Consider the following 55314-nt stretch of genomic DNA (forward strand, 5'->3'; position numbering starts at 1 on the left):
CCGCCGCGGCGGCCACCGCCCGGTCGGCCACCCGGTCCAGCTCCGGCGCGAGGCGGGCCAGCACGGCCGTCGCCTCGAAGGGGTCGAGGCTGAGCAGCCGCACCACGGCGGTGGCCGGTCCGCTCACGCTCTCGTACAGCGCGCAGTACGCCGCGTCGGCCGGGCCGAGGCCGGCCGCCCGCGCCGTCAGCCCGAGCACCACCGGCTGGTGCGCGCCCTTGGGGAACCGCCGTGCCACGGCGTCCAGTTCGTCGCCGGGCCAGGCGGCGCGCGCGGCCCGCAGCAGTTGCCGGCCCAGTCTGCGCGCCGTGGCCCGCAGTGCGGGGGACGGCGTGCGGGCGTCCGCCGCCGCGTCGAGCACGGCCGGGTCCGTCCCGGCGGCCGCCGCCGCGGCCAGCGCGGCGGCGACCAGCCCGGCCGTGTGCAACCGGCCGCGGCAGAACGTCTCCAGGCTCGCCGCGCCCGTGATCCGGCCCGCCTTCACGGCCGCCTCGGCCCCACCGGAGTGGGCGTGCCCTCCGGCGGGGAAGCGGCCGTCGGCCAGGACGAGAAGTGCTGCCCTTGTCACGTCGATGTCCTCACCACGCGTCGGTCAGAACAGGAAGTAGCGTTGGGCCATGGGCAGTTCGGCGGCCGGGGCCGCCTCGACGAGCTCTCCGTCGATGTGCACGGCGAAGCTGTCGGGGTCCACCCGCACGCGCGGGCGCGCGTCGTTCTCCCGCATGTCGGCCTTGGTCACCGCGCGCGTGGAGTCGATGGCGACGAACTTCTTGCCGAGCTGAAGCCGCTCCGGCAGCCCGTCCTCGATCGCCAGCGGCGCCACGAAGTTGACCGAGTTCGACGCCGGCGCCCGGCCGATCGCGCCGTACATCGGGCGCGGCAGGATCGGCTGCGGGGTGGGGATGGAGGCGTTGGCGTCGCCCATCTGCGCGTAGGCGATCTGCCCGCCCTTGAGGACGAGGTGCGGCTTGACGCCGAAGAACGCGGGCTCCCACAGCACCAGGTCGGCGAGCTTGCCGGTCTCGACGGAGCCGATCTCGCGGGCCAGCCCCTGCGCGAGCGCGGGGTTGATCGTGTACTTGGCGACGTAGCGCCTGACGCGGTGGTTGTCGGCGCGGCCGTCGCCCGGCAGCGCGCCCCTGCGCCGCTTCATGACGTGCGCCGTCTGCCAGGTCCGCAGGATCACCTCGCCGACCCGGCCCATGGCCTGGGAGTCGGAGGAGATGATCGAGATCGCGCCGAGGTCGTGCAGGATGTCCTCCGCGCCGATGGTGGAGGGCCGGATCCGGGACTCGGCGAACGCCAGGTCCTCCGGGACGGCCGGGTTGAGGTGGTGACACACCATCAGCATGTCGAGGTGTTCCTCGGCGGTGTTCACCGTGTAGGGGCGCGTCGGGTTCGTCGAACTGGGCAGCACGTGCGACTCGGAGACGACGGTCATGATGTCGGGCGCGTGCCCGCCCCCCGCCCCCTCGGTGTGGTAGGCGTGGATGCCGCGTCCGGCGATCGCGGCGAGCGTGTCGCCCACGAACCCGGCCTCGTTGAGGGTGTCGGTGTGGATGGCGACCTGGATGCCGGTCCGGTCGGCCACGGTCAGCGAGGCGTCGATGACGGCCGGGGTCGAGCCCCAGTCCTCGTGCAGCTTCAGCCCCAGCGCCCCGCCCCGGATCTGCGACAGCATGGCGTCCTGCGAGACGGTGTTGCCCTTGCCGAGGAAACCGACGTTCAGCGGGTACTGCTCCATCGCCTCCAGCATCCGGGCGAGGTGCCACGGTCCGGGCGTCACGGTGGTCGCCTTCGAGCCCTCGGCGGGCCCGGTGCCCCCGCCGACCAGGGTGGTGACGCCCGAGGACAGCGCCTCGTCGGCGATCTGCGGGCAGATGAAGTGGAGGTGGGCGTCGACCGCGCCGGCCGTCAGGATCCGCCCGTTGCCGGCGATGATCTCGGTCTCGGGGCCGATCACCAGGTCCGGGTGGACGCCGTCCATCGTGTCGGGGTTGCCGGCCTTGCCGATGCCGGTGATCCGCCCGTCGCGGATGCCGACGTCCGCCTTGACCACACCCCAGTGGTCGACGACGACGGCTCCGGTGACGACGGTGTCGGGCGTGCCGTCGGCGCGTGTGGCCCGTGACTGTCCCATGGACTCCCGGATGACCTTGCCGCCGCCGAACACCGCCTCGTCGCCGGAGCGTCCGGGGCCGCCGCAGCGGTCCTCCTCGATCTCGATCAGCAGGTCGGTGTCGGCGAGCCGGATGCGGTCGCCGGTCGTGGGGCCGAACAGGTCGGCGTAGGCGGGGCGGGAGATCTCAGGCATCGAGGGCGCCTCCGGTCTCCCCGCGCAGCCCGGGCACGACACGGGCTCCGGCGAGGGCGACGAGTTCGACGTCGACCGGGATCCCCGGCTCGAAGCGCACGGCGGTGCCGGCGGCGACGTTCAGCCGCTTGCCGCGGGCGGCCGCGCGGTCGAACTCCAGACCGGGGTTGGCCTCGGCGAAGTGGTAGTGGGAGCCGACCTGGACGGGCCGGTCGGCGGCGTTGAGCACGGTGAGCCGGGTGACCTCACGGCCCTCGTTGCAGATGATCGCGTCCTCGGCGAAGAGGATCTCTCCGGGAATCACGGCGGTCTCCCCCGTCAGACGATCGGGTCGTGGACGGTGACGAGCTTGGTGCCGTCCGGGAAGGTGGCCTCGACCTGCACGTCGTGGATCATCTCGGGGATCCCCTCCATGACGTCGTCGCGGGTCAGCAGCTTGCGACCGGAGGCCATGAGCTCGGCGACGGTGCGGCCGTCGCGGGCGCCCTCCAGGATGTGCGAGGTGATCAGGGCCACCGCCTCGGGGTGGTTGAGGCGCAGGCCTCGGGCTCGGCGCTTCCCGGCGACGTCGGCCGCCACATGGATCAGCAGCCTCTCCTGCTCGTGCGGGGTCAGTTGCACGTCCCACCTCACATCCTCGCTCCGGACCGTGCGGGGCCCGGTCGCCGCGGCCACGGGAGAAAGCCCCTGGTGGCATCCCTGGTGGCATGGAGCGGCAGGCTAGTGGGACCGCGTTTCGAGCACGTTAACCACGCGGGGATCCGTGCGCCGGCCGCCGCACCGGCGGGGCGACGACACGCGACGCGCCCTGACGTCCGGGGGCGCAGCCCGCACGCCGTCGGTCACTGCGGACGCACGGAGGCGGCCGGGGCCGTATACGGCGGGCCGGGGGCCGGGATCGGCGGGCGGGGGCCGCGGCACGAGGGGACGGCGCATCACCGGGGCGACGGCCCGGCGCAGCGGCGGGGCGACGGTCCGGAGCAGCGGCGGGGCGCGGCGCAGCGGCGGCGGGCCGGCCACGGCAGGGGTGCTACGACGGACCGGGTCCCCGGTACTCCGCCGTGACGCCGAAGCGGTGCTGTTCGCGGGGAGCGGACGCGACCTCGCGCACGGCGGTGACCGAACTGATCACCGGTTGCTCCGCCGGCTGGTCGAGTGCGTCGAGTCGCTCCAGGTCGGCGGCGGAGACGAGGGCGACGAGGGGTTTGCCGTGCCGGGTCACGACCACGCGCTCACCGCCGTACACCACGCGGTTGATCAGGTCGGCGAGCTCAGCCCTGGCTTGCGTCACCGGAATCTCGTAGGCCATGCCCCCATTCTAACGTCACGTACGTCCTGTACATTTTTTACAGATGCGCCAGACGCAGAAAGAGGGGGCACCCATGCGCCGACCGTCCGCCCGTCACGTCCTGCCCGAGTTCACCGAACACACGGGCTCCGGGCGCCGCACGCTGGATCCGTACGCGAAGCTGCTGGAGGAGCGGATCGTCTTCCTCGGGACGCCGATCGACGACGTCTCGGCCGGCGACGTGACGGCCCAGCTCATGTACCTCGAGTACCAGGACCCCGACCGGGACATCGCGCTGTACATCAACTCGCCCGGGGGCCCGTTCAGCGCGATGACGGCCCTCTACGACACCATCCGCTACGTCACCTGTGACGTGTCCACGACCTGCCTGGGCCGGGCGGAGTCGTCCGCCGCGGTGCTGCTGGCCGCGGGCGCGCCGGGCAAGCGGTACGCCCTGCCGGGCGCGCGGATGACGGTCCGCCAGCCGGCCCTGCCGGGTCCCGTGCAGGGGCAGACGAGCGACCTCGCCCTCCAGGCCGACGAGCTGGCCCGCACCCGGGCCGCCCTGGAGGCCATGCTCGTCCGGCACACCGGGCGCGCGCCCGGGCAGATCGCGGCCGACCTCGAGCGGGATCTGTTCCTGACCGCGCCGGAGGCCGTGGCGTACGGCCTGGTGGACGGGATCATCCCCAGCCGCAAGGCGTCCGCCGGCACGCCGGGCCGGGGGTGAGCCGCCGATGGTGCCCGAACTGCCGCCGCTGCCCGCCCTGACGCGCGCCGAAGCCGAGCTGATCGACGGATACCTGGACGTCGTCGACCTGCTCGGGCGCATCAACCCCGCCCACCACGGCGACACCTACCGCGGCCTGCGCGCCGCCCAGGCACTGGTGGCCAAGGCGACGGCGCTGCGCGACGCGCTGACGCTGATGCACCAGCGCGGCGAGAGCGAGCTCCACGCGCCGACGCTCGCGCGGGCGCTGCGGGTCCTGGACGGGGAGCGGCGCACGGCGCGCGTCACGCTGCCGCCACTCGCCGAGAGTTGACCGCGGGTCGACTCCGGTCCGGCCGTTGCGCGATCCGCGCGTGACGACCGGAGCGCAGGCGAAACGACCCAGAAGGCGTACCCCCGTTCGGCAGAGCGTCCAGTGTTCGTCCAGGCATCGAAAAGTTGCGCGGAAGGACGCCCGTCGCCCTGATTCGGTGACGTCATGCCTGGTGGGAGCCACCGAGCAGGCACGGCATCTGATCATCCATCAGAGTGTTCACCCGAACGGGTGAGTGGTGAGTAACCCCACAAATCCTCGGTTCCATTGGGATTTTCGGACATCCGTGAGCCAAGATCCCTGACTGACGACAAGCCCCCGCCACAAGCGGCGGGGCGGTCCGGGCGGACGCCGAGTCCTGCCGCCGCTCGGATGACCGGTCGACAGAAGTGCATCGGCAGGAGTGGAGGACCCAAGCACGACGGGTCGCCGGCCCGGCCGGCTCCGCGAGGAGCCGTCGGACCGAGCAGCCCTTGGGGTGAAGCCGCATCCGCGGCCGGGCAACTTCGCCAGCCCGAATCCGACAGGTCATCCTTCACAGGCGGCTGACGAAGGGTTGCGCATGACTGCGCTCAATCGTGTCCCGTCGCTCATGGCCCGGGCCGGCACCGCCTCGGCGTTCGCCATCGCCGCCGTGGGCGGCTCGGTCGTGGTCCCGGGGCTCGCCTCGGACGCCGCCGCCGCCACACCGGCGGCGAAGGCGCTCCAGATCGCGGCCTCCAAGAAGGGCGCGCCGTACCGGTACGGGGCCACCGGGCCGAAGAGGTTCGACTGCTCGGGGCTCACGCTGTACTCGTACAAGAAGGCCGGCAAGAGCCTGCCGCGCACGGCGGCCCAGCAGTACAACAAGACCAAGCACATCTCGGCGTCCGGCCGCAAGGCGGGCGACCTGGTCTTCTTCCACTCGGGGTCGAACGTGTACCACGTCGGGATCTACGCGGGTAAGGGCAAGATCTGGCACTCGCCGAAGACCGGCGACGTGGTGAAGTTGCAGAAGATCTGGACGAAGAGCGTCTGGTACGGCCGCGTGCGCTGACCGCGGGCCCCGCTGAGCCTCCCGGGGCGGCGCACGACGTCCTGACGCGCCGTCATCGCCCCGGGATCTCGCCCTCCGCCGCCGGAGCCGCGAGAGCGCCCGCCGCGGGCTCCGCCGCCGGAACGGCCCAGGGCAGCTCGACGGTGACCGTCTTGCCGCCCTCCCGGGTGGGCCGCACCCTGAGTCTGCCGCCGCACTCCGCGGTCAGCCAGCGAATGATCACCATGCCTCGGCCGTTGTCCTGCTGGACGGCGGCCGGCAGTCGTTGGGGGAAGCGCGGGTGGCTGTCGGTGACACCGACGCACAGGTGTTCGTCACGGTCGAGGGCGAGGCCCACCGTGAAGGTGGGTGACTGCCCGAAGGTGTGCTGTACGGCGTTCGTGGCGAGTTCGGAGACGATCAGGCGGACGGTGTCGGCCGCTTCCGCGTCCGCCGGCAGACCCCACTCCGCGAGGGTGTCGAGCACGAATCCGCGGGCCGTGGAGACCGAGGCGGGATCGCTCGGCAGAGTGACGGATGCTTCCAGGTGATCTGCCATGGCGACGTCGTCCCTTTCCCACGGGACCGGGGTCCGACACGGTGCGTGTGGTTCGAGTACGGTCCCGGACTGGTGCTTCTTCGCCAGACTGCCATTACCGCGTCGGTCTCGGGTGGCGATCCACCAAGATGTGCATATATCTGTCGCCCGATGCGGTGAACTCTGCCACGGCAGAGCGTATTTGGTCGGCCCGTGAGGAGTAAGGAGGAGCCCGTGCAGCACGGTCCCGCGGTCCGCCGCCGGAAACTCGGCGCGGAACTGCGCACTCTACGCGCCCAGGCGGGTCTCACCAGTGGCGAGGCGGCCCGGCTGGTGGGCTGGCACCAGTCCAAGGTGAGCCGCATAGAGACGGGCACCAGTGGATCAAAACCGGCCGATGTGCGGTTACTGCTCGACGCCTACGGGGTGACCGACGAACGGCTGCGGGAACTGATGCTGGACCTGGCGGGCGCGGGCGGCGGCGGTGGCCGCGACCACTGGTGGCACGCCTACCGAGGGGTGCTGCCCCCCGCCTACCGGGACTTCATCAGCCTGGAGGCGCAGGCGAGTGCGATGCGCACGCTGGAGACGAGCGTGGTGCCGGGTCTGCTCCAGACGGCCGAGTACGCGCGTGCGGTGACCAGCGCGGCCGTGGGGGGCGTCGAGGAGGAACAGCTCGACACCCTGGTGGAGGTGCGGCTGGCGCGGCAGGACGTGCTGCGCGCGCAGCCGCCGCTCGAACTCAACGCCGTGCTGGACGAGGCGGTGCTGCGGCGGGAGGTGGGCGGCCCCGAGGTGATGGCCCGCCAGCTCGGCCGGCTCGCGGAGGCGGCCCGGCTCCCCCAGGTGCGGCTACAGATTCTGCCGTTCTCGGCCGGTGCCCATATCGGGGTAACCGGCCCTTTCGTTATCTTCTCATTTTCGCGCACTTCTGATCTGGACGTGGTTGTTCTCGACCACTTGACGAGTAGCCTCTATCTCGAACGGAAAGAAGACCTCCAGGCCTACACCGAGGCCTTCAACGCCCTTCGGGCGCACGCCCTTTCGCCCGAGGACTCATCGGATTTCCTCGCCGCGACAGCAGACGGCGCATAAGGAGGCACCATGTCCGCAGTACCGCGGAACGTACCTTCCCCTACCGATTCCGACCATTTCCCGCGGCTGCGGTGGCTGCGCAGCAGCTACAGCACGGGAGCCAACAACTGCGTCGAGACGGCCCGTCCGGACCGCGGCCCGTGGGCCGGTCTGCTCGCCGTGCGCGACTCCAAGAACCCGGCCGGACCCGCCCTGCTCTTCTCCCCCGAGAGCTGGACGGACTTCACGTCCGCGTTGCGCTGACCGCGACGACGGAGCCCGACAGCCGCCGACGGCGACCCACGTCGCGCCGGTTCACGGTCGTGTCGCGCCGATCACCCGGACGGCACGCTCCAGCTCCGCTCCGGACAGGTCCGCCCGGGCGGTCAGCCTGAGCCGCGAGACGCCGTCCGGCACGGAGGGAGGACGGAAGCACCCCACGGCCAGACCCGCCGACCGGCAGTCCGCCGCCCACCGCAGGGCCTGCTCCGGGGACGGCGCGCGCACGGAGACGACCGCGGCGTCGGGACGCACCGCTTCCAGGCCCGCGGCCGTCAGGCGTGCGTGCAGCTCGCCCGCCACCGCACGCGCGCGCCGCGCGCGCTCGGGCTCGCGCCGCAGCAGGCGCAGGGCGGCCAGCGCCGCGCCCGCCGCCGCCGGGGCCAGGCCCGTGTCGAAGATGAAGGTGCGGGCCGCGTTCACCAGGTGCTCGATCACGCGCGCCGGTCCCAGCACGGCCCCGCCCTGGCTGCCGAGGGACTTGGACAGCGTGACCGTGACGACGACGTCGTCGGCCCCCGCCAGGCCCGCCGCGTACGGCGCGCCCTGTCCCCCGTCCCCCAGTACGCCGAGGCCGTGGGCGTCGTCCACCACCAGGCCCGCGCCGTGATCGCGGCAGGCGGCCGCGAGGGCGGCCAGCGGGGCGGCGTCGCCGTCGACCGAGAAGACCGTGTCGGAGACGGCCACGGCCGGCCCGTCGTGGGTGCCGAGCGCCTTGCGGACGGCGTCCGGGTCGGCGTGCGCGACGACCTGGGCGGCGCCGCGGGCCAGCCGGCACCCGTCGATGAGCGAGGCGTGGTTGCCCGCGTCGGAGACGATCAGCGAGCCGTGCGGCGCGAGCGCGGTCACCGCGGCGAGGTTGGCCGCGTACCCGGAGGAGAACACGAGCGCCGCCTCGAAGCCGCAGTGCTCCGCGAGCTCGCGTTCGAGTTCGCCGTGCAGCTCGGTGGTGCCGGTCACGAGCCGGGAGCCGGTCGCGCCGCCGCCCCAGGTCCGGGCCGCCGCCGCGGCGCCCTCCACGACCTCGGGATGGCGGGCCAGGCCCAGGTAGTCGTTGCTCGCGAGGTCCAGGAGCGGCGAGTCGGCCGGACGGGGCCGCAGCGTCCGCACGAGCCCGGCCCGGCGGCGCAGCTCCGCCTGTTCGTCGATCCAGCCGAACGCCATGGGTCCTCCGGGGCTTTTGTAGGTAGCGGACAGACACTAGCGGCAGCAATCGCCGACTTCGGTGTGGCAATACCCACACGTCGAACCGGGTGTGTTGTGTGATCCCTACCTTGGCCCGGAGCGGGTCGGTAGGACAGGATCGGCTCTCATGGACCTGCTGAACACGCTGGTGGACAAGGGGCTTCGGCGCGAACTGCCGACCCGCGAGGAAGCGCTGGCCGTGCTGGCCACCTCCGACGACGACGTGCTGGACGTGGTGGCCGCGGCCGGGAAGGTGCGCCGGCACTGGTTCGGGCGGCGCGTGAAGCTCAACTACCTGGTCAACCTGAAGTCGGGGCTGTGTCCCGAGGACTGCTCCTACTGCTCCCAGCGGCTCGGCTCCACGGCCGGGATCCTGAAGTACACGTGGCTCAAGCCCGACGAGGCCTCCCGGGCAGCGGCGGCCGGCCTCGCGGGCGGCGCCAAGCGCGTCTGCCTGGTGGCGTCCGGACGCGGCCCGACGGACCGGGACGTCGACCGGGTGGCCGGCACCATCAAGGCCATCAAGGAGCAGAACGAGGGCGTCGAGGTGTGCGCCTGTCTGGGCCTGCTCTCCGACGGCCAGGCCGAGCGGCTGCGCGAGGCGGGCGCCGACGCCTACAACCACAACCTCAACACGTCCGAGTCGACGTACGGGGACATCACGACCACCCACACCTACGCCGACCGGGTGGACACGGTCACCAAGGCGCACGCGGCGGGTCTGTCGGCCTGCTCCGGTCTGATCGCCGGCATGGGCGAGTCGGACGAGGACCTGGTGGACGTCGTCTACTCGCTGCGCGAGCTGGACCCCGACTCGGTCCCCGTCAACTTCCTGATCCCGGTGGAGGGCACCCCGCTGGCCAAGGAGTGGAACCTCACGCCGCAGCGCTGTCTGCGGATCCTGGCCATGGTCCGCTTCGTGTGCCCGGACGTCGAGGTGCGCATCGCGGGCGGCCGCGAGGTGCATCTGCGCACCATGCAGCCGCTCGCCCTGAACCTGGCCAACTCGATCTTCCTCGGCGACTACCTCACCACCGAGGGCCAGGCCGGCAAGGCCGACCTGGAGATGATCGCGGACGCCGGGTTCGAGGTGGAGGGCGCGGAGCAGGTCACGCTGCCCGAGCACCGGGTGACGGCGGGCGGGGGCTGCGGATCCCACGAGGGCGGCGGCTGCGGCTCGCAGGAGTCCGCCGGGTGCGGTGCGCACGAGGGGTCCGGCTGCGGCTCGCACGAGGGCGGCGGCGTCTGCGGCACGGCTCCGGCCGCCGCCGCGCCCGCCCCGGCGCCCGCGGTCGTCGCGACGGCGGCCGGCGAGGCCCGGACCGATCTGGTCGCCGTGCGCCGCCGCGGCGCCGGCACCGATCTCGCGCCCAATGCCTGAGCCCTCGCCGCTCGGCGTGCCCGAGCTCCTGGAGCTCGACCGGCGGCATGTGTGGCATCCCTACGGCCCCATGCCCGGGCAGGTCGATCCGCTGGTCGTGGAGTCGGCGAGCGGGGTCCGGCTGCGGCTCGCGGACGGCTCCGGCGAGCTGGTGGACGGCATGTCGTCCTGGTGGTCGGCGATCCACGGCTACAACCACCCCGTGCTGAACGAGGCCGTGCGCGAGCAGCTGGGCCGGATGAGTCACGTGATGTTCGGCGGGCTCACCCACGAGCCCGCCGTGCGGCTGGCGAAGCTCCTCGTCGACATGTCGCCCGACGGGCTGGAGCACGTCTTCCTCGCCGACTCGGGCTCGGTGTCGGTCGAGGTCGCCGTGAAGATGTGCCTCCAGTACTGGCGTTCGCTGGGCCGCCCGGCCAAGCAGCGGCTGCTGACCTGGCGCGGCGGCTACCACGGCGACACCTGGCAGCCGATGTCCGTGTGCGACCCCGACGGCGGGATGCACGACCTGTGGACGGGCGTGCTCCCCCGTCAGGTCTTCGTCGACGCGCCGCCGGCCGAGTACGACGAGGCGTACGCCGACACGCTGCGCGCGGCGATCGAGCGGCACGCCGACGAACTGGCCGCGGTCGTCGTGGAGCCGGTGGTGCAGGGCGCGGGCGGGATGCGCTTCCACTCCCCGGGGTACCTGCGGGTCCTGCGCGAGGCGTGCGACGCGCACGGCGTGCTGCTGGTGTTCGACGAGATCGCGACCGGCTTCGGCCGTACGGGCGCGCTGTTCGCGGCCGGGCACGCCGCCGTGACGCCCGACGTGATGTGCGTCGGCAAGGCCATGACCGGCGGCTATCTGACGATGGCGGCGGCCCTGTGCACCTCCCGGGTGGCCGAGGGGATCTCGCGGGGCGAGGTGCCGGTGCTGGCGCACGGGCCGACGTTCATGGGCAATCCGCTGGCGGCGGCCGTCGCCTGCGCCTCGATCGAGCTGCTGCTCGGCCAGGACTGGCTCGCGGAGGTCAAGCGGATCGAGACCGGGCTGCGCGACGGGCTGGCGCCGGCGCGGGAGCTGCCCGGGGTGCGGGACGTGCGCGTCCTCGGGGCCGTCGGCGTGGTCCAGCTCGACCACGCCGTGGACATGAAGGCCGCCACGGACGCCGCCGTGCGCGAGGGCGTCTGGCTGCGGCCGTTCCGCGACCTCGTCTACACGATGCCCCCCTACGTCACCGGCGACGTGGACGTGGCACGGATCGCGCGCGCGGTGTGCGCCGCGGCGCGGGAGGGATGAACATGCCGATCCTGGTGATCACGGGGACGGGCACGGAGGTCGGCAAGACCGTCACGACCGCCGCGGTCGCCGCCTGCGCCCTGGCGGCGGGCCGTTCGGTGGCCGTGCTCAAGGCCGCCCAGACCGGTGTGGCGCCGGGCGAGCCCGGGGACGCCGCCGAGGTCGCGCGGCTCGCGGGAGCGCTCACCACGGCCGAACTGGCCCGCTACCCGGAGCCGTTGGCTCCGGGGACGGCGGCGCGGCGGGCGGGGCTGGCTCCCGTGCGCCCGCAGGACGTGGTGGAGGCGGCGCAGAAACTGGCGGCGGAGCACGACCTGGTGCTCGTCGAGGGGGCGGGCGGGCTGCTCGTCCGGTTCGACGAGGCGGGCGGCACGCTGGCCGACGCGGCGCAGTCGCTGCGGGCGCCGGTGCTGGTCGTGGCCACGGCCGGGCTCGGCACGCTGAACACGACGGAGCTCACGGCCCGTGAACTGCGCTCGCGCGGGCTGGAGCTGCTGGGCGTCGTCATCGGCAGCTGGCCCGACTCCCCGGACCTGGCGTCACGCTGCAACGTGACGGACCTGCCGGAGGTGGCCGGCGCCCCGCTGCTGGGGGCGCTGCCCGCGGGCTCCGGCGCGCTGCCCCCCGCCGCCTTCCGGGTCGCGGCCCGCGGCTGGCTGGCGCCGCGCCTGGACGGGACGTGGGAGGCGGAGGCCTTCCGCGGGCGGACCGGCTCGCAGGTCTAGGACACGGCGTTTCGCCCCCGGTGCGGCGGTGGCGGGCCCTGCGGCGGCGTCCGCGGGCGGGGCCCGGCGACGGGCCCTCTCACGGCCCGTCGCCGTCCGCCAGGAGGCGGACCAGGTCGATGCGGGAGCGGATGCCGAGCCGGGTGAAGACGCCCCGCAGGTGATGGTCGATGGTGCGCGGGCTGAGAGCCAGGCGGGCGGCGATCTCGCGGTTGGTCGCGCCGTCGGCGGCCATCCGGGCGATGAGCAGTTGCTGAGCCGTCAGACGGCTCGTCGCGCGGGTCGTCGGGCGCACGTCCGCCCGTGTCGGGCCGGCCGGTGCGCCGAGGGCGCGCAGTTCGGCGCGGGCGCCCTCCGCGCAGTGCGGGGCGCCGAAGGACTCGAACGCCTGTAGGGCGCTGTGCAGCCGGTCGCGGGCCTCCTTGCGGCGGCGCAGCCTGCGCAACGCGCTGCCGAACAGCAGTTCCGTGCGGGCGCGTTCGAAGACGCGGTCGCCGTCCGCGTGCAGGGCGAGGGCGGTGGCGTAGTGCGCGAGGGCGTCGGGACCGGGAGTGAGCAGGGCCCGGCACCTGGCGCTGAGGGCCAGGTCGTCGGGGCTGCCCACGACGCGGGCCCAGCGGTCGTAGTCGGCGTGCGCGGCGCTCGCGACACGGGTGTCGCCGGTGCGGGCGGCCGCCTCGACGTAGTGCGGGGTGGCGAGGTGACGGACGGCCCGATGGCCGTGGCCGGGTCCGGCGGCGGCGAGGGCGCGCAGCCGGGCCGCCGCGTCGTCGTAGCGTCCGTTGCCCAGGTCGAGGAAGGCGAGCGCCCACTGCGCGAGCGCGGCGGGCAGGCCCAGACCGTGGGCGAGGGCGTGGGAGCGGGCGGCGGCGGCCCGCTCCCGGCACAGCGTCCCGTCTCCGGTGAGGGCGGCGAACATCGCGAGGGCCGCCTGGAGATGGCAGGCCCCGTTGTCCTGTCCGGTGGCGTACGCCTGGTGCAGGGCGTCCAGCGCGGCGGCCTCGGCGGCGTGCGGGCGCCCGGTCCAGAAGTCGGCGTAGGCGCGGAACTCCAGGGCCTGGGAGGCGAGGACGGTGACGCCCCGGGCGCGGGCGGCCGCCGCCGTCCGCACGACGGCGGTGGCGGCCCGGGTGTGGTCGCCGAGCAGGAGGGCGGCGATGCCCGCGTGAAGCAGGTCCGTGGGATCGCCGCCCGGCCCGCAGCGTCCGGCCGTCGCCTCCAGCAGGTCACGGGCGTCCTCGTACCGTCCGTCGACGGCCGCGGCCAGGCCGCCCAGCACCCCGGGCGGATCGATCCCGCACTGCCGTGCCGCCTGCACCGCTTCCCGGCAGCGACGCAGGTCTCCGGTGTAGACGGCGGCTTCGGCGGCCCGCGCGAGCAGGTGAGCGGCGGACCCGGCCGGAGCGGGGCCCGCCCGGTCGGCCCGCGCGGTCCGGGGGACGGCGGCCCGCGCGGCCCCCGCCAGCAGGGCGTCGAACGCCTCCCCCGCGCTGCCCGTGCGCAGGGCGAGAACGCCGGTGACGGCGTCGGCGTCCGCGTGGGCGGCCAGGGTGCGGGACCGGTCGGTCTCGCCGGCGCGCCAGGCGTCGGCGGCCGCGCCGGCGAGCAGCAAGAGACGTGCGCGCGGGTCGGGGCAGAGCGCGGCGGCGCGTTCGGCGAGGGCGCGCGCGAACGCCGGGTCGCCCGCGGCCCGGGCAGCGGCGGCGGCCGCCGCCAGTTCCGCGGCGAGCCGGCCGCTCGGGCCGAGCGCGCCGGCGCCCCGGTGCCAGGCGCGCCGGGGCGTCTCGGCCGGTCCGTGCAGCACGCGGGCGAGCAGCCGGTGGACGTCGCGCCGGTCGGCCGGGGAGGCGGTCTCGTAGGCGGCGATCCGGGTCCAGGCGTCCCGGAAGCCGACCCCGCCCGCCGTGGCGTACGCGACGCCCGCCGCCTCGGCTTCCTCCAGCGGCCGCAGGTCGAGGCGTACGGCGGCGACGGCCCGCTGGAAGGCGTGGGTGGCGACCGGGTACTGGTCGGCCGCGGCCAGCAGCAGCACCAGGCGGGTGGCGTCGGGCAGTTCGCGCACCTCACGGCGGTGGGCCGACAGCCGCCGGGGGGCCAGGTCGACGGGTTCGACGGGCAGCGGGTCGAGGCCGGCCGCCTGCCGCTCGGTGAGCCGGCCCGCTGCCTCGACGGCGGCCCGCGGGTCGCCGTGCACCAGGCGCAGCACGCGGACCCGGACGCCTTCGGGCAGCGCGGCGACCGGGCGCGCGCCGGGGCTCGCGGGCGCCGGTGCCGAAGTGCCGCCGAGAGGTGGGGGGTTCACCGGGGTCACCACCCGACTGACGTTACTGGCGGGTTACTTGAACCGTAAAGACCGGCGACTTCACCGATGCGGCGCGCGTAGACCCCCGCGGACACTCCTGGCAACCCCACCCGTTTCAGGAGGCACCATGCAGCGCCACAAGCGTCGCATCGCCGCGGTCCTCACGGCCGCGGCCTCTTCGCTCCTTCTGTCACTGTCGTTCACCGCCCCCACGGCCCGCGCGGCGACCCACGACCCGATCGTCTTCGTCCACGGTCTCAGCAGCGACTCCAGCAGCTGGGACGACTGGGTCGCCGACTTCGAGGCCGACGGCTACACCGCGGCCGAGCTGGACGCCTGGACGTACAGCTGGACGCAGTCCAACGTCACGACCGCCGCCCAGTTGAACACCGAGATCAAGAAGGTGCTGGCGCGGACGGGCGCGAGCAAGGTCGACGTGGTCGTGCACTCGATGGGGGCGCTGAGCTCCCGCTACTACCTCAAGAACCTCGGCGGGACGGCCTTCGTGGACGACTTCGTCTCCGTCGCGGGCACCAACCACGGCACCTCGGTCGCCTCGCTGTGCAGCTGGCTGTACACCTCCTGCGCCCAGATGGTGACGGGCAGCTCGTTCCTCACCGCGCTCAACTCCGGTGACGAGACGCCCGGCGCCGTGAACTACGCGGCCTACTGGTCGAACTGCGACGCGGCGATCGACCCGGACTCCTCGGCGCTGCTGAGCGGCGCCACCAACGTCGGCGTCGGGTGCATCTCGCACGACGCCATGAACAACGACCACGGCGTCTACGAGAAGGTGCGCGACTTCGTCCGGTGACGCGCCGGGCGGGCGACGGCGACGGCGACGCCGGCGTCCTCGCCCGGGGGTGCGACGGGCCGCACGGGGGAAGAATCCCCGGGTAGGCCCGTCGCCACCAGGCTCCGGAGGTCACCATGCCGTCACCGCCCCACGACCCCGGCATCAGCTCCGGCTCCGGTTCCGGCTCGGATTCCGGCGCCGTGCGCGGCGACGACGTCCGCCATCCGCTGTTCGCCCGTTGCTACGCCCGGCTGGGCGCGGCCGCGGAGACCCGTGCGGGCCTCGCCGGGGTACGCGAGCGGCTGCTCGCCGGACTCTCCGGCCGGGTCGTCGAGATCGGCGCGGGCAGCGGGCTGAACTTCGCGCACTATCCGGCGGGCGTGGCCGAGGTCGTCGCGATCGAGCCGGAGCGCCGGTTGCGCCGGTCGGCGCGGGACGCCGCGCTGCGCGCCGAGGTGCCCGTGGACGTCGTGCCGGGGGTGGCGGAGGCACTGCCGGTCAAGAGCGAGGCGTTCGACGCGGCGGTGTTCTCGCTGGTGCTGTGCAGCGTGCGGGACGTGCCCCGGGCGCTGGCCGAACTGCGGCGGGTGCTGCGGCCCGGCGGCGAGGTGCGGTTCTTCGAGCACGGTCCCGGCGGCGGTCCGGCGATGCTCCTCACCCAGCGGGCGCTGGACCGCACGGTGTGGCCGCGCCTGGCCGGCGGCTGCCGGCTCACCCGGGACACCGTCGGCGCGCTGCGGGACGCCGGTTTCGCACTGGGCCCCTACCGCCGTACGACCCTGCCGGAACGCGGCCCGCGGCTGCCGTTCTCCTACTGCGTGACGGGCGTCGCCTGGCGCCCGCCGGAGCCCGACTGAGGCACGGCGGCCGCGGGTGCGGGCGGCGCGGCGGCGGGCCGCGCGAGGGAACAGGGCGGCGCGGGAGCGGGCTACAGGCTCCAGCGGCGCAGTTCGCCGGCGATCTCGGACACCGACGCCTCCCCGCTCTTGACCGACCGGGCGAGATCGCGGACCTGTTCGGGCGAGGTGGCGATCTTCAGCCCGCTGGCCACCAGGTAGGCGTAGGCGACGGCGCACGCGAACAGGGCGTTGGAGCGCTCCAACGCCGGTACGTGGATGAGGAGTTGCAGCAGGGCGGCGGCTCGGGTGTGCGGATCGTCGTAGACGGGGACGTCGAATATCTCCGCCTGATGGCGTGCCACGGCCGCGACCAGCGCGCCCCAGTCGGTGACCTGGGGGTCCCCCGGGGTCTTCTGTTCGGCGAGCATGAGGAGCCAGGCGAGGTCGATACGGAGGTCGCTCAAGGGATCAGCGGCGACCTTCGCGCGTGCCGGCCTCGCGTGCCGCGCCCGCGCGGCCCTCGCGCTCCGCGCCGAACTCCTCGGCGAAGAGCGCCTCGTACTGCTTCATGAAGTCGCCGGCGGCCTCGACGAACGTGTGACCGACCTCCCCGGCGTCCTGTCTGACCAGCTCTTCTATGTAGCGGTTGACGCTCATGCCGCGAGCAGTGGCACGCTCGCGGGCGACCTGGGCCGTGCCCTCGTCCACGCGTACGTTCAGCTGGGTCTTCGCCATACCTCGAAGCTAGCGCCGAGGTGCTAGCAGCGGCAAGGGCGGCCGGTGGTCGAAAAGGGATACCGGCTGTGCGCCGGGTCACACTACGCTCGGTCGGACACCGTCATCGGTTCGTAGTCGGCTTGTCCACGAGCGAGGAGGCAGCCTTGTCCACACCTGCTGCGGAGCACGTCCCCGGCCTGGCCCCGGCCGGCGGGAGCGCGGCCCGCGCCCGAGGTCTGACCAAGGCATACGGCTCCGGCGAGACCACCGTGCTCGCCCTGGACGGCGTGGACGTGGACATCGCGCGCGGACGCTTCACCGCCGTCATGGGGCCGTCCGGGTCCGGGAAGTCCACGCTGATGCACTGCCTGGCCGGACTGGACACCGTCTCGGCCGGCCAGGTGTGGCTGGGCGACACCGAGATCACCGGCCTGAAGGACCGGGAGCTGACCCGGCTGCGGCGCGACCGGATCGGGTTCATGTTCCAGTCGTTCAACCTGATCCCGACGCTGAACGCGGCGGAGAACATCACCCTGCCGATGGACATCGCGGGCCAGAAGCCCGACCAGGCGTGGCTGGACCAGGTCATCGACACCCTGGGGCTGCGCGACCGGCTCAAGCACCGGCCCGCCCAGCTGTCCGGCGGCCAGCAGCAGCGCGTGGCCTGCGCCCGCGCCCTGGCCTCCCGCCCGGAGCTGATCTTCGCCGACGAGCCGACCGGCAACCTGGACTCGCGGGCGGGGCTGGAGGTCCTCGCGTTCCTGCGCGAGGCGGTCGACTCCCTGGGCCAGACCGTCGTCATGGTCACCCACGACCCCGGCGCCGCCGCCCACTCCGACCTCGTGCTCTTCCTCGCCGACGGGCGGATCGTGGACGAGATGCGGCAGCCGACGGCCGAGGCGGTCCTGGAGCGGATGAAACGCTTCGACGTGATCCGCGCGCAGTTCGACGGCGAGAGCGGGGACGGCAGCGGCCCCGCCGCCGTCGGCGCCGGCTCCGGGGAGAAGTGATCCGGTGCTGAAGGCCACGCTCAGAAGCTTCCTCGCGCACAAGGGACGGCTGCTGCTGTCCGCGCTCGCCGTCGTGCTCTCGGTGGCGTTCGTCGCCGGCAGCCTGATCTTCTCCGACACGGTGACCCGCACCTTCGACCGGCTCTTCGCGTCGACGGCCCCCGACGTCACGGTGCAGCCGAAGGAGGACCTGACCTCGTCCGCGCCGACCGGCGCGGTGCAGACCGTGCCCGCCTCGCTCGCGCAGCGGCTGGCCGGCGTGCCCGGAGTGGCCGCCGCCCACGCCGACGTCAGCGTCCAGAACATCACCGTCGTCGACGCCGGGAACAAGTCCGTGGGCCCGACCACGGGCGCGCCGACCATCGCGACCGACTGGTTCGTCACCCACCGCAGCCCGGTGAAGCTGACCTCGGGGCACGCCCCGCGGGGCGCGGGCGAGGCCATGCTGGACGCCGACACCGCCGACCGCAAGCACGTGGCGATCGGCGACACGCTCACCGTGATGGCCCAGCCGGGCTCGTTCAAGGTCGAGATCGTCGGCATCGCCACCTTCACCACCACCAACCCCGGCGCGGCGCTGGTCTACCTGGCCCCCGAGACGGCGGCCACGAAGCTGCTGGGCGCGGCGGGCAAGGCCACGAGCATCTCCGTCGACGCGGCCGCGGGCACGAGCGACGCGGTGCTCAAGAAGCGCGTCGCCGCCGCCGTGGGCCCGGGGCCCTACGAGGTGAAGACGGCCGCCGAGCAGGCGAAGTCGTCCGCGCAGGCGCTCGGCGGCTTCCTCGACGTCATCAAGTACGTGATGCTCGGCTTCGCCGGGATCGCCGTCCTCGTCGGCGTGTTCCTGATCGTCAACACGTTCTCGATGCTGATCGCCCAGCGCACCCGGGAGCTGGGCCTGCTGCGCGCGCTGGGCGCCGACCGCCGCCAGGTGCGCCGCTCGGTGCTGACCGAGGCGGTGCTGCTGGGACTGGTCGGCTCCACGCTGGGACTGGCCGCCGGCATCGGCCTGGCGGTCGGGCTGATCAAGCTGATGAGCGCCTTCGGCATGAACCTGAAGACGACGGAGATGGTGGTCGGCTGGGGGACCCCGGTGGCGTCGTACGTCGTCGGCGTCGGCGTGACCTTCGTGGCGGCGTACCTGCCGGCCCGGCGTGCGGCGACGGTGTCGCCGATGGCGGCCCTCGCCGACGCGGACGTCGCCGGGGTCGGCCGGCCGCTGAGGGTGCGCGCCGTGGTGGGCGCGGTCGTGGGCGCGCTCGGCGCGGCCGCGCTCGCCGGCTGCGCGGCCTCGTCGAAGACGGCGTCGGCGGCGTCCCTGCTCGGCCTGGGCGTGGTCCTGACGCTGATCGCCACGGTCATCGCGGGGCCGCTCCTGGTCCGGCCGGTGATCAAGGTCCTGGGCGGCGCCTTCCCGGCCCTGTTCGGGTCCGTCGGCCGGATGAGCCAGCGCAACGCCCTGCGCAACCCGCGTCGCACGGGCGCGACGGCGGCCGCGCTGATGGTCGGCCTCGCCCTGGTGGGCGGAATGTCGGTGGCGAGCGCCTCCATGTCGAAGTCGTTCGACCAGCAGATCGACAAGACCCTGGGCGCCGACTACGTCGTCCAGAGCGCCAACTACGTCCCGTTCTCCGCGGAGGTCACGAACGCGGTGCGCGGCACCGAGGGCGTCGGCCTGGTCGTACGGCAGCGGTTCGCGCCGGTCGCCGTGCGACTGCCGGACGGCAAGCGCGTGGAGACGACCGCCAGCGGCTACGACGACCGGGTCGACGACGTCGCGCACGTCGACTACGCCGAGGGCGACAGCGCGGCCGCACTGGCCGACGGCGCCGTCGGCATGGACGTGGACTTCGCCCGCGAGCACGGGGTGCGGCTCGGCAGCGTGCTCCCGGTGGAGTTCCCCGGCGACCGGACGGCGTCGCTGAAGGTGGGCGCGCTCACCGATCAGGAAGCGGCCGACGGGTTCGGCACCCAGGGCGGGCTGTTCTTCGGGATCGCGACCGTCGAGAAGTACGTGCCCGGCGGACAGGACATCGCGCTCTTCGTGAACGCGCGCCCGGGCACTGACGCGGACGCTCTGCGGCCCCGGCTGGAGAAGACGCTGGACGCCTACCCGCAGGTGCAGGTCCGCGACCAGGCCGACTACAAGAAGCTCGTCCACGACCAGATCGCCGTGCTGCTCTACCTGGTGTACGCGCTGCTCGGGCTGGCCATCGTCATCGCGGTGCTCGGCGTCGTCAACACGCTGGCCCTGTCGGTGGTGGAGCGGACCCGGGAGATCGGGCTGCTGCGCGCCATCGGGCTGGGCCGACGGCAGTTGCGCCGGATGATCCGGCTGGAGTCGGTGGTGATCGCGGTGTTCGGCGCGGTGCTGGGGCTGGCGCTCGGCCTGCTGTGGGGGGTGTGCATCCAGCAGGTGCTGGAGTTGCAGGGCATGAAGGCGCTGGCCGTGCCGTGGGGCACGATCGTGGCCGTCGTGGTGGGGTCGGCGGTCGTCGGCGTCGTCGCGGCGCTGCTGCCCGCGTTGCGCGCGTCCCGGCTGAACGTGCTGGCCGCGATCGCGCACGACTGAGCAGCCCTCGGGCCGGGGCACGCGGGCGGCGGCCGTCCGGATGGCGGAATTCCGCGTCCGGGCGGCCGCCGCGTGGTGGGATCGACGCATGTCTGATCTGCGGATACGAGCCGCGACACCCGATGACCTGGACACCGTGCTGGCCTTCTGGAAGACGGCCGCCGAGGGCACGAGCATCAGCGACGACCGCAGCGGGGTCGAGCGGCTGGTCGCCCGCGACCCGCAGGCGCTGATCCTGGCCGAGCAGGACGGTGAGCTGGTCGGGACGGTGATCGCCGGGTTCGACGGGTGGCGGTGCCACCTGTACCGGCTGGCGGTGCATCCGCGGCGGCGCCGCCGGGGCGTGGGCTCGGCGCTGCTGGCGGCCGCGGAGGAGCGGTTCGTGGGGCTGGGCGGCCGGCGCGGGGACGCGATGGTGCTCACCCGCAACGAGACGGCGCATCATGCCTGGCGCGCGGCGGGGTACGCGCCCGAGGAGAAGTGGCGGCGCTGGGTGAAGCCGCTCGCCGACTGATCCGGGGCCCGCCAGGCCTCCTTTGCCGATCCTTTACCCTTGGGGGGCTGCGTGGATCACCGCGCGGCCCCCACGACGTCATGAAAGGTGTGAGCGTCCGCCCATGGGCGAGCCTCCCCGTACCCGCACGCGTCCCCGTACGCGACATCGCGCGCTGCCGTCCGCCCTGCCCGATCCTGGGACGGAGGTGACCCGATGACCGAAGTGCTGCTGCTCCTGGTGGCGATCCTGCTGTCGTTGGCGTGCGGCGCGTTCGTGGCCGCCGAGTTCTCCCTGACCACCGTCGAGCGCGGCGAACTCGAACGGGCGGCGGAGCGCGGCGAGCGCGGCGCGGCCGGCGCCCTGAAGGCCGTCCGCAACCTCACCTTCCAGCTCTCGGGCGCGCAGCTCGGCATCACGGTCACCAACCTGGTGGTCGGCATGCTGTCCGAGCCGTCGATCGCCAAGCTGATCTCCGGGCCGCTGGAGTCGCTCGGCCTGTCGAGCACCGCCGCGAGCTCCGTGGCACTGGTGCTGGGCACGGCGCTGTCGACCGTGTTCCTGATGGTCGTCGGCGAGCTCGTGCCCAAGAACTGGGCGATCTCCTCCCCGCTGACGGTCGCCAAGGGCGTGGGCAACGCGCAGCGCTGGTTCAGCGCGGCCTTCCGGCCCTTCATCAGCCACCTCAACGAGACCGCGAACCGGATCGTGCGCCTCTTCGGCGTGGAACCCACCGAGGAACTGGCCGCCGCGCGCAGCCCCCAGGAACTCGCGGCCCTCGCCCGGCACTCCGCCCGGGAGGGCGCGCTGGAGGCGGACACCGCCGAGCTCTTCGTGCGCACCCTGAACCTGGCCGACCTGACGGCGGAGAACGTGATGACCCCGCGTGTGCAGGTCATCGCGCTGGAAGCCGCGGCGACCTGTGAGGACGTCGCCAACGCCACCCGGGCCACGGGGCTGTCCCGCTTCCCGGTGTACCGCGGCGGCCTGGACGCGGTGGTCGGCACCGCGCACATCAAGGACGCGCTGGCGGTCCCCGCCGACCGCCGCCCGCGCGTGCCGGTCTCGGAGATCATGCGCGAACCCCTGCTGGTGCCCGAGTCGCTCACCGTGGACCGGCTGCTGGACCGGCTGTCGGGCAAGCGGACGATGGCCGTGGTCATCGACGAGTACGGCGGCACGGCGGGCGTGGCGACGCTGGAGGACATCGTCGAGGAGGTCGTCGGCGAGGTCCGCGACGAGCACGACCCGCACGAGACGCCCGACCTCGCCCCCGCGGGCTCCGACGACGACGGCCGCGCCCTGTACTCGGCGGACGGCTCCGCCCGCACCGACCAGCTCGCCCGCGTGGGCCTTCAGGCCCCTGAGGGCCCCTACGAGACGCTGGCCGGCCTGGTCGCCGCCGAGCTGGGCCGGATACCGGCCGTCGGCGACACCCTGGAGATCGCCGGCTGGCGCATGGACGTCGTGGACGCCTCCGGCCGCCGGGCCGCCCGGGTGCTGCTGCACGCACCGCTCGCCGACACCCCGGAAGGGGCCGACACGTGATCGCCGTCCAGTTGCTCATCGCCCTGGCGACCCTCGTCGTCAACGCGTTCTTCGTCGGCGCCGAGTTCGCGCTGATCTCCGTACGCCGCTCCCAGATCGAGCCGTACGCCGAGCAGGGCGACCGGCGCGCCAGGAGCGTGCTGTGGGGCCTGCAACACGTGTCCGCGCTGCTGGCCGCCGCGCAGCTCGGCATCACCCTGTGCACGCTGCTGCTCGGCGTGGTCGCCGAGCCCGCCATCGCGCACCTGCTGGAGCCGGTGTTCCACGCGGTGGGGGTGCCCGAGGGCGCCGGCCACGCGGTGTCCTTCGTGATCGCGCTCGTCCTCGCCACCTATCTGCACATGCTGCTCGGCGAGATGGTGCCGAAGAACGTCTCGCTCGCCGAGCCGGTGCGCAGCGCGCTGCTGCTCGGCCCGCCGCTGGTCGCCCTCGCGCGAGGACTGCGGCCGGTGATCTTCACCGTCAACGCGTTCGCGAACGGGCTGCTGAAGCTGTTGCGGGTCGAGACGAAGGACGAGGTCGCGGCGACCTTCTCGGACGCTGAGCTGGCCCAGATCGTCAGGGACGCGGGCGAGGCCGGGCTGCTCGACGACCGCGCGCAGGAGCGGCTGCACGACGCCCTGGAGCTGGGCCGCCGCCCGGTGCGGGACGTCGTCATGCCGCTGGAGCGGGTCGTGCACGCGCGCGTGGGCGTGACCCCGGAGGGGCTGGAGACGCTGGCCGCCGAGTCCGGGTTCTCCCGGTTCCCGGTGGTGGACGAGGGTCGGCGCATCGTCGGCTACCTCCATGTGAAGGACGCGCTGGACGCCTCGCCCCGGGACGCCCCGTTCCGGCTGCGGGACATGCGGGCCATCGCGCGGGTGCGCGAGGCGACGCCGCTGGACGACGTGCTGACGGCCATGCGCGGCAGCCGGACGCATCTGGCCGCCGTGCTGGGCTCCGACGGGCGGCTGGCCGGTCTGGTGACCATGGAGGACGTGCTGCGGGAGCTGTTCGGACAGCGGACCTGACCGCAGCGGGCCGCTTCGCCGCGCGGGTCCGCCCGCGCGGCGGAGGCGACCGACCGCCGGGTATGCGACTCGGGCTACCATCTGTGTCGCCATGCAGACGAACCCCACGTACACCAGCCTGGTCGCCGTCGGCGACTCCTTCACCGAGGGCATGTCCGACCTGCTGCCCGACGGCACCTACCGGGGCTGGGCGGACCTCCTCGCCGCACGGATGGCCGCCCGCTCCCCCGGCTTCCGGTACGCCAACCTGGCGGTGCGCGGAAAGCTGATCGGACAGATCGTCGAGGAGCAGGTGCCGGTGGCGGCCGCGATGGGCGCCGATGTGATCACCCTGGTCGGCGGCCTCAACGACACCCTGCGGCCGAAGTGCGACATGGGGCGGGTCAAGGGCCTGCTCACGGAGGCGGTGGAGCGGCTGGCGCCGTCGTGCAAGCAGCTGGTCCTCATGCGCAGCCCGGGGCGGCAGGGTCCCGTCCTGGAGCGGTTCCGGCCGCGCATGGAGGAGCTGTTCGTGTGCGTCGAGGAGCTGGGCGCCCGGCACGGCGCGCTCGTCGTCGACCTGTACGGCGCCCCGTCGCTGAGCGACCCGCGCATGTGGGACGTCGACCGGCTGCACCTGACGGCGGAGGGGCACCGCCGGGTCGCCGAGGCCGTCTGGCAGAGCCTCGGACACGACCCGGAGGACGAGGAGTGGCACGCGCCGATGGCGGCGACGGCCCCTCCGGGCTGGACGGCCCGCCGGGTCGCCGACGCGCGGTTCGCCCGGCAGCACCTGCTGCCGTGGATCGGCCGCCGCCTCACGGGCCGCTCGTCCGGCGACGGTCTGCCGCCGAAGCGGCCCGACCTGCTGCCGTACGAGGGACCGCCCGCGTGAGGGACCTGCGCGGCCGGGCCCGCGGGCCGCGCGACGCGGACGCCCGCGGCGAGTGACGCCGCTCTCGTAGGTTCCGCCGAACGCCACCGTGCGCCGACCTGCACGAATCGCCAGTAGAATCCGTCCACGTGACTTCCGCTGCCGCCAAGCCCCGCATCCCCAACGTCCTCGCCGGACGCTACGCCTCGACCGAGCTCGCCACGCTCTGGTCGCCCGAGCACAAGGTGAAGCTGGAGCGTCAGCTCTGGCTCGCCGTGCTGCGGGCTCAGAAGGACCTCGGGATCGAGGTGCCGGACGCGGCGATCGCCGACTACGAGCGTGTCCTCGACACCGTGGACCTGGCCTCGATCGCCGAGCGCGAGAAGGTCACCCGGCACGACGTCAAGGCCCGTATCGAGGAGTTCAACGACCTCGCCGGGCACGAGCAGGTGCACAAGGGCATGACGTCCCGCGACCTGACGGAGAACGTCGAGCAGTTGCAGGTCCGCCTCTCGCTGGAGCTGGTCCGCGACCGTACGGTCGCCGTGCTGGCCCGCCTGGGCCGGCTGGCCGGCGAGTACGGCGAGCTGGTCGTGGCCGGCCGCTCGCACAACGTGGCCGCGCAGGCCACGACCCTGGGCAAGCGGTTCGCGACCGCCGCCGACGAGCTCCTCGTCGCGTACGGCCGGGTCGAGGAGCTGCTCGGCCGGTACCCGCTGCGCGGCATCAAGGGCCCGGTGGGCACCGCCCAGGACATGCTGGACCTGCTGGGCGGGGACGCGGCGAAGCTGGCCGAGCTGGAGGACCGGATCGCCGGCCACTTGGGCTTCTCGCAGGCGTTCACCTCGGTCGGCCAGGTCTACCCGCGCTCGCTGGACTACGAGGTCGTCACGGCCCTGGTGCAGCTCGCCTCGGCGCCCTCCTCGCTGGCGAAGACGATCCGGCTGATGGCCGGGCACGAGCTGGTGACCGAGGGCTTCAAGCCCGGCCAGGTCGGGTCCTCCGCCATGCCGCACAAGATGAACACCCGGTCCTGCGAGCGCGTCAACGGCCTCATGGTCATCCTGCGCGGCTACGCGTCGATGACGGGCGAGCTGGCGGGCGACCAGTGGAACGAGGGCGACGTGTCCTGCTCCGTGGTGCGCCGCGTGGCGCTCCCGGACGCGTTCTTCGCGCTGGACGGCCTGCTGGAGACGTTCCTGACCGTGCTCGACGAGTTCGGCGCCTTCCCGGCCGTCGTCGCCCGCGAGCTCGACCGCTACCTGCCGTTCCTCGCCACCACCAAGGTGCTGATGGGCGCGGTGCGCGCGGGCGTCGGCCGTGAGGGCGCGCACGAGGCCATCAAGGAGAACGCCGTGGCCTCGGCGCTGGCGATGCGCGAGCAGGGCGCCGAGCGCAACGAGCTGCTCGACAAGCTGGCGGCGGACGAGCGTCTGCCGCTCGACCGGGCGCAGCTCGACGCGCTGATGGCCGACAAGCTGTCCTTCACGGGCGCCGCGGCCGCGCAGGTCGCCGTCGTGGTCGGCCGGATCGAGGAGATCGTCAAGCAGCGGCCGGAGGCCGCCGGGTACACCCCCGGAGCGATCCTCTGACGCGCTTCACCCAGGCGGAGCTGGAGGCAGCCCGCGACCGTCTCGTGCCGGACGTCGTCGCGGGCGGCCTGCGCGTGCTGTTCTGCGGCATCAACCCGGGCCTCATGACGGCGGCGACCGGACACCACTTCGCCCGCCCCGGCAACCGCTTCTGGCCCGTGCTGCACCGGTCCGGCTTCACGCCGAGGCTGATGAAGCCGGCCGAGCAGCGGGAGCTGCTGTCCTACGGGCTCGGCATCACCAACGTGGTGGCGCGGGCGACCGCACGGGCGGACGAGCTGAGCGCCGAGGAGTACCGCGAGGGCGGCAGGCTGCTGGCGCGCAAGGTGACAGCCCTGAAGCCGCGCTGGCTGGCGGTGGTGGGGGTGACCGCCTACCGGGCGGCGTTCGACGACCGCAAGGCGGCGGTGGGGCCGCAGGAGCGGCTCATCGGGGAGACCCGCGTGTGGGTGCTGCCGAACCCGAGCGGCCTGAACGCGCACTGGACGACGGAGACGATGGCGCAGGAGTTCGCCCGGCTGCGCGAGGCGGCGCGGGACTGAGGTCGCTCAGGGCGGCCCGGTCTCCGTCACCACCAGCAGGAGCTGGAAGGGCAGTTCGGTGTCCCACTGGGAGACGCCGAGGGCTATCCAGCGCGGTGTGCCGGGCAGTTGCCACAGGTGCACGTCCGGAACGTGACCGCTGAGCGAGGCCCAGGGCTCCGCCGGGTCCTCGCCCGTCAGGGAGCGTTCCAGCGTGCTCGCCAGACTGACGAGGTGGGGCGGTCCCCAGCGGTCGGTCAGCCGCTCCGTGAGCCCGTCCCGGTCGGCCTCGTACTGCTCCTCCGTCTCCTCCCACGCGGTGCGGCACTCGCCGTGGAAGTCGCCGCTGGTCTGAAGTTCCGCCACGAGGTACCCCTGCGCGGGCAGCTCGCGGACGCTCAGCAGGTCGACGGTGGCCAGACCGTGGGCGATGTCCATGAGATCCAGTAAAGCGGCCGGCACTGACAATTGGCTGCCCGTCAGCGGGCCGGCCCCCTCAGGCGTCCCGGACCCGTACCCGCCACGTCCCCGCTGCGACCGCCGCCGCCGTCCACAGGGCGGTCACCGCGAGCCCGGTCCACGGCCCCACGACGCCGTCCCACGAGCTGTGCAGGGCGACTTGGCCCGCCCGGTCGGGCAGCAGGTCGGCGACGCCGCCGCGCACGTCGCCGACGACGAAGGAGACGAGCAGGAGGAAGGGAACGAGGATGCTCAGGGCGCCCACCCCGCTGCGCAGCACCGCGGTGAGACCGGCGGCCATCAGGGCCATCAGCGTCAGGTAGACGGCGCAGCCGGCCGTTGCGCGCAGGCACTCCGCCCAGGTCGGCGCGTGCGCGTGCGGTCCCCGGACCGCCGCTCGCACCGTCAGGGCCGCCGGCCCGGTGACCAGGCCGACGGCGAACAGCGGCAGGCCGATCGCGGTCAGCTTGGCCGCGAACCAGCGGCCCCGGCGGGGCACCGCGGCCAGCGACAGGCGCAGGGCGCCCGCGTGGAACTCGGCGGAGACGGCCGTCGTGCCGAAGGCGACCGCCGCGATCTGTCCGAAGACCACGCCGAAGAACGCGGAGAAGAGGGCGTCGTCGCCGTCGCCGAGTCCCGCCAGTGTGGAGAACGCGACGGTGGCGAGCGGTACGGCGGCCAGGGCGCCGATCTGGGCGCGCACCGTGCGGACCTTGATCCACTCGGCGTGGAGCGCGGGCGCGGATGCCAGGGGTCCCACGGTCAGGCCTCCTCGTGCGGTCGGGACGCGAACTCGGCGTCGTCGGCGGTGAGCGCGAGGTAGGCCTGCTCCAGCGTGCCTTCCTGCGCGGAGAGTTCGAGCAGCGGGACGCCCGCGGCGCAGACGAGCGGACCGATGTCGTCCACGCGCGCGTGACGCACGGTCCAGTGCCCTTCGGGGTGGTGCACGGCGTCGTGGCCGTGCCGGGTGAGGACGTCCTCGAGGGCGGTCGGGTCCGTCGTGCGGATGCGGACGCCGGGGCGCACGCGCGCGTCGACGAAGTCGCGCAGCGCGGTGTCGGCCAGCAGGCGGCCGCGGCCGAGGACGACGAGGTGGTCGGCGAACGACGCGGTCTCGTTCATCAGATGGCTGGAGACCAGCACGGTGCGGCCCTCCGCGGCGAGCCGGCGCAGCAACCCCCGGATCCAGACGATGCCTTCGGGGTCGAGGCCGTTGGCGGGTTCGTCGAGCAGGACGACCGCGGGGTCGCCGAGCAGGGCGGCGGCGATGCCGAGCCGCTGGCGCATGCCGAGGGAGTACGTCCGCACCCGGCGCCGGGCGGCCGGGGCCAGTCCGGCCTCCTCCAGCACCTGGTCGACCCGGCGGACGGGCAGGCGGTTGCTGGCGGCGAGGGCGAGCAGGTGGTCGCGTCCCGTCCGGGAGCCGTGAGCGGCGTGGGCGTCGAGGAGGGCGCCGACGTGGCGGAGGGGTTCGGTGAGGGTGACGTAGGGGCGGCCGGCCAGGGTGGCGGCGCCGGACGTCGGCCGGTCGAGGCCGAGGAGGAGGCGCAAGGTGGTGGACTTGCCCGCGCCGTTGGGACCGAGGAACCCGGTGACGCGGCCGGGCAGGACCCGGAAGGTGATCCGGTCCACGGCCCGCCGGGGGCCGTACTCCTTGGTGAGTTCGTGGACGTCGATGCTGGTCATGGCCACAGCTTGGCCACCGGCCGGGGCTGCGGGCCTCCCCCGCGCGGGGAGTTCCCCTCCCCCGCTCGGGGGAGGCCCGCAGCCGGCGGATCCTGCCACCATGTCCGCATGGGCCGCCTGCTGAGCCCGCTGCTGCGGGGGAAGACGTACACACGACTGCTGCACCTGTGGGTGCCGATGCTGATCGTGAGCGTCTGGATGTTCGTCGATCCCACGCGGCCCTGGGCGCCCGCCCTCGCGCTCCTGCCGGTCGGGCTCGTCCCGGCGGTGCGCAGGAGCGAGGGCGTGCAGGCGCAGCTGCTGCTGACACCCGACGAGCGGGAGCCGGGATTCTCCGTGGCCGCGTCGGCGACCTGGCGGGACCGCCTGCGTACGGTGCTGTGGCTGCAAGCGCGCATGGCGCTGGGCGCGGCGACCGTCTTCGCGTGCGTGTGGCTGCCGGTCGCGGCGGTCGAACTGGTCCGCGGCGCGTTCGGTGTCGCGGGCGCGGGCATACCGGGTCTGCCCGCCGTGGGGGCGCACGGGTGGCCGGCCCTGCTGGCGCCGCTACCCGTGCTCGTCCTCGGCGCACTGGTCGTCGCGCTGGGCGAGGCGGCCACGTACCTGGCGCGGCGGCTCCTGGGCCCGTCGGCGGCGGAGCGGCTCGCCGCGCTGGAGGAGCGCACCGAGCAGCTCCTGGAGCGCAACCGGATGGCCCGGGAGCTGCACGACTCGATCGGTCACGCGCTCACGGTGGCGGTGGTGCAGGCGGGCGCGGCCCGGGCGGCCGGCGACCCGGGCTTCACGGACCGCGCGCTCGGGGCCATCGAGGAGACCGGCCGGGCCGCCCTGGAGGACCTGGAACGGGTGCTCGGCGTGCTGCGGGAGGCCGAGCGGCCGGCGCGCGGCCGGCCGACGCTGGCCGAGGCCGACCGCCTGTGGCAGTCGGCGCGGGCCTCGGGCGCGGAGCTCGACGCCGAGGTGACGGGCCCGCTGGAGAGGGTGCCGGGGCCGGTGTCGCGGGAGGGCTACCGCATCCTCCAGGAGTCGCTGACGAACGTGCTGCGGCATGCGGGCGCCGTTCCGGTCCGGGTGCGCGTCACGGTCGGCGACGACGTCCTCAGCCTGGAGGTGCGCAACCGGCTGCTCACCGATCGCGTGCCCGGCCCCGGGCGGGGCGGCGGGCTGCGGGGGATACGGGAGCGGGCGGCCCTGCTCGGCGGGCGGGCGTCGACCGGACCGGACGCGGGCGACTGGCAGGTACACGCAGAACTGCCGCTGAGGTGATCCAGGGTCGTGCGTGCCGGACCCCGCGACGCCGACATGATCCGAACGACAGGCCCTACGCTGGGCGGATGCCGGTGACCGTGCTCCTCGTCGACGACGAACCCCTGGTCCGCGCGGGCCTGCGGGCCGTTCTGGAAGCGCAGCCGGACATCGAGGTGGTCGCGGAGGCGGCGGACGGGGCCGCGGTGATCCCGCTGGTGCGGCGGTGGCGGCCCGACGTCGTCGCCATGGACGTGCGCATGCCGCTGATGGACGGCATCGAGGCCACCCGCGCGGTGCTGCGCTCGGTGGACCGGCCGCCGAAGATCCTGGTCGTCACGACCTTCGAGAACGACGAGTACGTGTACGAGGCGCTGCGTGCGGGCGCCGACGGGTTCCTGCTGAAGCGGGCCCGGCCCGCCGAGATCGTGCACGCGGTACGCCTGGTCGCCGAGGGCGAGTCGCTGCTGTTCCCGGCCTCGGTGCGACGGCTGGCCGCCGAGTACGGCGGCGGGGCCGGCGCCGCGGGCCGGGCGGCGCCGGACGCGGTGGAGCGGGCCGGGCTGACCGGCCGGGAGGCCGAGGTGCTGCGGCTGATGGCCCGTGGGCTGTCCAACGCGGAGATCGCCGCCCGGCTCTTCGTGGGAGCCGAGACCGTGAAGTCGCACGTGAGCGCGGTGCTGGCGAAGCTGGGGGCGCGGGACCGGACCCAGGCGGTGATCACGGCGTACGAGTCGGGATTCATGGCCTCGGCCTGAGCGGTGCGTGACCTCTTCGGTACGAAGGCGGCACTCGCCCGGGTCACGCCCGCCGAGTACGATCCGCCCCAACACGGGCTCGAGCTGGAAGGACGCACCTTGGGGCGGTTGACGGGCGGGGATCCCTCGCTGCTGCGAAGGATCAATTCCGCGGTGGTGCTGCACGCGTTGCGCGCGGCGGACTGCGCGACGCTCACGGAGATCACCCGTGTGACGGGCCTGTCCCGGCCGACCGTGGAGGGGGTCGTCGAGGACCTCATCGCGGCCGGGCTCGTCGTCGAGATGGCGGCCGACGAGAGCGTCGCCCGGCGGCAGGGGCGGCCCGCGCGGCGGTTCCGGTTCCGCGCCGAGGCCGGTCACCTCCTGGGCCTGGAGATCGGCTCGCACCGGGTGGCCGCGCTGCTGGCCGACCTGGACGGGCGGGTGCTGGGCGCGCAGTCCAGGGAGGTGGAGGAGTCGGCGCCGGCCGACGACCGGCTGGAGCGGCTGCGCGGCGCGGTCGCCGAGCTGCTGCGCCGGGCCGGGGTGCCGCGCAGCTCGCTGCGGGCGGTCGGGGTGGGCACGCCGGGGATCGTCGAGGCGGACGGCACGGTGCGGCTGGGCACCGCGCTGCCGGAGTGGACGGGGCTGCGGCTGGGCGAGCGGCTGAGCCGGTCCTTCAAGTGCCCGGTGCTGGTGGAGAACGACGCCAACGCGGCGGCCGTGGCCGAGCACTGGAAGGGCGCCGCCACCGAGTCCGACGACGTGGTGTTCGTGCTGGCCGGGCTGAGTCCCGGCGCCGGCTCGCTGATCGGCGGTCGTCTGCACCGGGGTTACGGAGGGGCGGCCGGGGAGATCGGCGCGTTGCACCTGCTGGGGCGCGAGGCGACACCGGAGACGCTGCTGTCCACCACGGACGAGCCGCTGCATCCGCTGGACGAGCAGGCGGTCGCGGCGGTGTTCGCGCAGGCGCGGGAGGGCGACCAGCGGGCCCGGGCCGCGGTGGACCGCTTCATCCAGCGGCTCGTCCACGACGTGGCCGCGCTGGTGCTCGCCGTCGATCCGGAGCTGGTGGTGGTCGGCGGCTGGGCGGCCGGCCTGGACGGTGTGCTGGAACCGCTGCGCGACGAGCTGGCGCGCTACTGCCTGCGGCCGCCGAAGGTGGCCCTGTCGATGCTCGGCGAGGCCGCGGTGGCGACGGGGGCGCTGCGGCTGGCCCTCGACCACGTGGAGGAGCAGTTGTTCGCGGTGGAGGGCACGGTCACGGCGCGGCGGTGAGGCCGCCCACCGCGCGACGCGCCGCGCCCCGGAGGAGATCCGGGGCGCAGGACGTCAGCCGGAGCGCGCACGCGGGCCGTTCGGGGGCCCGCCCCTCACGACCCGTCGCGGGCGGGGCGTTCAGGAGGCCTGCGGGCCGGGACCGTGGTGTATCTCCACGCCGCCCGCCGCGCCGAACGTCAGGCGGCAGGTGTCCGCGCGGTAGGTCGCGACGGACAGCGCCGCGGTGCGGCCCTCGGCGAAGAAGCGGGTGGTGACCACGAGCACGGGCGCGCCGGGGAGCCGGTCGAGTTCCCGCGCGTCGTCCGCGCGGGCCGAGCCGAGCTCCACCGCGCGGTCCTGGCCCTGAAGTTCGAGGCGTTGCAGCTCGGCGAGCACCGCCCGCGCGCGTGCCGCTTCGAGGGGGGCGTCGCTCCCGGTCGCCTCGGGCGCCGACGCCAGGGGGACGTAGAGCAGTTCCGCGGCGACGGGCTGGCCGTCCGAGACGCGTGAGCGGCGCACGATGTGCACGGCCTGGTCGCGCGCGGTCTCCAGGGCGGTGGCGACGGCCGCGGGCGGGACCGCGAGGGTGCTGTCGACGGGCTGCCAGGCGTCGTCGTCCGCGCCGGGCCACACCTGCTGTCCGGTGCCGACGGCCACGCCCATCCGCGGCGGCGCCACGGTGGTGCCGACGCCGCGGCGGCGCTGAAGCCTGCCCTCCAGTTCGAGCTGCTCCAGCGCCTGGCGCAGCGTGGCGCGGGCGACGCCGAAGCGGGCGGCGAGCTCACGTTCGTTGGGCAGGATCTCCCCCACGGTGAACTCGGAGTCGAGCGCTTCGCTGAGCACCGTCCTGAGATGCCAGTACTTCGGTTCCTGCACCGATTCCAGTTGCGTGGTCCCCACCCTGTCCTCCGCAATCGCCGTGGTCGGCAGCGTTTTTTCGCGCCCTTGTTTATTAAAGGTTGTTGCACTTATCTGCGACCATAGGACGCCCCCCACCCTTGGTCAAGACCAATCCTCGAACCCTGTCGGCCCCAAGCGGCTCTTGGGGGAAAGCGTTTACGAGAAGTTCGCGAGCGGGCGCTGCCGTGACACTCCGGCAACGCTCCCGCCGTCAAGGCGGCCCGAGTCGCCGGGCGCGAACTACGGTGGCGCCAGGTCCGGCGCTCCGTCCGGCCCGAGGGACACGGGAGGTCGGCTGTGCGGTACGCGGTGCTGGGTACGGGCGAGGTCGGGCGCACGCTCGGCGGCGAACTGGTGCGCCTCGGGCACTCGGTGGTCCTGGGTTCGCGCACGAAGGACAATCCGGCGGCCCTGGAGTGGGCGCGCGCGGCGGGCGCGGGGGCGAGCACGGGAACCTTCGCGGAGGCGGCTGCGGCCTCCGAGGTCGTCGTGAACGCCGTGTCCGGGCGGGTGGCCGTGACGGCCCTGCAAGCGGCCGGGGCGGCCCACCTCGACGGCAAGGTCGTGCTCGACGTCTCCAACCCCCTGGCCTTCGAGGACGGCGAGGCGCGGTTGTCGCCCGTGGAGTCGGACAGCGTCGGCGAGCAGATCCAGCGGGCGTTCCCGCGGGCGCGTGTGGTGAAGTCGCTCAACACCGTCAACTGCCAGGTGATGGTGGATCCCGCGCGGGTGCCCGGCGAGCACCAGGTGTTCGTGTGCGGGGACGACGAGGACGCCAAGGGCCGCGTCACGGCGCTGCTCGGGGAGTTCGGCTGGCCCGCCGGCCGGGTGATCGACCTGGGCGGGATCCGGGCGGCGCGCGGGGTGGAGATGTGGCTGCCGCTGTGGCTCGACCTCATGCGCCGTTTCGGTCACGCCGACTTCAACCTGGAGCTGCGCAGGGCCCGTTGAGCCGACCGGACCGGGAGAAAGCGGATCGGCGGGGCGTCCGCGGGGGTTCACTCAGCTGGGGGCTACCCGCCGGTAGCAATTGCTGACAAGCTGTCTACGGCGTCCCCCGGCCCAGTCCAGACGAGGAGCTCCCATGTCCGCCACCGTCTCCTTCACGATCCCCTCCCCCGGCGGCCCGCGACCGGTCACCGTGTCCTACACGCGCGCGGGCAGGGGCGAGCCGCTGCTCCTGCTGCACGGCATCGGACACCACCGGCAGGCGTGGGACCCGGTGGTGGACATCCTGGCCGCCGAACGCGACGTGATCGCGGTGGACCTGCCGGGGTTCGGCGCGTCCCCCGCCCTGCCGGACGGCCTCGCCTACGACCTGCCCACGACGACCGCGGTGTTCGGAGCCTTCTGCGAAGCGATGGACCTGGACCGCCCCCACGTGGCGGGCAACTCCCTGGGCGGCCTGCTCGCCCTGGAACTCGGCCGCGAGAAGCTGGTGCGGACCGTCACCGCGCTGTCCCCGGCCGGGTTCTGGTCGGAGGCGGAGCGGCGCTACGCCTTCGGCGTCCTGGTCACCATGCGGGGCATCTCCCGACGGCTGCCGCTGCCCCTCGTCGAGCGACTGGCGAGCACCGCGGCCGGCCGCACCGCCCTCACCAGCACCATCTACGCCCGCCCCGGCCGCCGTTCACCCGAGGCCGTGGTCGCCGAGACGCTGGCCCTGGCCCAGGCCACCGGGTTCGACCAGACGCTGAAGGCCGGCATCTCGATCCGCTTCACCGAGGATCTGCCCGGCGTGCCCGTCACCGTCGGCTGGGGCACCCGCGACTGGCTGCTGGTGCGCCGCCAGGGCGTCCGCGTGAAGCAGGTCATTCCGGCCGCCCGCCTGGTGCGGCTGCCCGGCTGCGGCCACTGCCCGATGAACGACGACCCGGCGCTCGTCGCCCGCGTGATCCTCGACGGCAGCCGCTGAGGCGGCGGCAGGGTTCGGCGCCCCCGCCCCCAGGGCGACCCCGGCCCCGACGAGGGCGCTGCCGACCGCTTGAACCAGGCCGTAGGACCCGGCGCCCACGAGCGGCGCGGTGCAGGCGGCCGCGACGGGGATGAGGCCGGAGAACAACGTGGCCCGCTCCGCGCCGATCCGCTGCATGCCCATGTACCAGCAGACGAAGCCGACGACCGTGACGACCGCCGCCTGCCACAGCAGCGCGGCGGTCTCCGCGCCGTCGGGGCGGCGCAGCCACCGCGGACCGGCCGTCAGCAGGCCTACGGCCGCCGACTCGACGGCGGCCAGCCCGCACACCGTGGCGGACAGCAGCCGCGGGCCGAGCGGCCGCAGGACCGGCACGGCCAGCACCGCGAAGCCGACCTCCCCGGCCAGCGCGCAGACCGACCAGGCGATGCCCGCGCCGTCCGACGGGCCCCACCCCTGCACGGTGAACGCGCCGACGGCGACCAGCGAGGACCCGTACAGCACCGCGCGCCGGGGCCGTCGCCGCGCCGCGAGCGGGACGACGACCGCCACCACGACGGGGGCGCAGCCCACGAGGACACCGGGGACGGCGGGCTCCGCGGAGCGCTCGGCGCACAGCACCGCCAGGTTGAACCCGACCATCCCGACCGCCGCGAGAAGGGCCAGACGCGCCCACGCCCGCCCGGTCAGCGCGCGCAGCCGGGCTGCGGACCCGGCCCCCGTCAGGGGTGCGAGCAGCAGACAGGCCAGCCCGTAGCGCAGGCACTGACCGCCGGCGTACGGGTAGGCGCCGAGGACGCTGTTGGCGGTGAAGGACCCGCCGACGAGGACACAGGCGAGCGCGCACAGCAGGCAGCCGCGCAGGACGGTGGTGTTCATGACGGCGACGCTAGGAGCGGCGGCGGTCCGGTTTAAGGTCCACTTCCATGACGTCATCGGGGACCAATCCGACGGGGCCGTCCGCGTCGGCCGCCTGGGAGGTGCTGCTGCCTGCGGCCACCGCCCCGCCGCGCACGCGGGGCCGCGCGCTGCGGGCCGCGCTGCGCGACGCGGTGCGCTCGGGGCGGCTCGCGCAGGGCGCCCGGCTGCCGTCGAGCCGGGACCTGGCCGCCGATCTGGGGGTGTCGCGCGGGCTGGTGACGGAGGCGTACGAGCAGCTGACCGCCGAGGGGTACCTGCGCAGCGGCCGCGGCGCCGGCACCTGGGTGGGCGGCGCCGCACGGGCGGCCCCCTCCCGTGCGCGCGACCTCGCGCCGCGACCGCCGGGCGCCCGGGCCGACTTTGTGCCGGGCACGCCGGACCTGTCGCTGTTCCCGCGCGCGGCCTGGGCGGCGGCACAGCGGGGCGTGCTCGCCGAGCTGCCCCACCACGAGCTCGGCTATCCCGACCCGCGCGGACTGCCCCGTCTGCGCACGGCGCTCGCCGAACTCCTCGCCCGCCGCCGGGGCGTGGTCGCCGACCCGGAACGCCTCGTGATCGTCTCCGGCGTGGCCCAGGCGACGGCGCTCCTCGGGCTCGCGCTGCACGCGCGCGGAACGGACGCCGTGGGCGTCGAGGACCCCGGCAGTCCCCAGCACGGCGCCCTCTACGCGGCGGCCGGCGTCACGGCCGTCCCCCTGCCCCTGGACGACGAGGGGACCGACCTGACGGCGCTGCGGGCGTCCGGCGTCCGGGCCGTGACGACGACGCCGGCCCACCAGTTCCCCACCGGCATCGCGTACTCGGCGCGACGGCGCGCCGAACTGCTGGACTGGGCACGGTCCGTGGACGGCTTCGTCGTCGAGGACGACTACGACGGCGACTTCCGCTACGACCGCGCCCCGGTGGGCGCCCTCCAGGGCCTGGACCCCGAGCGCGTGGCCTACACCGGGTCGGTCAGCAAGTCCCTGGCGCCCGGGCTGCGGCTGGGCTGGCTGCTCGTCCCCGAGGCGCTGGCCGAGGAGGTCGTCGCCCGCAAACGCGCCACGGACCTCGGTCATCCCGTCCTCGACCAGGCGCTGTTCGCCCGCTTCGTGGAGCGCGGCGACTACGACCGCCAGCTGCGCCGCGGCCAACGCGTCTACCGCGAGCGCCGCGACGCCCTCGTGGCGGCCCTGCGGGAGCACTTCCCGGGGGCGGAGGTGCGCGGAATCGCCGCCGGGCTCCACGTCATCGCCGAGCTCCCGCCCCGGTACGGCCCGCGGCGGCGCTTCCTGCGGCACATGGCGGCGGCGGGCGTGGAGGTGCGCACGCTGGACGACTACGTCCACGCGCGTGCCGGACGCGAGGAACGCGAGGGAACAGAGGAGGAGACGACGTCTCTCGTGCTCGGCTACGCGCACCTGTCGCCCGCCCGGGTGCGCGACGGCGTTCGGCTGATGCGGCAGGCCCTCGACGAGTGACGCCCGAAGGAGCCCGTCGGGGCCGAGGGCGTGTTTCGAAAGTAGCGTCGTCCGCCCGGAGGGCGGGCCCGGCGGCGTCTGGTGCGTGCGATCGCAAGGCGGAGGGTCACCCCGATACTGGTTGTATCGGGGTGATCCCGACAACGCGGCTGGGGGTGCCCCCTCCGGGGGAGTGCGTGCCAGGCGTCGCCGGGCAGACGGGACTTTCGAAACACGCCCTAAAGGGTGTTTCACAAGTGTGGCTGTCCGCATGGCTCAGTGGTCCTTGACCTGCTGTTTCACCCGGTGAGGGCGAGGTTGTGCAGGGTGGCGACGGCCTGGACGGCATGGTGGAGGCCGTCTCCTTTCTGGCGGCAGTCGCGCAGGATCTTCCAGTTCTTCATCCGGGCGAAGGTGTGCTCGACGCGGGCTCGGACGCGCCGGTGCTCGGCGTTGTCCTCCTCCTGACCGCGAAGGAGCGGCCGTCCGGCGCGTCTGCGGTGCGGCACGATGAGGCCCGTGCCCAGGTAGGCGCCGTCGGCTATCACCGTCGTGCCCGCAGCCGTCGCGGGCAGGTCTGACTCGCGCCAGACGTGGGCATCGGCCTTGTTCCCGGGCGCCGGACGGGCCGATGCGACGACCAGGCGACTGTCGGCATCGATGATGACCTGCACGTTCGCCGAGAACCGGTAATTGCGCGACGAGGCGGCCAACGTGCGGTCGCGGACCGGGATCAAGGTGCCGTCCACGATCCACAACCGCTCCACCCCTGCGACCGGCCGCGGTGCCGGCTCCAGGGCGAGCAATGGCCGCAGGCGCTGGATGACCCGGCAGACCGTGGCCGAGGAGACCCCCAAGAGCGGGGCGAGCTGGCGCATCGTGAGGTTCGTGCGGTAGTACACGGCCACCAAGAGGACCCGGTCAGCCAGTGGCAGACACCACGGGCGGCCGCCACCAGGACCGTTCCCGCCCCGCTCACGGACCACCCTCAGCAGCCTCTCGAACCGGTCCATCCGCAGCCCTGTGAACGTCTCCACCCACAACGGCTCAGCTCTCAACACCCCACGCATACAAGGGAAATGCCCGTAACGCGGCCTTGTGCAACACCCTTTAGGCCCCTCGGAGGTCCTGGGAGCGGCCGAGGAGACCGGGGACGCACAGTCCGCCGGCCCCTCGCGGCGCGGCGGTTGTTCACCTGTGGTTTGCGTGCGCGCTGCGGCGCCCCAGTAGTTGTGACAGTGCACACCGGCCGGTTCCCGCCCCTGGAGGCCCCGTCATGTCCCACCGTCCGTTCCCCGGGCGCCGCAGCGTTCTGCGCGGCTCGCTCGCCGCGTCCGCGGCCCTGACCCTGCCCGCCGCCCTCGGCGCGGCCCCCGCCTTCGCACTGTCCGGGCGCCCGAAGGCGGGGTGGGGCGTCCAGGCCGGGGACGTGACCTGCGACTCCGGGCTGGTGTGGGTGCGTTCCGACCGGCCGGCGCGGATGATCGTCGAGACCGCGGCCACCGAGTCCTTCCGGGGGGCCCGCCGTTGGCACGGTCCGCTGGTCGGCGCGGGCACCGACTTCACCGGCACGACCCGGCTGCACGGTCTGCCGTCCGGCGAGCAGATCCACTACCGCGTGCTGCTCGCCGACCCGGACGACCCCCGCCGCACCGGCGAGCCCGTGGCCGGCACGTTCCGCACCACCCCGCTCGGCCGCCGGCGCGGAGTGCGCTTCCTGTGGTCCGGGGACCTCGCCGGCCAGGGCTGGGGCATCAACCCCGACCGGGGCGGCTACCGCATCTACGACGCGATGGCGAAGCTCGATCCCGACTTCTTCCTGTGCAGCGGCGACAACATCTACGCCGACGGCCCGATCACGGCGACGCAGGCACTGCCCGACGGCAGCCTGTGGCGCAACGTCGTCACCGAGGAGAAGGCGAAGGTCGCCGAGACGCTCGCGGAGTTCCGCGGCAACTTCCGCTACAACCTGCTCGACGACAACCTGCGCCGGTTCAACGCCCAGGTGCCGTCCGTCATCCAGTGGGACGACCACGAGGTCCGCAACAACTGGTACCCGGGCGAGGTGATCGCCGACTCCGACGCCCGGTACACCGAGAAGAGCGTCGACGTGCTCGCGGGCCGCGCCCGGCGGGCCTTCGGCGAGTACTTCCCGATCTCCACCCTGCGGCCGGGCGCGAAGGAGGGGCGCGTGCACCGGGTCGTTCGCCACGGCCCGCTGCTGGACGTGTTCGTGCTGGACATGCGCACCTACCGCAACGCCAACTCGCCCGACGACCAGCGGACGGACCCGCAGGGCATCCTGGGCGCCGAGCAGTTGGAGTGGCTGAAGCGGGAGCTGTCGCGCTCGCGCGCGGTGTGGAAGGTGATCGCCGCCGACATGCCGCTCGGGCTGGTCGTGCCGGACGCCACCGAGGGGCGGCCGAACATCGAGGCCGTCGCCCAGGGCGACCCGGGCGTCCCGCTGGGCCGCGAGCTGCAGATCGCCGAGTTGCTGCGGTTCGTCAAGCACCGGCGGATCACCGGCACCGTGTGGCTGACGGCGGACGTCCACCACACCTCGGCGCAGCACTACCAGCCGTCGCGGGCCGCGTTCACCGACTTCGAGCCGTTCTGGGAGTTCGTCTCCGGGCCGCTCAACGCGGGCGCCTTCCCGGCCAGCGCGCTGGACGGCACGTTCGGTCCCGAGCGGGTGTTCGTGAAGGCGCCGACCGCGGCGAACGTGTCCCCCGCGGGCGGCTACCAGTTCTTCGGCGAGGTCGACATCGACGGCGACAGCGGCGAGTTGACGGTGCGTCTGCGCGAGCAGGACGGGACCGTGCTGTTCACCAAGGTGCTCCAGCCCGGACGCGTCGGGCAGTAGCCCGGCGTCCCGTACCCTCGACACCGTGCCGCGCACCGGCGTCATCCCCCGGTGCGCGGCGCTGTCGTGCGGCCCGCCGCGGCCAGGGTCGTAGAAGCGTTAACAAAACGGGCATTCGTAGCCTTTACCCATCAGTCACAAACCGTTCGTGATCACGCAACACGATTCCTCCACAGTGGCTGCATGACTCGAGACATCTCCGACGTGACGCGCGCGAAGAACGGACGCCCGGTGCACCACTGGCGGCGGGACCTGGTGGAGCTCGCGGCGCTCTTCACGGCCGTCGCGGTGGCCGACGGCGTGGCGAACCTGGTGGGACACGGACCGGACGGCCCGGCGCTGCTGGCCGTCTCCGCCGTCCTGCTCGGCGCCACGGCCGGGTTCCACACCTGGTGGGCACGGCGCCACGGACACGCGCCGCCCACCGGCGATACCGACGCCCGGCCGCCCTCCGAGGAGTCGCAGGCCGGGCCGTCGGAGCTCCCCCCGGGGACCGACGAGGACAGCGCCCTGTGGCGGATGCGGACGACCGTGAAGGACGCCCCGGGGTCGTTGGCCGCGCTGTGCGGTGCGCTCGCCGCCCACCGGGTGGACATCCTCAGCCTCCAGACGCACCCGCTGGGCGAGGACACGGTGGACGAGTTCCTGCTGCGCGCCCCGGGCTCGCTCGCGGCCGCCGGGATCAGCCGGGCCGTCTCCCTCGCGGGCGGCGTGGGCACCTGGATCGAGCGCGCCGACGCCCACGACCTGGTGGACGCGCCCACCCGGGTCCTCGGCCTGGCCACCCGCACCGCACTGGACGCCGCGGAACTTCCCCTCACCCTGCGGCAGTTGCTGGGCCGCTGCACGATCCGCTCGCTGCCCGCCGCGTCGGGCGCCCGGGGGCGCGGCCAGGAGGGCGTGCCCGTGGAAGGCGTGCTGGAGGACACGGTGATGCGACTGCGCGCCCCGGAGGGCGGCGTGATCACCGTGGAGCGGCCCCATCTGCCCTTCACGCCGACCGAGTTCGCCCGTGCGCGGGCCCTGGTGGAGCTCGACGCCCGGCTCGGACCGCGCATCCCGCGCGGGCAGGACGCGCTGACGCTGCCCGAGGGCGGCGACATCACCGTGCGGCGGGCCGACACCGGTGACCTGGAAGCGGCGAAGGCGATGCACGAGCGGTGCTCGGCGCGCACGCTCGGGATGCGGTACAACGGGCCGGTCGGGGACGTGGACCGCTACCTCAACCACCTGCTCAGCCCGCGTTTCGGCCGCACCCTCGCCGTGCAGACGCCGTCCGGCCGCATCGTCGGCCTCGGGCACCTGCTGTGGGACGGCGACGAGACCGAGGTCGCGCTGCTGGTCGAGGACCGGTGGCAGCGGCGCGGGGTCGGGACCGAACTGCTCGGCCGGCTGGTGGCGATGGCCGCCGAGGCGAAGTGCGAGAGCGTGTACGCCGTGACGCAGGCCTCCAACACCGGCATGGTCGCCGCCATGCGCGGCCTGGGCCTCCCGCTCGACTACCAGATCGAGGAGGGCACCCTGGTCGTCACCGCCCGGCTGGAGACCGCGGGGGCCCGGCCGGCGTCCGTGCGCCACGACGAACGCGCCGCACGCGACTGACCCGGCCGGGACGACGGCGACGGCGACAGCGACGGGGCGACGGCGGGTGCGGGTGCGGTCATGGGCGCGGGTGCGGGTACGGTGACCGCAGGAGGGCCCGGCGATGTCCGTCGCCGGGCCCTCCTGGTTCCGCCGTCCTCCCGGCGCCCCCGCCGCCTCTCGGTCACCGTCACCGGTTCGGCGGCTCACCGGTTCGGCGGCTCACCGGTTCAGCGGCTCACCGGTTCAGCGGCTCACCGCGGCCGGACGGGGCGCTTGCGCGCACCGGCGACGGGATCGTCACGCCGGAACCGCCCGCGGCGGCGGTCGCGGGCGTGCCGGTCGCCGCGCCGAGCGCCTCCCGCAGGTCGTCCCACAGGTCCTCGACGTCCTCCAGACCCACCGACAGCCGCAGCAGCCGGTCGCTGACGCCGGCGCCCCGGCGGTCGTGCGGGTCCACGATGCGGTGGCTGATGGACGCCGGGTGCTGGATGAGGGTGTCCACGCTGCCGAGGCTCACGGCCGGGGTGATCAGGCGGACGCCCGCGATCACCTCGTGCGGGTCGCCGTGCACCTCGAAGGCGATCATCGCGCCGCCGATGCGCGGATAGTGGACGCGCGCGACCCGCGGGTCGGCCGTCAGCCGCCGGGCCAGTTCGGCGGCCGTCGCGGAGGCGGCCCGCACCCGCACCGGCAGCGTCGACAGGCCGCGCAGCAGCAGGTAGCCGGCCAGCGGATGGAGCACGCCGCCGGTGGCGAACCGTATCTGCCGCAGCACTCCGGCGAGTTCCTCGTCACAGGCGACCACGCCCCCCAGCACGTCCCCGTGACCGCCGAGGTACTTGGTGGCGCTGTGCAGCACGAGCCGGGCGCCCTGCTCGACGGGGCGTTGCAGCACGGGCGTGGCGAACGTGTTGTCGGCGAGCAGCGGGACCGAGCCGCAGGCGTGCGCGACAGCCCGCAGGTCGACCTCGGCGAGCGTGGGATTGGCCGGGGTCTCGACCATGACCAGCCCGGTGTCGGGACGCAGCGCGTCCGCGATCCCGGCGGGGTCGGTCCAGGTGACCTCCGACCCGAGCAGTCCCGCCGTCAGCAGGTGGTCGCTGCACCCGTAGAGGGGGCGCACCGCGACCACGTGCCGCAGCCCCGCCGAAGCGCGGGCCAGCAGCACCGCGCTGAGCGCCGCCATGCCGCTGGCGAAGGCGACCGCGCTCTCGGCGCCTTCGAGACGAGCCAGCGCCGTCTCGAACCGGGCGACCGTCGGATTGCCCAGCCGCCCGTACACGGGCGGCCCGTCCGGGTCCGCGCCGGTCGCGGCGAAGGCGTCGATGCGGGCCGCCTCGGCGCGGCTGTCGTACGAGGGGTAGGTGGTGGACAGGTCGATGGGCGGGGCGTGCAGGCCCTGGCGGGCCAGGTCGTCCCGGCCGGCGTGCACGGCCTCGGTGGCCAGTGCGCGGGGCGCTCCAGACGTGCGTACGCCGTCGTACGCGTGCGTGCTCGCAGCGGATGAGTCCATGGACCGCAGGGTGAACATCGCGCGGGGTCGGCGGCGCATGCGCCGTGCTACGTTCGGCCGATGGCCGAATCCGTCGTACTGGACCCGGTCGATCTCCAGCTGCTGCGGCTGCTGCAGAACGACGCCCGGACCACCTACCGCGACCTCGCCGCGCAGGTCGGGGTCGCGCCCTCCACCTGTCTGGACCGGGTGACGCGGCTGCGCCGCAGCGGGGTGATCCTCGGGCATCAGCTGCGGCTCGATCCGGCCAAGCTGGGGCGCGGCCTACAGGCGTTGCTGTCCGTGCAGGTCAGACCGCATCGCCGGGAGCTGGTGGGGCCGTTCGTGGAGCGGATCCGGGCGCTGCCGGAGGCGCTCACGGTCTTCCATCTCACCGGGCCCGACGACTATCTCGTCCATGTCGCCGTCGCGGACATGGCCGATCTTCAGCGGCTCGTCCTCGACGAGTTCACCTCGCGGCGTGAGGTGGCCCGCGTCGAGACCCGGCTGATATTCCAGCAGTGGGACTGCGGGCCGCTCCTGCCGTCCACGGCCCCAGGACCGACGCCGTGAGGTGCGCCGCCGACGGCTTCAGGACAAACGCCGTGACGTGCGCCGCCGGCCCGTACGAGGATGGGGCGCATGTCACAGACCACCAACCCGCTGCCCCGCGAGGTCGCCGACTCCTACGTCGACGACCTCATCGCCCTCGACCCGGTGACCGGCACCTACCTCGGCGTGCAGGAGAGTTCGAGCCGTCTGCCCGACTACTCCCCCAGGGGCCGGGAGGCCCTCGCGCGGCTCGCGCGGGACACCCTGGCCAGGCTCGACGAAGCGGAGCGCGCGCCCGGCGCGGACAGTGACATCGAGCGCCGGTGCGCCCGCCTGCTGCGGGAGCGCCTGACCGCGGAGCTCGCGGTGCACGAGGCCGACGAGGGCCTGCGCGCCGTCGGCAACATGGCCACGCCCGCGCACCACGTGCGCGAGGTGTTCACGGTGACGCCCACGCAGACCGACGAGGACTGGGCCGCGATCGCCGAGCGGCTGCGCGCGGTGCCTGCGGCGCTCGCGGGGTACCGGGAGTCCCTGACGCTCGGCCTGGAGCGCAAGCTCTACGCGGCGCCGCGGCCGACGGCCACGTTCGTCGAGCAGCTCACCGAGTGGTCGGACCCGGACGAGGGGGGCCGGGCCTGGTTCGAGGGCTTCGTGGCCCCCGGCCCCGACGCGCTCCGCGCCGAGCTGGACGAGGCGGCGCGCGGCGCCACCGCGGCGGTCGTGGAGCTGCGGGACTGGCTGCGCGACGTGTACGCGCCGACCGCCGAGGGCGCGCCCGAGACCGTGGGCCGGGAGCGGTACGCCCGCTGGGCGCGCTTCTACAACGGCACCGACCTCGACCTCGACGAGGCCTACGCGTACGGGTGGGCCGAGTACCACCGGCTGCTAGGCGAGATGCGCAAGGAGGCCGAGAAGATCCTCCCGGGAGCCGGGACGCCCTGGGAGGCGCTGGCGCACCTCGACGAGCACGGCCGGCACATCGAGGGCGTGGACGAGGTACGGGACTGGTTGCAGGCTCTGATGGACCGGGCGATCGAGTCGCTCGACGGCACCCACTTCGAACTCGCCGAGCGGGTACGGAGGGTGGAGTCGAGGATCGCGCCGGCGGGCAGTGCGGCGGCCCCCTACTACACGGGTCCCTCGGAGGACTTCTCCCGGCCGGGCCGCACCTGGCTGCCGACCATGGGCGAGACCCGCTTCCCCGAGTACGACCTCGTCTCCACCTGGTACCACGAGGGCGTCCCCGGCCATCACCTCCAGCTGGCGCAGTGGGCGCACGTCGCCGGCGACCTCTCCCGCTACCAGGCCACCGTCGGCCTCGTCAGCGCCAACGCCGAGGGCTGGGCGCTGTACGCGGAGCGCCTGATGGACGAGCTCGGGTTCCTCACGGACGCCGAGCAGCGGCTGGGCTACCTGGACGCGCAGATGATGCGCGCGGTGCGGGTCATCGTCGACATCGGCATGCACCTGGAGCTGGAGATCCCGGCGGACTCTCCGTTCCACCCGGGCGAGCGCTGGACGCCGGACCTGGCCCAGGAGTTCTTCGGCGGGCACAGCAGCCGTCCGGCGGACTTCGTCGAGAGCGAGCTGACGCGCTATCTGTCCATCCCGGGCCAGGCGATCGGCTACAAGCTCGGCGAACGGGCCTGGCTGCTGGGCCGGGAGAAGGCCCGCGCGCGCCGGGGAGAGGCCTTCGACCTCAAGTCCTGGCACATGGCGGCCCTGTCGCAGGGGTCGCTGGGCCTCGACGACCTGGTGGACGAGCTGGCCCGGCTCTGACCGGCCGCGGCACGGCCCGCGGGGCGGCGGAAATCCGCTGTCGCGCGGGCCGTGCGTGCGTCACGCTCGTCGAATGAGCATGTCGCGAACCCTGTTCCTCTCCCCGCGCGTGACCGCGACGGGCCACGCCTTCGCGGACGCGGCACGGCGGCGCGGGACGCACGTGGAGACCCTGCGGGACTGGCGGGTGCCGGCGCGGTGGCGCGCGGCCCCGGCGGCGTCGCTCTACTCCGGTCCGCTGTTCGCGGACGCCGTCGCAGGCGGGCTGGGGCTCGGCCTGCTGGAGGCGCCGCAGGACTGGCTGGCCCGGCTGCCGTACGGACTCACTTCGCGCAAGGTGGAGTTCACCACGATCGCGCGGGCGCGCGAGCTGCGTCGGCCGGCCTTCGTGAAGCCGCCGAACGACAAGAGCTTCCCCGCGCGGGTGTACCGGGACGGCAGCGGACTGCCCGGGTCGGACGCGGTGGACGGCACGGAGCCGGTGCTGGTCAGCGACATCGTGACGTTCACCGCGGAGTACCGGCTCTTCGTGCGGGACGGCGAGGTGCGCACCGGCAGCCGGTACGCGACCGGGGGCGACCTCGACGTCGTCCCGTTGGAGCGGGACGCGCGGCGCGCCGAGGTACTGGCGTTCGCCGAGCGGCTCGCCGGGACGGGACTGCCGAGCGCGGTCGTCGTGGACGTGGGGCTCGTCGAGGGCGGCAGGTGGGCCGTCGTGGAGGCCAACGCGGCCTGGGCCAGCGGCCATTACGCGTGCGACGCGGACGCCGCGCTGGACGTCGTCCTGCACGCGGCCCGCCCCGAGGGCGAGTTCGGGGCGGCGGACCGCCGCTTCCTGCGGCCGGTCCCGGCGGTGGTGCGGGACTGAGACCCGGGCGAGGGGCCTCGCGGACGGCGGTCAGCAGCCGCAGTCGGCCGCGTCCGCGGGGGCGGTGAGCGGGTCGGCGTCGCGCCGCTCACCGCCCCGCCAGGTCTCGTAGGCGAACCCCTCGCGCGCCCAGTACTCGAAGCCGCCCAGCATCTCCTTGACCCGGTAGCCGAGTTCGGCGAGCGCGAGGGCGGCGCGGGTGGCGCCGTTGCAGCCGGGGCCCCAGCAGTACGTCACCACCACCACGTCCTTGTCGAGGAGCCGTTCGGCCTGCTCGGGGACGAGCGCGGTGGGCAGGTGCACGGCGCCCGGGACGTGCCCCTGGTCCCATGCCGCGGTGGAGCGGGAGTCCACGACCACGAAGCCGGGGTCGCCGCCGGCCGCCAGGGCGGCGGCCACGTCGGAGACGTCGGCGTGGAAGGCGAGGCTCGCCCGGAAGTGGGCGGCGGCCCGTGCGGGGGACGCGGGGGCGACGCGCAGGACGGGGTTCACTTCGCTCACGCTGGGGGCGGCGGTCATCTCGGGGCCTCTCCGAAGGTGGTGGTCGACGACCCGAAATCTACGGTCGCCGACGCGCTCCCTGAAGGGGTGTTCCCCGGCATGAGCCTTGCCGGACCGGGGATTTCCCTGCTACTCATCGGCCATGACCGAGTATTCCCCGGACGCCACCGACTGGCGCATCCTCGAGGTCCTCCAGCGCGAGGGCCGGGCCAGTTTCGCCGATCTGGCGCGTGCCGTGGCGATGTCGGCGAGCGCCGTCACCGAGCGCGTGCGACGGCTGGAGGAGGCGGGCGTCATCCAGGGGTACGCGGCCGTCGTGGACCCCGAGCGGCTGGGGCTGTCGATCCTGGCGTTCGTGCGGCTGCGCTATCCCCACGGGAACTACAAGCCGTTCCACGACCTGGTGGCCGTGACGCCCGAGATCCTGGAGGCCCACCACGTGACGGGCGACGACTGCTTCGTCATCAAGGTCACCGCCCGGTCGATGCGCCACCTGGAGGAGGTGTCGGGCCGGATCGGCGCGCTGGGGTCGGTCACCACGAGCGTGGTCTACTCCTCGCCGCTCCCCCGCCGCCCGCTCGGCCGGTAGCCCCGCAGCCGCACCGACGACCCCGAGCGGCCCTTGACGACCTCCAGCTGGGCGTGGATGCGGCGGCGCAGGTCGCCCACGTGGCTGACGATGCCCACGCTGCGGTCGCGTTCGCGCAGGGAGTCCAGGACGTCGAGGACCTCGTCGAGCGTCTGGTCGTCGAGGCTGCCGAACCCCTCGTCGATGAAGAGGGTGTCGAGCCGGACGCCGCCGGCCTCGTCGGTGACGACGTCCGCGAGACCGAGGGCCAGGGCGAGCGAGGCGAAGAACGTCTCGCCGCCGGAGAGCGTGGCGGTGTCCCGCTCCCGGCCGGTCCAGGCGTCGACGACGTGCAGTCCGAGCCCGCTGCGGCCGCGGCCGGCCCGGTCGTCGGAGTGGACCAGGGTGTAGCGCCCGGAGGACATGCGCTGAAGCCGGGCGGTCGCGGCGGCGGCCACCTGTTCGAGACGGGCGGCCAGGACGTACGCCTCCAGGCGCATCTTGCGCTCGTTGTCCGCGGAGGTGCCCGCGGCGAGGCCGGCCAGGCGGGCCACCCGGTCGTACTCCTCGCGCAGCGGGGCGAGCCGGCGGACCCCGTTCTCCGCGCGCGCGGAGAGCTCGTCGAGCTGGGCGCAGCGGCGGCCGGCCGCGTCCTGGGCGGAGGCGGCCGCGCGCAGCCGTTCGGCCGCCGCGGCCGCCGCGCGTCCGGCGGCCGCGAGGTCGGCGGGGGGCTGCCCGGCCGCGGCCACGGTGTCGGGTTCGGCGAGGGCGGCCCGTACGGCCGCCTCCTCGGACTGCCAGGCGTCCAGACGGCGTTGCAGCTCGCGGTGGGCGTCGTCGTCGAGGAGGGCGTCGGCGGCCGCCTGCGGCGTGTCGAAGCCGGCCCGGAACGCGGCCTCGTCCAGGCGTCCGTCGGCGGCCTTGAGACGTTCGGCGCTCTCCTCCGCGGCGCGGGCGGTCTCGGCCGCCTCGGTGAGCCGCGCCGCCCGGCGCTCCAGCTGGGCCGCCCGCGCGCCGACGCTGTCGGCCGTTCCGCGCGCCCGCGTCAACTCCTCCTCCAGCGTCAGCCGTTCACGCTCCAGGCGCTCGCGGTGGCCCACCCGGGACGCGGCCCTGACGGCCGCCTCGCGCTGGGCCTGCGTACGACGCTCGTGCTCCTGCTCGGCCCGGCGCAGTTCCTCGCGCGCGGGGTGCAGCGCCGAGGCCTGGGAGCGGGCCTGTGCGTAGGCCTGCTCGGCCTCCAGCGCCTCGGCGGCGAGCCGGTCCGTCGGGGCGTCGCCCGCCTCCGCCGTGGCGGCGGCGAGCTCCTCGCGCAGGAGGCCGTGCGCGCGCTCCTGCTCGGCCTGGCGTTCCTGGGCGCTCTGGTGAGCGGCGAGTGCGCGCTCCTCGGCCTCGCGGTCGACGTGCCCGGCGTCCTTGCGGGCGGGCGCGGGGTGCTCGGTGGCGCCGCAGACCGTGCACGGTTCGCCCTCGGCGAGGGTGGCGGCGAGTTCGGCGGCGATGCCCCTGAGGCGTCGCTCCCTGACGTCGAGCCACAGCTCGCGGGCCGCCTGCGTCCGTTCGCGTGCGGCGAGCGCGGTGCGTCGCGCGGTGTCCAGGTCTGCGGTCAGCGCGTCGCGTCGCCGGGCCGCCTCCAGGCGCCGCCGTGCGGGCTCGCGCCGGCCGTCGAGCTGCTCGGCGCGGGTGGCGGCCTCCTGGGCGGTCTCGATCCGGGCCCGCAGGTCCGCGCGGACGGCGTCCCAGCCGGCGAGCCAGGTCTCGGCCTCCGTCAGGACGTCCTCGTCGTCGCGTTCGCGCCGGTCCAGGTCGGCCCGTTCCCCCGCCAGTTCGGCCAGCCGCCGCTCGCCCCGGCGGGCGGACTCCAGACCGCCCAGCTCCTCGGCGGCCCGGCGGGCGGCGGCGGCGAGCCCGGCGGCTCCGGAGTCGGCGGACGGCTCCGGGAGCAGGGCACGCGCGCGGGCCGCGCGGGCCGCCGCCTCCCGGTGCTCCGCGTCAGCGGTCTCGCGCAGCTCCAGCGCCGGCGCCACGGCCTGCGCCTTGCGCGCCCGCTCCATGCGCGCGAGCGCCTCCCGGTGGGCTCCGGCCCGCTCCTGGAGCGCCTCGGCCCGGGCGCGCGCCTCGGCGAACCGCCGCTGGAGCCGGTCGCGTTCGCGGACGTCGGCCAGCTCCCGCTCGGCGGCGGCCTGGGCGGACTCGGCCGCGAGGCGGGCGCAGTGCGCGGTGGTCAGCAGCTCGCGCGCGGTGCTGCGGGCGACGGCGGCGGCGCCGAGCACCGCGTCGGCCAGGCCGGGCTCCCCCGGGGCGAGCTCGGGCAGCTCCATGGCGTCGCCGGCCGCCTGCTGCATCCGGTGGGCGTCCGCGAGCAGCGCGGAGTCGCCCTCGCGCACGCGTGCCTCGCCGACGCGCCGGCGTTCGGCGAGACGCTTCTCCACCTCGGCGAACCGCCCGGTGTCGAAGAGACGGCCGAGCAGCCGGCCCCGGGCCTCGGCGTCGGCGCGCAGGAAGCGGGCGAAGTCTCCCTGGGGCAGCAGCACGACCTGGCAGAACTGCTCGCGGCTCATGCCGAGCAGCTGGGTGATCTCCTCGCCGATCTCCTGGTGGGAGCGGCTGAGGTCCTTCCACGCGCCCCGGGCCGTGTCGTACTCGCGCAGCAGGCTCTGGGCCTTGTCGACCGTGGTGCCGGCGCCGCGCTTCTTGGGCCGCTCCCAGGGCGGCTGCCGGGCGATCTCCAGCCGGCGTCCCGCGACGGTGAACGCGAGGGTGACCTCGGTGCGCGTGCCGGGAGCGGCGTGGTCGCTGCGCAGGGTCGCGCCCTGGCCGCTCTGCCGTGCCCCCGGCACGGAGCCGTACAGCGCGTAGCACACGGCGTCCAGGACCGAGGTCTTGCCCGCGCCCGTCGGACCGTGCAGCAGGAAGAGGCCGGCGGCGGAGAGCTCGTCGAAGTCGACGCTCTGGGCGCCGCCGAAGGGGCCGAAGGCCGTCAGGTCGAGACGGTGCAGCCTCACCGCGCCACCTCCTGGGCCATGTCGTCCGCGCGGACGGCGTCGAAGGCGTCGCGCAGCACGCCCTGCTCGCGGGCGTCGGGTCCCGCTCCGCGCACATGGGCGACGAAGTCCTCGGCGATCTCCTGGTCGCTGCGGTCGGCGAGCCGGCGGGCGTAGGACACGGCGGGGTCGTCGGGCGCGCGTTCAGGGGCGAAGACGAGGCTCAGGGTGTGCGGGAAGCGCTCGGCGAGGCGGGCCATCGGGTCGGCGGGGCGGACGGCGTCGGTGAGGGTGGCCTCGACCCACGCCTGCTCGTGGCGGGCCAGCGCGGGGTCGGCGAGGAGGTCCTCCAGCGTTCCCCGGACGCGGGCCAGCGCCCGGGGCGCCGGGCAGTCGACGCGCTCGGCGCGGACCTCGCCGCCGGCTCCCAGGTCGACCAGCCACATGGTCTTGCGGTGCTCGCTCTCGGAGAAGGAGTAGGCCAGCGGGGACCCGGAGTAGCGCACCCGCTCGGTGATCGTCTGGCAGCCGTGGAGGTGGCCGAGCGCGGTGTAGTCGACCCCGGCGAAGACGCCGGCCGGCACGGAGGCGACCCCGCCGACGGTGATGTCGCGTTCGCTGTCGCTGGGCTCGCCGCCGGTGACGAAGGCGTGGGCGAGGACGACGGAACGCGTTCCCGGCGCGCGTGCGGCGAGGTCGGCGCGGACCCGGTCCATGGCGGCGGTGAGCACACTCTCGTGGGCGGCCCTGTCCACGCCGAACTCGTCCTTGACGAGGGCGGGTTCGAGATAGGGCAGGCCGTAGAAGGCGACCTCGCCGTGGACGTCCGCGAGGATCACGGGCGTGCCGGCGGCGGCCGGGTCGGTGCGCAGGTGGATGCCGGCGCGCCCGATGAGGCCGGCCCCGACGCCGAGCCGGCGGGCCGAGTCGTGGTTGCCGGAGATCATCACCGTGGGCACGCCGAGACCGGCGAGCCGGTGCAGGGCGTCGTCGAAGAGCTCGACGGCGGCCAGTGGCGGCACCGCGCGGTCGTACACGTCCCCCGACACGACCACCGCGTCGACCTCGCGCTCACGCACGGTCGCCACGAGGTGACCGATGAACTCGGCCTGGGCGCCGAGCATGTTCACCCGGTGGAATGCCCGGCCGAGATGCCAGTCGGACGTGTGCAGGAGCCTCATGATCCCCGAGACTAACGGCCGGGTCCGACAGCACGGGCGGTTACTCCCGTATCGCACCGTCATGACGGGTGGACATGGAGGGGCGTTACGGACATTCAGGCCAGGAGAGCGCCCGAGGCGTCGCATGTCACACCCCGTGGGGCCCGCGCGCCGCGCTCACACGTCCCCGTAGGCCTCCTCGCCCAGCGTGAGGCAGGCCGTGCCGGCGGTGGCGTCCGCCAGCCAGGCGCGGAAGGCGTCCACCTCGGCGTCCGGCAGGCCGACCTCGAGGGCGACCGCCTCGCCGTAGCGGACGTCGCGCACCTGGCGCCCGGTGGCGAGCAGGTCGTTGTGCACCTTGCCGGCGCGCTGGTGGTCGACGGTCACGGTGACCAGCCGGAAGCGGCGGCGGGTGAGGACGCCGACGGAGTCGATCGCCTCGCCGACCGCGCCGCCGTAGGCCCGGATCAGGCCTCCCGCGCCGAGCTTGACGCCGCCGTAGTAGCGGGTGACGACGGCGACGACGTACCGCATGTCGCGGCGCAGCAGCATGTGCAGCATGGGCACGCCCGCGGTGCCGCCGGGCTCGCCGTCGTCACTCGCCTTCTGCACGGCGGCGTCGGCGCCGATGACGTAGGCCCAGCAGTTGTGGGTGGCGTCGGCGTGCTCCTTGCGGACGGACGCGAGGAAGTCCTGCGCCTGCTGTTCGGTGGCCGCCGGGGCGAGGGCGCACAGGAAGCGGGACCGGTTGACCTCGGTCTCGTGCACGCCCGCGCGGGCGACGGTGCGGTACTCGTCCTGCATCCGGTCAGCCTATGCGGTGATCGGACCGGCGACTCGCGCGCGGCGCTCCGCGGGCCGCGACGGGGGGCCGACGGCGGCGACCGTGACCGCGGCCCCGACCGCCCACGGGTGCGCGTCGTCGCTCAGGCGCCCCTGGGCACGGTCATCGAGGTGAGCAGGGCGGCGCCGGGCGTCAGGGCCCGCCAGTGCGGGCCGTGCCAGGTCAGGACGGCGATCGCCGACGTCGGGAACTTCAGCCGCACCTGGTCGAGGGCGTCTCCGAGGCCCGCTCCAGCCAGGTGCAGGACGAGTTCCTCCAGACCGGGGTTGTGTCCGACCAGCAGGAGGGTGCCGACCTCGTCGGGCGTCTCGCGGACGACGTCCAGCAGCTCGGGCGCGTCCGCCCCGTAGAGCCGGGCGTCGAAGATCGCCCGCGGCGGCGGATCCCACCGGGCGCCCGCCAGCGCCCAGGTATCGCGGGCGCGGACGGCGGTGGAGCACAGGGCGAGATCCGGGCGGCAGCCGGCTTCGGCGAGCGCGCGGCCCGCCGCCGGGGCGTCCCGGAGGCCGCGCGGGCCGAGCGGCCGCTCGTGGTCGGGAACGCCGTGCGGCCAGGCCGACTTGGCGTGCCGCAGCACGACCAGCCGGCGCGGCGGGCCGTCCGACGCCGTGCCGCCCGTCGCCGCGGCGCCGCCGGCGGTCATGCCGGCGCCCCGAGGTCGCGGGTGAGTTCGAGGCCGAGCAGCCGGTCGGCGTAGGCGTACGTCTCGAAGCGGGCGCCCGCCGCGAGGCCGGGACCGGCGTCGCCGACCGAGCGCAGCACGTTCAGCACCGCGGGCACGTCGAGGTCGTCGTCCCAGGCGGCGCGCAGCCGCGCGCGAAGCTCCTCGGGGACCGGTCGCGAGGGCTGCCGGGCCCAGTCGGCCACGGCCCGCCGCCAGCGCGCGAGGGTGTCGCGGGCCTCGGCCAGCGCCGTCGCGTCGAGCCGCAGCGGCTCCGCACGGGGCGCGGAGAGCAGGGCGAGCCGCAGGACGGCCGGGTCGGCGTCCGGCACGGCCCGGCGGGCGTCCACCGTGGCCGGACAGCCCTCGACCGGGGCGACAAAGATCCGCACCCCGTCGTCGGGGCTCCGGCCCCCCTCACCCACGACGTGGAGGATCTGCGCCTCGCCCACGCCGGCCGCGAGGTCCCTGCCGTCCTCGAAGGGATGCATGCCGAGGGCCGTGGCGCCGGCCCGCAGCTCGGCCTGGTCGCGGTCGCCGGTGAGCTGGAGCCAGGCGGGCGTGCCGCCCAGTTCCAGCGCGCGCACCAGCAGGTCCGCGACGAGCAGCACCCTGAGCGACGCGGCCCCGTAGCCCGAGGCATGGGCCTGGACACGGGTCAGACCCCGCCGGACGGGGGCGGCGAGGGCGGGTTCGCCGGTTCGGGCGTCGATGATGCGCAGCACGTGCCGAGCCTAGGCGGACGAACGCGGGTTCGCAGGCAGGGGGCGCAAAGGCGGGGTCCGGAATCAGGATCCGTCGCCCAGTGTTGACCCCCGCGTCGGATCCTGTGCGACGCAAGAATCATTACGACTGTTTCTGACCGATTCTGATCAATCCCGACTGTCAAGGAGGCTGCCGGTGTACGGCGACGAGACGACGATCCGGAAGATCCTCACCGCGACCGGTGACACCTGGGCCGTGGTGGGCCTGTCGACGAACCGCGCGCGGGCTGCCTACGGCGTCGCCGAGGTGCTCCGGCGCTTCGGCAAGCGGGTCGTGCCCGTGCACCCGAAAGCGGAGACCGTGCACGGCGAGCGGGGGTACGCCTCCCTGGCGGACATCCCCTTCGCGGTGGACGTCGTCGACGTCTTCGTCAACAGCGAGCTCGCGGGGGCCGTGGCCGACGAGGCGGTGGCCAAGGGCGCGCGGGCGGTGTGGTTCCAGCTCGGCGTCGTCGACGAGGCGGCCTACGACCGCACGAGGGCCGCGGGGCTGGACATGGTCATGGACCGCTGCCCTGCGATCGAGATCCCGCGCCTGTCCTGACAGCCCGGCTCCGGGGGCCGGTGCGGCGGGCACGTCCCCGTCGGGGCGGTGACGCGCCCGCCGGAGCGCCGAACGGGCCGCCCATAATGGGCCGGTGACCACCGACTCCCCTTCCTCGCGTTCCTCGCGCCACGTCCCGGTCGTCGTCGTGGGCGCGGGCCCGGCGGGCCTCACCGTCGGCAACATCCTGCGGGCCGCGTCCGTCGACTGCGTCGTACTGGAGGCGGAGAGCCGTGAGTTCATCGAGCGGCGGACCCGGGCCGGGGTCATCGAGGAGTGGGCGGTGCACGCGTTGCAGCGCCGCGGTCTCGCCGACAACCTGTCGGCACGCGCCGAGCGCCACTCGTCGTGCGAGTTCCGCTTCGGCGGCGAACGGTACCGCTTCTCCTACACCGAGCTGACGGGCCGTCATCACTGGGTGTATCCGCAGCCGTTGCTGGTGACGGACCTCGTCCGCGAGTACGTCGACGTGCGCGGCGGCGACGCCCGCTTCTCGGTGCGCGACGTGGACCTGCACGACCTCGACACCGCTCGGCCCTTCGTGACGTACACATGCCCGGAGACGGCTGAACAGCAGGTGCTGACGTGCGACTTCGTCGTCGGCGCGGACGGCCCGCGCGGTGCGGCCCGGGCCGCGCTGCCGCCCGGACACGCGCGGATCGCCCGGCACGACTACGGCACGGGCTGGCTGGCGCTGCTCGCCGAGGCGCCGCCGTCCGGCGACTGCGTGCTGTTCGGCGTCCACCCGAACGGCTTCGCCGGGCACATGGCCCGCAGCCCCGAGGTGACCCGCTTCTACCTCCAGTGCCCGCCCGGCGACGACCCGGAGAACTGGTCCCACGACCGCGTCTGGTCCGAGCTGCGCCTGCGTCTGGAAGCGGCGGACGCGCCGCCGCTCGTCGAGGGCCCGCTGATCGAGAAGCGCGTGCTCGACCTGCACGACTACGTGGTCGAGCCGATGACGTACGGACGGCTCTTCCTGGCGGGCGACTCGGCGCATCTCGTGGCGCCCATCGCGGCGAAGGGCATGAACCTCGCCCTGCACGACGCGTTCCTGCTGGGGGACGCCCTGGTCGCCTACCTGGACGGCGGCGACGGGAGCGGGCTGGACGGCTACTCGGAGGCCTGTCTGCGCCGGGTGTGGGACTACCAGGAGTTCTCGCAGTGGCTGTCCGAGGTCTACCACGGGACCGCCGCCGGCGACCCCT

54 protein-coding genes and 1 pseudogene (1 of these 55 only partly in view) are annotated in these 55314 nt (G+C 74.4%); 32 read left to right on the forward strand and 23 right to left on the reverse strand.

What is annotated here, in order from left to right:
* The 5 genes from KMS84_RS16975 to KMS84_RS16995 form a co-directional block, all read right to left on the reverse strand.
* The coding region (locus KMS84_RS16975) for an urease accessory protein UreF (protein ID WP_256917073.1) at positions 1-568 on the reverse strand (568 nt) is incomplete at its 3' end.
* 24 nt (positions 569-592) lie between these two features.
* Positions 593-2314: an urease subunit alpha gene (locus KMS84_RS16980; RefSeq protein ID WP_256917074.1), complete on the reverse strand. Its 1722-nt coding sequence runs from the start codon at positions 2312-2314 to the stop codon at positions 593-595.
* Entirely contained in the window at positions 2307-2618 is a 312-nt protein-coding gene (locus KMS84_RS16985; protein ID WP_256917075.1) for an urease subunit beta, read from the reverse strand. Before KMS84_RS16985 ends, KMS84_RS16980 begins: the two co-directional genes overlap by 8 nt.
* Before the next feature lie 14 nt (positions 2619-2632).
* A complete protein-coding gene (locus KMS84_RS16990) occupies positions 2633-2935 on the reverse strand; it encodes an urease subunit gamma (RefSeq protein ID WP_256917076.1) in 303 nt (100 codons plus the stop codon).
* A 409-nt stretch (positions 2936-3344) separates the two neighbouring features.
* Entirely contained in the window at positions 3345-3623 is a 279-nt protein-coding gene (locus KMS84_RS16995; RefSeq protein WP_256917077.1) for a type II toxin-antitoxin system Phd/YefM family antitoxin, read from the reverse strand.
* A gap of 73 nt (positions 3624-3696) precedes the next feature.
* On the opposite strand from KMS84_RS16995, the gene KMS84_RS17000 reads away from it, so the two are divergent.
* The 3 genes from KMS84_RS17000 (at position 3697) to KMS84_RS17010 (ending at position 5681) form a co-directional block, all read left to right on the forward strand.
* Positions 3697-4332: an ATP-dependent Clp protease proteolytic subunit gene (locus KMS84_RS17000; protein ID WP_256917078.1), complete on the forward strand. Its 636-nt coding sequence runs from the start codon at positions 3697-3699 to the stop codon at positions 4330-4332.
* A gap of 7 nt (positions 4333-4339) precedes the next feature.
* Positions 4340-4645 carry a hypothetical protein gene (locus KMS84_RS17005; RefSeq protein WP_109000869.1) on the forward strand — a complete coding sequence of 102 codons (306 nt, stop codon included), beginning with the start codon at positions 4340-4342 and terminating at the stop codon, positions 4643-4645.
* Between the two features lie 562 nt (positions 4646-5207).
* Entirely contained in the window at positions 5208-5681 is a 474-nt protein-coding gene (locus KMS84_RS17010; RefSeq protein ID WP_256917081.1) for a C40 family peptidase, read from the forward strand.
* A 52-nt stretch (positions 5682-5733) separates the two neighbouring features.
* Here the strand turns inward: KMS84_RS17010 and KMS84_RS17015 are convergent, their stop codons facing one another.
* Complete coding sequence (locus KMS84_RS17015) at positions 5734-6219, reverse strand: ATP-binding protein (RefSeq protein WP_256917082.1); 486 nt, start codon at positions 6217-6219, stop codon at positions 5734-5736.
* 213 nt (positions 6220-6432) lie between these two features.
* On the opposite strand from KMS84_RS17015, the gene KMS84_RS17020 reads away from it, so the two are divergent.
* Positions 6433-7293 (forward strand): helix-turn-helix domain-containing protein, encoded by an 861-nt coding sequence (locus tag KMS84_RS17020; protein WP_256917083.1) that lies wholly within the window; start codon positions 6433-6435, stop codon positions 7291-7293.
* 9 nt (positions 7294-7302) lie between these two features.
* Positions 7303-7536, forward strand: coding sequence for a DUF397 domain-containing protein (locus KMS84_RS17025; protein WP_256917084.1), 234 nt, complete (start codon positions 7303-7305; stop codon positions 7534-7536).
* A 51-nt stretch (positions 7537-7587) separates the two neighbouring features.
* Here the strand turns inward: KMS84_RS17025 and KMS84_RS17030 are convergent, their stop codons facing one another.
* Positions 7588-8715: an 8-amino-7-oxononanoate synthase gene (locus KMS84_RS17030; RefSeq protein ID WP_256917085.1), complete on the reverse strand. Its 1128-nt coding sequence runs from the start codon at positions 8713-8715 to the stop codon at positions 7588-7590.
* A gap of 148 nt (positions 8716-8863) precedes the next feature.
* On the opposite strand from KMS84_RS17030, the gene bioB reads away from it, so the two are divergent.
* Genes bioB through bioD form a run of 3 tightly spaced genes read left to right on the forward strand, consistent with a single transcriptional unit; the run spans position 8864 to position 12124 of the window.
* A complete protein-coding gene (gene bioB, locus KMS84_RS17035) occupies positions 8864-10117 on the forward strand; it encodes a biotin synthase BioB (protein WP_256917086.1) in 1254 nt (417 codons plus the stop codon).
* Entirely contained in the window at positions 10110-11399 is a 1290-nt protein-coding gene (locus tag KMS84_RS17040) for an adenosylmethionine--8-amino-7-oxononanoate transaminase (RefSeq protein WP_256917087.1), read from the forward strand. The genes bioB and KMS84_RS17040 overlap by 8 nt, the downstream gene beginning before the upstream one ends.
* A gap of 2 nt (positions 11400-11401) precedes the next feature.
* Complete coding sequence (bioD, locus tag KMS84_RS17045; RefSeq protein WP_256917124.1) at positions 11402-12124, forward strand: dethiobiotin synthase; 723 nt, start codon at positions 11402-11404, stop codon at positions 12122-12124.
* 79 nt (positions 12125-12203) lie between these two features.
* Here bioD and KMS84_RS17050 read toward each other — a convergent pair whose 3' ends face one another.
* Positions 12204-14435 carry a helix-turn-helix transcriptional regulator gene (locus KMS84_RS17050; RefSeq protein WP_256917125.1) on the reverse strand — a complete coding sequence of 744 codons (2232 nt, stop codon included), beginning with the start codon at positions 14433-14435 and terminating at the stop codon, positions 12204-12206.
* A gap of 118 nt (positions 14436-14553) precedes the next feature.
* On the opposite strand from KMS84_RS17050, the gene KMS84_RS17055 reads away from it, so the two are divergent.
* Both KMS84_RS17055 and KMS84_RS17060 read left to right on the forward strand, forming a co-directional pair.
* Positions 14554-15240 (forward strand): esterase/lipase family protein, encoded by a 687-nt coding sequence (locus KMS84_RS17055; protein ID WP_256917088.1) that lies wholly within the window; start codon positions 14554-14556, stop codon positions 15238-15240.
* Between the two features lie 116 nt (positions 15241-15356).
* Positions 15357-16079, forward strand: coding sequence for a class I SAM-dependent methyltransferase (locus KMS84_RS17060; protein ID WP_256917089.1), 723 nt, complete (start codon positions 15357-15359; stop codon positions 16077-16079).
* A gap of 71 nt (positions 16080-16150) precedes the next feature.
* Here KMS84_RS17060 and KMS84_RS17065 read toward each other — a convergent pair whose 3' ends face one another.
* Together KMS84_RS17065 and KMS84_RS17070 are read right to left on the reverse strand one after the other, a co-directional pair.
* On the reverse strand, positions 16151-16525 hold the full coding sequence (locus tag KMS84_RS17065; protein WP_256917090.1) for a fic family toxin-antitoxin system, toxin component: 375 nt from the start codon (positions 16523-16525) through the stop codon (positions 16151-16153).
* Between the two features lie 4 nt (positions 16526-16529).
* On the reverse strand, positions 16530-16796 hold the full coding sequence (locus tag KMS84_RS17070; RefSeq protein ID WP_256917091.1) for a toxin-antitoxin system HicB family antitoxin: 267 nt from the start codon (positions 16794-16796) through the stop codon (positions 16530-16532).
* 146 nt (positions 16797-16942) lie between these two features.
* On the opposite strand from KMS84_RS17070, the gene KMS84_RS17075 reads away from it, so the two are divergent.
* The 8 genes from KMS84_RS17075 (at position 16943) to mug (ending at position 26398) form a co-directional block, all read left to right on the forward strand.
* Entirely contained in the window at positions 16943-17788 is an 846-nt protein-coding gene (locus tag KMS84_RS17075) for an ABC transporter ATP-binding protein (RefSeq protein WP_256917092.1), read from the forward strand.
* 4 nt (positions 17789-17792) lie between these two features.
* Positions 17793-20360 (forward strand): ABC transporter permease, encoded by a 2568-nt coding sequence (locus tag KMS84_RS17080; RefSeq protein ID WP_256917093.1) that lies wholly within the window; start codon positions 17793-17795, stop codon positions 20358-20360.
* A 40-nt stretch (positions 20361-20400) separates the two neighbouring features.
* Positions 20401-20874, forward strand: a complete 474-nt coding sequence (locus tag KMS84_RS17085; RefSeq protein WP_438818944.1) for a GNAT family N-acetyltransferase — start codon at positions 20401-20403, stop codon at positions 20872-20874.
* Between the two features lie 195 nt (positions 20875-21069).
* Positions 21070-22401, forward strand: a complete 1332-nt coding sequence (locus KMS84_RS17090) for a hemolysin family protein (RefSeq protein ID WP_256917095.1) — start codon at positions 21070-21072, stop codon at positions 22399-22401.
* Entirely contained in the window at positions 22398-23411 is a 1014-nt protein-coding gene (locus tag KMS84_RS17095; protein ID WP_256917096.1) for a hemolysin family protein, read from the forward strand. Before KMS84_RS17090 ends, KMS84_RS17095 begins: the two co-directional genes overlap by 4 nt.
* Positions 23412-23502: 91 nt before the next feature.
* The gene (locus tag KMS84_RS17100) at positions 23503-24285 is read left to right on the forward strand and encodes an SGNH/GDSL hydrolase family protein (RefSeq protein WP_256917097.1); all 783 of its coding nucleotides are present in this window, start codon (positions 23503-23505) and stop codon (positions 24283-24285) included.
* A gap of 128 nt (positions 24286-24413) precedes the next feature.
* A complete protein-coding gene (gene purB, locus KMS84_RS17105) occupies positions 24414-25856 on the forward strand; it encodes an adenylosuccinate lyase (protein ID WP_256917098.1) in 1443 nt (480 codons plus the stop codon).
* A gap of 44 nt (positions 25857-25900) precedes the next feature.
* Positions 25901-26398 (forward strand): G/U mismatch-specific DNA glycosylase, encoded by a 498-nt coding sequence (gene mug / locus KMS84_RS17110; protein WP_256917099.1) that lies wholly within the window; start codon positions 25901-25903, stop codon positions 26396-26398.
* Between the two features lie 6 nt (positions 26399-26404).
* On the opposite strand, the gene KMS84_RS17115 is transcribed toward mug, so the two are convergent.
* The 3 genes from KMS84_RS17115 to KMS84_RS17125 are packed head-to-tail and all read right to left on the reverse strand — an operon-like array spanning position 26405 to position 28522.
* Positions 26405-26815, reverse strand: a complete 411-nt coding sequence (locus KMS84_RS17115) for a hypothetical protein (protein ID WP_256917100.1) — start codon at positions 26813-26815, stop codon at positions 26405-26407.
* Positions 26816-26873: 58 nt separating this feature from the next.
* A complete protein-coding gene (locus KMS84_RS17120; protein ID WP_256917126.1) occupies positions 26874-27587 on the reverse strand; it encodes an ABC-2 transporter permease in 714 nt (237 codons plus the stop codon).
* Positions 27588-27598: 11 nt separating this feature from the next.
* On the reverse strand, positions 27599-28522 hold the full coding sequence (locus KMS84_RS17125) for an ATP-binding cassette domain-containing protein (RefSeq protein WP_256917101.1): 924 nt from the start codon (positions 28520-28522) through the stop codon (positions 27599-27601).
* Between the two features lie 108 nt (positions 28523-28630).
* Here KMS84_RS17125 and KMS84_RS17130 point away from each other — a divergent pair, with 108 nt between their 5' ends.
* The 3 genes from KMS84_RS17130 to KMS84_RS17140 all read left to right on the forward strand — a co-directional run bounded on the left by KMS84_RS17130 (position 28631) and on the right by KMS84_RS17140 (position 31782).
* On the forward strand, positions 28631-29788 hold the full coding sequence (locus tag KMS84_RS17130; RefSeq protein WP_256917102.1) for a sensor histidine kinase: 1158 nt from the start codon (positions 28631-28633) through the stop codon (positions 29786-29788).
* 68 nt (positions 29789-29856) lie between these two features.
* A complete protein-coding gene (locus tag KMS84_RS17135; RefSeq protein WP_256917103.1) occupies positions 29857-30525 on the forward strand; it encodes a response regulator transcription factor in 669 nt (222 codons plus the stop codon).
* 99 nt (positions 30526-30624) lie between these two features.
* The gene (locus KMS84_RS17140; protein ID WP_256917127.1) at positions 30625-31782 is read left to right on the forward strand and encodes an ROK family transcriptional regulator; all 1158 of its coding nucleotides are present in this window, start codon (positions 30625-30627) and stop codon (positions 31780-31782) included.
* 120 nt (positions 31783-31902) lie between these two features.
* Here the strand turns inward: KMS84_RS17140 and KMS84_RS17145 are convergent, their stop codons facing one another.
* Positions 31903-32664 (reverse strand): GntR family transcriptional regulator, encoded by a 762-nt coding sequence (locus KMS84_RS17145; protein ID WP_256917104.1) that lies wholly within the window; start codon positions 32662-32664, stop codon positions 31903-31905.
* 297 nt (positions 32665-32961) lie between these two features.
* Here KMS84_RS17145 and KMS84_RS17150 point away from each other — a divergent pair, with 297 nt between their 5' ends.
* Both KMS84_RS17150 and KMS84_RS17155 read left to right on the forward strand, forming a co-directional pair.
* Positions 32962-33615, forward strand: a complete 654-nt coding sequence (locus KMS84_RS17150; RefSeq protein ID WP_256917105.1) for an NADPH-dependent F420 reductase — start codon at positions 32962-32964, stop codon at positions 33613-33615.
* 133 nt (positions 33616-33748) lie between these two features.
* Complete coding sequence (locus KMS84_RS17155) at positions 33749-34579, forward strand: alpha/beta fold hydrolase (protein ID WP_256917106.1); 831 nt, start codon at positions 33749-33751, stop codon at positions 34577-34579.
* A gap of 42 nt (positions 34580-34621) precedes the next feature.
* Here the strand turns inward: KMS84_RS17155 and KMS84_RS17160 are convergent.
* Positions 34622-35515 (reverse strand): annotated as a pseudogene (locus tag KMS84_RS17160) (EamA family transporter); the annotation flags it as partial.
* Between KMS84_RS17160 and pdxR the strand changes: the two are divergent.
* On the forward strand, positions 35506-36960 hold the full coding sequence (gene pdxR / locus KMS84_RS17165) for a MocR-like pyridoxine biosynthesis transcription factor PdxR (protein WP_256917107.1): 1455 nt from the start codon (positions 35506-35508) through the stop codon (positions 36958-36960). The pseudogene KMS84_RS17160 and the gene pdxR overlap by 10 nt on opposite strands.
* A 278-nt stretch (positions 36961-37238) precedes the next feature.
* On the opposite strand, the gene KMS84_RS17170 is transcribed toward pdxR, so the two are convergent.
* A complete protein-coding gene (locus tag KMS84_RS17170; protein ID WP_256917108.1) occupies positions 37239-38009 on the reverse strand; it encodes a transposase family protein in 771 nt (256 codons plus the stop codon).
* 206 nt (positions 38010-38215) lie between these two features.
* Between KMS84_RS17170 and KMS84_RS17175 the strand changes: the two genes are divergently transcribed.
* Positions 38216-39802, forward strand: coding sequence for an alkaline phosphatase D family protein (locus KMS84_RS17175; RefSeq protein WP_256917109.1), 1587 nt, complete (start codon positions 38216-38218; stop codon positions 39800-39802).
* Between the two features lie 183 nt (positions 39803-39985).
* Positions 39986-41404, forward strand: coding sequence for a GNAT family N-acetyltransferase (locus KMS84_RS17180; RefSeq protein WP_256917110.1), 1419 nt, complete (start codon positions 39986-39988; stop codon positions 41402-41404).
* A gap of 217 nt (positions 41405-41621) precedes the next feature.
* Here KMS84_RS17180 and KMS84_RS17185 read toward each other — a convergent pair whose 3' ends face one another.
* Positions 41622-42899, reverse strand: coding sequence for a trans-sulfuration enzyme family protein (locus KMS84_RS17185; protein ID WP_256917111.1), 1278 nt, complete (start codon positions 42897-42899; stop codon positions 41622-41624).
* Positions 42900-42959: 60 nt separating this feature from the next.
* On the opposite strand from KMS84_RS17185, the gene KMS84_RS17190 reads away from it, so the two are divergent.
* The 3 genes from KMS84_RS17190 (at position 42960) to KMS84_RS17200 (ending at position 46080) form a co-directional block, all read left to right on the forward strand.
* The gene (locus KMS84_RS17190) at positions 42960-43451 is read left to right on the forward strand and encodes an Lrp/AsnC family transcriptional regulator (RefSeq protein ID WP_109000896.1); all 492 of its coding nucleotides are present in this window, start codon (positions 42960-42962) and stop codon (positions 43449-43451) included.
* Between the two features lie 69 nt (positions 43452-43520).
* Complete coding sequence (locus tag KMS84_RS17195; protein WP_256917112.1) at positions 43521-45212, forward strand: DUF885 domain-containing protein; 1692 nt, start codon at positions 43521-43523, stop codon at positions 45210-45212.
* Positions 45213-45285: 73 nt separating this feature from the next.
* Positions 45286-46080 (forward strand): ATP-grasp domain-containing protein, encoded by a 795-nt coding sequence (locus KMS84_RS17200; RefSeq protein WP_256917113.1) that lies wholly within the window; start codon positions 45286-45288, stop codon positions 46078-46080.
* A 30-nt stretch (positions 46081-46110) separates the two neighbouring features.
* Here KMS84_RS17200 and KMS84_RS17205 read toward each other — a convergent pair whose 3' ends face one another.
* Positions 46111-46599: a rhodanese-like domain-containing protein gene (locus KMS84_RS17205; RefSeq protein ID WP_256917114.1), complete on the reverse strand. Its 489-nt coding sequence runs from the start codon at positions 46597-46599 to the stop codon at positions 46111-46113.
* A gap of 124 nt (positions 46600-46723) precedes the next feature.
* Here KMS84_RS17205 and KMS84_RS17210 point away from each other — a divergent pair, with 124 nt between their 5' ends.
* A complete protein-coding gene (locus KMS84_RS17210) occupies positions 46724-47170 on the forward strand; it encodes an Lrp/AsnC family transcriptional regulator (RefSeq protein ID WP_256917115.1) in 447 nt (148 codons plus the stop codon).
* Here the strand turns inward: KMS84_RS17210 and KMS84_RS17215 are convergent.
* From KMS84_RS17215 to KMS84_RS17235, 5 genes are all read right to left on the reverse strand, one after another.
* On the reverse strand, positions 47131-50154 hold the full coding sequence (locus KMS84_RS17215) for an AAA family ATPase (protein WP_256917116.1): 3024 nt from the start codon (positions 50152-50154) through the stop codon (positions 47131-47133). The two genes, KMS84_RS17210 and KMS84_RS17215, sit on opposite strands and share 40 nt — an antisense overlap.
* Entirely contained in the window at positions 50151-51314 is a 1164-nt protein-coding gene (locus KMS84_RS17220; RefSeq protein WP_256917117.1) for an exonuclease SbcCD subunit D, read from the reverse strand. Before KMS84_RS17220 ends, KMS84_RS17215 begins: the two co-directional genes overlap by 4 nt.
* 156 nt (positions 51315-51470) lie before the next feature.
* The gene (locus KMS84_RS17225) at positions 51471-52097 is read right to left on the reverse strand and encodes a YigZ family protein (RefSeq protein WP_256917118.1); all 627 of its coding nucleotides are present in this window, start codon (positions 52095-52097) and stop codon (positions 51471-51473) included.
* Positions 52098-52219: 122 nt separating this feature from the next.
* Positions 52220-52780, reverse strand: coding sequence for a SixA phosphatase family protein (locus tag KMS84_RS17230; protein WP_256917119.1), 561 nt, complete (start codon positions 52778-52780; stop codon positions 52220-52222).
* Positions 52777-53523 (reverse strand): cysteine--tRNA ligase, encoded by a 747-nt coding sequence (locus KMS84_RS17235; RefSeq protein ID WP_256917120.1) that lies wholly within the window; start codon positions 53521-53523, stop codon positions 52777-52779. The genes KMS84_RS17230 and KMS84_RS17235 overlap by 4 nt, the downstream gene beginning before the upstream one ends.
* Positions 53524-53698: 175 nt before the next feature.
* On the opposite strand from KMS84_RS17235, the gene KMS84_RS17240 reads away from it, so the two are divergent.
* Both KMS84_RS17240 and KMS84_RS17245 read left to right on the forward strand, forming a co-directional pair.
* Positions 53699-54106 carry a CoA-binding protein gene (locus KMS84_RS17240; protein WP_256917121.1) on the forward strand — a complete coding sequence of 136 codons (408 nt, stop codon included), beginning with the start codon at positions 53699-53701 and terminating at the stop codon, positions 54104-54106.
* A 94-nt stretch (positions 54107-54200) separates the two neighbouring features.
* Positions 54201-55314, forward strand: partial view of a 4-hydroxybenzoate 3-monooxygenase gene (locus KMS84_RS17245; RefSeq protein WP_256917122.1) — the 5' portion only. 104 nt of this gene lie beyond the right edge of the window; the window shows 1114 of its 1218 coding nt (coding positions 1-1114); it begins with the start codon at positions 54201-54203; its stop codon lies beyond the right edge, outside the window.

The organism is Streptomyces hilarionis (assembly GCF_024539675.1).
In the GTDB taxonomy this organism is placed as follows: Bacteria; Actinomycetota; Actinomycetes; order Streptomycetales; family Streptomycetaceae; genus Streptomyces; species Streptomyces hilarionis.

Bases quoted from the DNA above. Each gene is read 5' to 3' on its own strand.
- KMS84_RS16980 (WP_256917074.1), bottom strand. From the start codon at position 2,314: ATGCCTGAGATCTCCCGCCCCGCCTACGCCGACCTGTTCGGCCCCACG.
- KMS84_RS16995 (WP_256917077.1), bottom strand. From the start codon at position 3,623: ATGGCCTACGAGATTCCGGTGACGCAAGCCAGGGCTGAGCTCGCCGAC.
- KMS84_RS17000 (WP_256917078.1), top strand. From the start codon at position 3,697: ATGCGCCGACCGTCCGCCCGTCACGTCCTGCCCGAGTTCACCGAACAC.
- KMS84_RS17005 (WP_109000869.1), top strand. From the start codon at position 4,340: ATGGTGCCCGAACTGCCGCCGCTGCCCGCCCTGACGCGCGCCGAAGCC.
- KMS84_RS17010 (WP_256917081.1), top strand. From the start codon at position 5,208: ATGACTGCGCTCAATCGTGTCCCGTCGCTCATGGCCCGGGCCGGCACC.
- KMS84_RS17015 (WP_256917082.1), bottom strand. From the start codon at position 6,219: ATGGCAGATCACCTGGAAGCATCCGTCACTCTGCCGAGCGATCCCGCC.
- KMS84_RS17025 (WP_256917084.1), top strand. From the start codon at position 7,303: ATGTCCGCAGTACCGCGGAACGTACCTTCCCCTACCGATTCCGACCAT.
- KMS84_RS17030 (WP_256917085.1), bottom strand. From the start codon at position 8,715: ATGGCGTTCGGCTGGATCGACGAACAGGCGGAGCTGCGCCGCCGGGCC.
- bioB (WP_256917086.1), top strand. From the start codon at position 8,864: ATGGACCTGCTGAACACGCTGGTGGACAAGGGGCTTCGGCGCGAACTG.
- KMS84_RS17040 (WP_256917087.1), top strand. From the start codon at position 10,110: ATGCCTGAGCCCTCGCCGCTCGGCGTGCCCGAGCTCCTGGAGCTCGAC.
- bioD (WP_256917124.1), top strand. From the start codon at position 11,402: ATGCCGATCCTGGTGATCACGGGGACGGGCACGGAGGTCGGCAAGACC.
- KMS84_RS17055 (WP_256917088.1), top strand. From the start codon at position 14,554: ATGCAGCGCCACAAGCGTCGCATCGCCGCGGTCCTCACGGCCGCGGCC.
- KMS84_RS17060 (WP_256917089.1), top strand. From the start codon at position 15,357: ATGCCGTCACCGCCCCACGACCCCGGCATCAGCTCCGGCTCCGGTTCC.
- KMS84_RS17070 (WP_256917091.1), bottom strand. From the start codon at position 16,796: ATGGCGAAGACCCAGCTGAACGTACGCGTGGACGAGGGCACGGCCCAG.
- KMS84_RS17085 (WP_438818944.1), top strand. From the start codon at position 20,401: ATGGCGGAATTCCGCGTCCGGGCGGCCGCCGCGTGGTGGGATCGACGC.
- KMS84_RS17090 (WP_256917095.1), top strand. From the start codon at position 21,070: ATGACCGAAGTGCTGCTGCTCCTGGTGGCGATCCTGCTGTCGTTGGCG.
- KMS84_RS17100 (WP_256917097.1), top strand. From the start codon at position 23,503: ATGCAGACGAACCCCACGTACACCAGCCTGGTCGCCGTCGGCGACTCC.
- KMS84_RS17115 (WP_256917100.1), bottom strand. From the start codon at position 26,815: ATGGACATCGCCCACGGTCTGGCCACCGTCGACCTGCTGAGCGTCCGC.
- KMS84_RS17125 (WP_256917101.1), bottom strand. From the start codon at position 28,522: ATGACCAGCATCGACGTCCACGAACTCACCAAGGAGTACGGCCCCCGG.
- KMS84_RS17130 (WP_256917102.1), top strand. From the start codon at position 28,631: ATGGGCCGCCTGCTGAGCCCGCTGCTGCGGGGGAAGACGTACACACGA.
- KMS84_RS17135 (WP_256917103.1), top strand. From the start codon at position 29,857: ATGCCGGTGACCGTGCTCCTCGTCGACGACGAACCCCTGGTCCGCGCG.
- KMS84_RS17155 (WP_256917106.1), top strand. From the start codon at position 33,749: ATGTCCGCCACCGTCTCCTTCACGATCCCCTCCCCCGGCGGCCCGCGA.
- pdxR (WP_256917107.1), top strand. From the start codon at position 35,506: ATGACGTCATCGGGGACCAATCCGACGGGGCCGTCCGCGTCGGCCGCC.
- KMS84_RS17170 (WP_256917108.1), bottom strand. From the start codon at position 38,009: ATGCGTGGGGTGTTGAGAGCTGAGCCGTTGTGGGTGGAGACGTTCACA.
- KMS84_RS17175 (WP_256917109.1), top strand. From the start codon at position 38,216: ATGTCCCACCGTCCGTTCCCCGGGCGCCGCAGCGTTCTGCGCGGCTCG.
- KMS84_RS17180 (WP_256917110.1), top strand. From the start codon at position 39,986: ATGACTCGAGACATCTCCGACGTGACGCGCGCGAAGAACGGACGCCCG.
- KMS84_RS17185 (WP_256917111.1), bottom strand. From the start codon at position 42,899: ATGGACTCATCCGCTGCGAGCACGCACGCGTACGACGGCGTACGCACG.
- KMS84_RS17190 (WP_109000896.1), top strand. From the start codon at position 42,960: ATGGCCGAATCCGTCGTACTGGACCCGGTCGATCTCCAGCTGCTGCGG.
- KMS84_RS17195 (WP_256917112.1), top strand. From the start codon at position 43,521: ATGTCACAGACCACCAACCCGCTGCCCCGCGAGGTCGCCGACTCCTAC.
- KMS84_RS17200 (WP_256917113.1), top strand. From the start codon at position 45,286: ATGAGCATGTCGCGAACCCTGTTCCTCTCCCCGCGCGTGACCGCGACG.
- KMS84_RS17205 (WP_256917114.1), bottom strand. From the start codon at position 46,599: ATGACCGCCGCCCCCAGCGTGAGCGAAGTGAACCCCGTCCTGCGCGTC.
- KMS84_RS17210 (WP_256917115.1), top strand. From the start codon at position 46,724: ATGACCGAGTATTCCCCGGACGCCACCGACTGGCGCATCCTCGAGGTC.
- KMS84_RS17220 (WP_256917117.1), bottom strand. From the start codon at position 51,314: ATGAGGCTCCTGCACACGTCCGACTGGCATCTCGGCCGGGCATTCCAC.
- KMS84_RS17225 (WP_256917118.1), bottom strand. From the start codon at position 52,097: ATGCAGGACGAGTACCGCACCGTCGCCCGCGCGGGCGTGCACGAGACC.
- KMS84_RS17230 (WP_256917119.1), bottom strand. From the start codon at position 52,780: ATGACCGCCGGCGGCGCCGCGGCGACGGGCGGCACGGCGTCGGACGGC.